Here is a 57,671-nt window from a genome sequence, read left to right as displayed (position 1 = left end):
CATCAATTAAATGATATGTTTCCTCTGTCAATGGAGCCATTACTAAAATAATATCACTAGTAGTGAGCAACTTGCCCAGTGATACATAGGTTGTCATAAGTAAACTATCGTCATTGCGACGATTACGGTTATGATACTGTACAGTCATCCCAAAAGCACGAGCTCTACGAGATACGGACACACCAATTTTACCCATACCTATAATGCCTAATGTCATACGGCTTAAATCTTTACCTTTAATATTTGAAGGGCGTTCAACCCATTTACCCTCCTTAACGAACTGAGCATTTTCATAAATTCTACGACTGGCAGCTGCCATCAATGTAAATGCTAACTCAGCTGTGGTTTCTGTTAATACATCAGGTGTATTGCCATAAGGTATATGACGTGCTGTTAACGCATCGATATCGATATTATCATAGCCCACAGAAGCCTGTGCAATTACCTTTAAATTTGGCGCATCTTTAACTAGTTCTTCATCCACAGCAAAATGATTAATACTCCATAATCCATCTGCATCACGAAGCCATTCTTTTAGCAGCTCTTTTGGCATTTTTTCTTTTTCTGTCCACTGACGCACTGTCACATGTTCACTTAAATAAGCGACTACATCTTTACGCACTAGACCCGGTACTACTACTATTGGTTTATTCATTTTTACCTCACTTTCATGTATCCTATGTATCTACCCTATAAGTATTATGTTATATTATCCACTCTTGACTATTGCTAGTCATCGTTATAAATACCTCTTTTGTAAATTATATCATATCTCCTTTGGACAATAAAAAGACAGTCCTATTTTCATAGAACTGTGCTTTTTATTTGTAGATACGGTAACTTGCACTCTCAAACGTACCCGAGAGCTTCTACGCTTTCTATACGATGATATGCTATTCCACAAACGTTCCTAGAATAACATGTTTATCCTACCAATTGGATTTTCCTTCATTGAACATTTCAAATGCATGTGCAATTTGGCGTCTCAATTTTAATCGTTGTGAATCACTTAATACATATTCTACACCATTATGTGCGATGCGCCCATTTTTTACAATGCTACTCAAATCGTAAAGAATTTCTCTAGCCATGCTTGCATTGCCTGCTAATTCATCAATTGTTACATCATAATAATTAGCCAATCGCTTTAAGGTTTCCAAATCAGGCTCTCGATATCCTGTTTCGTAATTTGACAGGGCAGCATTACTAATACCAATATCCCGAGCCACATCTAATTGACTCCGCCCAATCCGTTTACGGGCATGTCTTAAATTTTCACCTAATGCCATTGTATCACCCCTTATACTACGTGAATCTATAGTATAAATAACCTATCTCTATTATAGCATGAGATACAATAGATATGCTATAGAAAACCACTATCCCACATCTCACGAATTGTGTATCTCTCTATATTTTTCAGCATTTTTGAATTGTATTACACGAATTGAATTGTTTATCCCAACTGCGCATGCGTATTTTTGATTATATTTTAATCAAAATTGATAGATTTCATTCTATTTTAATCGTTTTCACTCATAAATTATTTATATTATTCATGTGCATGTTCTGGTGGCGGTAATTGTTCAACTCGGAATACCTCACCTATAGTTTGAATTTTTCCAGGAATGTATTCAACAATCTGTGTCATCAATACATATAACAATCGTGGATCAAAATTAGAATTTGCGCTTTGATTAATACAATCTAAATATACACTATCATCATCTTCTTCAATATAATATTTGAAGCTTTTATATGTACTGTTCTCACGATTGATAAAAGTCAGAATATCTTGACGATTTTCCTTAGTAACAACACCTGCCCCCATCAATAATCGAATTGTAGCATAAATTGTATCATCCAACAATAAAAATACTGGAATATCTCCTAATTCTGTTTGTACATAGGATCTAAATACAACCGTATGATCTTCATCGCCAACTTCACGCTTTTCAAAGCATGTCAATTGTTCATCAATGAGAAATTTTTCAAATAATCTCGCCTTTTCATTCATAGGTATCACCTCGTTAAAAAAAAGGGCATTGCTTGTCACAATGCCCATATAATTTTATTCTATCAGTCTTAATCCTTTTTAGATTTTGTAGTTTTCCGCGGTTTACTTTCTTTTTTAGTAGCCGTTTCTTCTACTGCAGTATTTTCTACTTTAACACTTTCTACTGCTGCAATAATACGAGTTAAGTCTTTTTGTGTATGTGGATACAAGACCTCAAAAATAGTATATGCTACTAACTCTGGCTCAAAATTATCTCCACTCATTAAGCTTACATCTAAAAGAATTGCTTCGTAGCCATCTTCTTCCATTAGATAGTGTTTGAAACATTTAAATTCACTATTCAATTGATTTAGCACTTCCACTGTAGCTTTTCGCTGTTCTGGAGTGAAACGACCACCTGCAATTTCTAAACGCACAAAACCAAATGGCGTATCATCCAATACTACAAACAATGGGAACACAATATCATTATACTCAATACTCGCATCGAATATCGCTGTATTATATTGGTCATTTTCAATCTCACGAAGAGTAAAAAGATTTGTTAATTCATTTTGTTCAATAAACTGTTGAAATAATTCTGCTTTTTTGTTCACTGTCTTAACTCCATTTCAAATACGTTTAAAATTAAAACTCATTACCATAATGATAACACACAATGAGTTATGATTTCAATGGATTAACAAGATTCATCTTCTTTATAAATACAACGATCATTTTCAAAGCGTGCAATTCGCACTAAAGAATGTACTTCATACCCTGCTTTTTCTAAACGCTCACGACCTGGTTGGAATGATTTTTCAATGACAATAGCAATTCCTTCTACCGTATCTCCTGCGCTTTCTACAAGCTTAGCTAATCCCATAGCTGCTTCACCGCTAGCTAAAAAATCGTCAATAATTAATACTTTCTCTCCTGCAGGTAAGAATTTTTTGGAGATTGTTACATCATAGTTCTCTTCTTTTGTATAAGAATATACCACAGAGTGATATACATCATCTGTCATCAAAATAGATTTTTTCTTGCGCGCAAATACTAAAGGAACATCTAATTCAATGGCAACTTGTAATGCGATTGCAATACCAGATGCTTCAATCGTAACAATACGTTCAATGCCTCGTCCTTCAAATTGTTTCGCAATTTCTTTACCGATTTGAACAAACAATTTAGGATCAATTTGATGATTTAAAAATCCATCTACTTTTAACACTCGATTGTTTAATACAATACCTTCTGCATCAATACGCTGTTTTAATAATTCCACGATGATCCTCCTTATTGTTTTCTGTCTTTCAATATATTAATAAATTGTGAAACACCTTCTGTTAATGCATCCATTCTTGAGCGTACTAATACAATACGACGCTCTGGAATATGTAAGTTCGTCTTTAATTCGATTAAAGAGCCTTTTTTATTTTTTCTCTAGCCACTAATTCTGGCACTAAAGAAATCCCTAAGTTAATTTCAACCAAATCCATAAGTACATCCAAGCTACCTAGCTCAAAAGCTGGGCTCGTGCATCTATTATAGGTAACCGTATCAAAAAAGTTCGACTGCTCGCCCCCATCGTAAGCAATAATAATGGCTCTGCCATAATTTCATCAATGGACCAAACCTTCGACTCATCTTTGTATATAGTGCCTCCTACAAATATATCTTGCATAGGCTCTAAATCTAGGATTTCTAAATGATTATTATCATAGAGTCCATCATAGGCATGAACCACAGCGATTTGAGCCTCTCCCGATTCAAGCATTCCTACGCATTCACGGGATGGTCGATTCGTAACACGTAAACTAATATCTAGCTGTTTTTCTTGCCAACTTTTGAAAGTAGGTAACAAAAAATACTTACTCAATGTATCTGTAGCTGCTAAGTGTAAACTCTTATAATCCCTAGATACACGTTCTTGTAGTTTTACAATCCCATTGTCTAAAATGGAAAATGCTTCTACAGCTGTTTCAAAGAGTTCACGACCTGCTTTTGTAAAAGCTACTGATTTTGTTGTCCTTTCAAATAGAGGAATTCCTAAATCTTTTTCTAATTGCTTAATACTCTGGCTAATGGCCGATTGTGAGACACCATTCGCTTTCGCCGCCTTGGAAAAAGATAAGTGCAATCCTACTCCCACAAAGGCACGCAGTAATTCTGCAGACACAGACATAAATAACCTCAAATTTTCTATGAAAGTAATTCACTTCCACTATTACTTTACTATTATATATACTTATAAGTTTACCTATATTCATTACTATTGTCAAACTGCAAAAATACAAATAGAATTTTATCTATCTATTTGTAATAAAACTATATAAAACAGTTGCGTTCTAGCTTATAAACTAGTAATATATATTTGATAAGAAAATCTGGGGCATAACAATCCCCCCGTATGTATGAAAGGAATTTAACTATGCATTGCGCACAAAAATTGACTGATCATATTTATTGGATTGGTAGCAACGATTGGAGTACAGAACGTTTTGAAAACTTGTTTCCAATTCCAAATGGGGTAAGCTACAATTCCTATTTTATTGACGACGAAAAAACTTGTATTGTTGACTCTGTAGATGATAGTATTCGTCAAGAATTCTTTGACAATGTAGAACATTTATTAAACGGTCGTGAGTTAGATTATTTAATCGTAAATCACATGGAACCTGATCATTGTGCTACATTAGTAGAATTGTTAGACCGTTACCCAAATGTGAAAATGGTCGGCAATAAAACTACATTCCGATTCTTTGAGCAGTTCTATGGTCGTCCAGCTCCTGACAACTACTACGAAGTAAAAGAAGGCGACACCATCGATCTTGGTCATCATAAGCTTCACAGCTACACTATGCCAATGGTTCACTGGCCAGAAGTAACCTGTACTTACGAATCAACAACAGGCACTTTATTCTCTGCTGATGCGTTTGGTACATTTGGCACCATCAACGGCAATATCTTCGCTGATCAATTAGATTTTGATCGTGTATACGAAGATGAAGCTCGTCGTTATTACACAAATATCGTAGGTAAATATGGTGCACAAGTACAAAATGCATTGAAAAAAGCATCTTCTTTGAATGTAAATATCATTGCACCTCTTCATGGACCAATTTGGAGAACTCCTGATAGCATTTCTTACATCATCAGTAAATACATGCATTGGAGCACTTACAATGCAGAGAAAAAAGGCGTTGTCATTGCTTTCGGTTCCATGTATGGCAACACTGCTGAAATGGCTCAGCAATTAGCGAAGTTGCTATCTTTACGCGGTGTAACAGATATCCGTATTTATGATGTATCTAAAACTAATCCATCTTACATCATTTCTGATGCATGGAAATATAGCCATTTAGTATGTATGGCACCAACTTACAACTTAGGCTTATACTTGACTATGGAAAACTTATTACATGAATTACATGCATTAAACTTCCATAACCATAAAGTTTCTATCGTAGGTAACCATTCCTGGGCATCCGGCGCGATGAAACGCATGGTTGATTACTTTACAAATGAATTTAAAAACATGGAAATCGTTGGTACTCCACTAGATATTAAAGGCGCATTACACGATGAACAATTACCATTGTTTGAAGAATTAGCAGATTCCATCGTTGCTTCCTTAGCAGAAACAGATATCAAAACTTTATAATCAATACAAGCGACTCTACACAGTAGAGTCGCTTTTAATCTATACATCTAAACAATTAATGATACTATTGATGAATCTAGCTTTAGTATAACCCAATATTTAGTATAGAGTGTAACTGTAAATTCCTTGTAACATATACAAAATGAGCTATCATGAAAGGACATTCCCAACTTGATAGCTCATTTTTATAGGTACTATATGTATTACTATATCTAATAGCAAATAAATCTATACAGAGGATGTATAAGTACAATCACATCATTATATCTGGGTATTACCTATCGATTCTACTAACATACTATCGACGATAACGGCCTAACATACGCGCCCCTTTTGGTGTTTCTAAAATCATAGACCACACCATTCCATACCTAGCTGCTAATCGTAAGCCTTCATTCTTAGACGTACCAGAATAAATAGGTCTGTCTTTTCTCACCTCTTTAACAGATATGTTTGCAGATTTCCTTCGTTTAGCCTCTATTCGTTCATGGACTGTAGCTCGCATTTCCTCTGCGTCATATCTCGGTGAGTCTTCTGGCTTTTCATATCTATCTACATTCACTGGATTACTTGTATTCACAGTCCCTTCGGAGGTGTTTCCCACCATTACATCAGGATCCATATTCACAGATTCCTTCGGGTCCCGTGAAAGTGTAATACCATAATACTCTTCCATTTCCTCCCAAGTCATATCCTTAGTCGGAACTGGTTTTTGTGAAGATTCCTCGTTAGGTGTTCCTTTTTTAAATATAAAGGATCCTAAAATAATCAGAATGAGTATCCCTATTTCCATAATCGGATACCTCCTCTACCTTATTCATGTGTACCTTTACCATCGATGGTAGATGCATAATCACCTTCAGAAATACTTTCACGCATTTTAGTGTCCGCCATAATATTATTCATCGAATAGTAATCCATAACACCCAAATTACCCTCACGTAACGCTTGGGATAGCGCTTTTGGTACTTCCGCTTGAGCTTCTACTACCTTTGCTTGCATTTCTTGGGTATGGGCACGCATTTCTTGTTCTTGCGCCACCGCCATAGCACGACGTTTTTCTGCTTGCGCTTGGGCGATTTTTTTATCCGCTTCCGCTTGATCTGTCATCAACTGGGCGCCAATATTACGTCCTACATCCACGTCGGCAATATCGATGGATAAGATTTCAAAAGCTGTCCCTGCATCTAAGCCTTTATTCAATACAGTACGAGAAATATGGTCTGGATTTTCCAACACGTCTGTATGCTCTTCAGAAGAACCTACGGTAGTAACAATACCTTCCCCAACACGGGCAATAATCGTTGCTTCTCCAGCGCCACCAACTAAACGATCAATATTAGCACGCACTGTCACACGAGCACGAACTTTTAGTTCAATACCATTTTTAGCTACTGCAGAAATAATCGGTGTTTCAATCACCTTTGGATTGACCGACATTTGTACCGCTTCTAATACATCACGACCTGCTAAATCAATGGCTGCAGATCGTTCAAATGTTAACTCCATAGTAGCACGTTCTGCTGCAATCAATGCATCAACCACACGGTCTACATCACCACCCGCTAAATAATGGGCCTCTAATTGATCTACCGTCACATCTAAGCCAGCTTTATTGGCTTTCACCAAAGGAAGTACGATTTGCGATGGAGATACTCGACGAAGACGCATACCAATCAAAGTCATAATGCTGACGTTCACGCCTGCTGCTAAGGCAGATACCCATAGCCCTAATGGGACGAAATGTAAAAATAAAGAAATGCCGATAATTAGAATAATCGGAAAAATGATAAATCCCACCGTTCCAATAATTGTTTCCATATGTCCTCCTATCTATTTGTAGTTCTCACCACGATACGACCACCAGTAACAGAAATAATTTCCACTTCTGTGCCTGGTTCATAAAATTCACCATCAGTAACTGCATCGAGAAAATTTCCTTCCACCACAATGGTCCCTGCTGGTCGCAACACCGTTTTTGTATATCCAATCTTGCCTAACCAACAATTTGGATCTGGATGTGTAGCATATCCTTTTTCCTTTGTAGATGTTAGGTGCAATGTCAATCGTTCTCCTAAAACTGTCTTAGGAAATACAGAGATAATCCACCACAACAATAGTACGCCCACTACTGAAAGCGAGGTGACAGTAACTATTGCCATAGGTCCTCCTCCCATCCAATCATAGATACCCCATAGGAATAGCAACAAGCCTGTTAGACCAAAGATGCCAAATCCTGGTATCATCATTTCGATGAGGAGCAAAATAATACCACTTACTATAAGTCCTATCATAGCGTCTCCTTTCTCTTTACTATCTCTTTATCTGTATTATATCACAATCTCTTTATATTAAAGATGAAAAAGCTAGATTTTGTTATCTCTATTCTCCTCTTTAACCTATATATAATAAAATAAGAGGCCTTCTAAAGAAAGCCTCTTAATTGTTTAGTGATTAAACGTCTTCGCGGTATGGAGCTTGACCGATTTCGTAGAAATCGTTTCCTTCACTATCGATAACAACGATTGCAGGGAAATCTTCTACTGTTAATTCTGCCAAAGCTTCTGGACCTAAGTCAGCATAAGCGATAACATCATATTTTTTAATGGATTTAGCAATTAAAGCTGCTGCACCACCAACGGCTGCAAAGTAAGTTACGCCGTTTTTCTTCATAGATTCGATAACTTCTGGTTTACGGGAACCTTTACCGATCATGCCTTTGATACCTTGATCAAGCATTGTTGGTGTGTAAGCATCCATACGACCAGATGTTGTAGGACCAGCGGAACCGATTGGATCTCCTGGTTTAGCTGGACTTGGTCCTAAATAGTAAACGATTTTGTCATGCCAATCGATTGGTAATTCTTCGCCACGTGCTAATGCTTCAGTCATTACTTTATGAGCAGCGTCACGAGCACTGTAGATTTTACCAGAAATAAGAACCATATCACCAGCTTTTAATTTACGGGATTGTTCTTCTGTTAAAGGTGTTTGAATACGAATTTGTTCTGCCATGGTTATTCCCCCTCTTAAACTTCACCGTGAGCATGACGGCTAGCGTGGCAGCAGATAGTTACTGCTACAGGAAGACCAGCGATATGTGTTGCTGCCCACTCGATATTAACGGAAACTGCTGTTGTAGAACCACCTAATTGAGGTCCGATACCAGTTTTGTTAACCATTGCATTGATTTCTTCTTCCAATTTTGCATATTCAGGATGTGCATTACGTTCTTCTACAGAGCGAAGAAGAGCTTTTTTGGAAAGGAATGCTGCGTAGTCCATAGTACCACCGATACCAATACCTAGTACCATTGGAGGGCATGGGTTAGGGCCAGCTTTTTTAACGATTTCAAGAACTGCTTTTTTAACGCCTTCAACGCCATCAGCAGGAACCAACATTTTTACGCCAGATTTGTTTTCAGAACCAAAGCCTTTTAACTCTACATTAATGTCAACTTTGTCGCCTGGAACAATTTTAGTGTAAATAACTGCTGGAGTGTTATTCTTAGTGTTTACACGGTTGAACAAAGGTTCAGCTACTACGGATTTACGAAGATATCCGTCCACATAACCTTTTGCTACACCAGCTTGAATAGCTTCTTCAAGATCTCCACCTTCGAAGTGTACATCTTGACCAACTTCTAAGAATACGATTGTAAGACCAGTATCTTGGCAAATTGGACGATCTTCAGCATCAGCGATTTCCGCATTTTTAATGATTTGATCCAATACACCTTTACCTACTGGAGACTTCTCACTCTCATAGCCTTTTTTCAATGCATTATACATATCTTTTGGAAGATGATATGCTGCATTCATACATAATTCTGCTACCTTTTCTGTTACTTTCTCAACGTGAATGTTACGCAAAGTAATCCCTCCTCAACTTAAAACAGAGACCTTTCTCTTGTGTATTATTGTATCACCATTACCTTATCTTTTTCAATTCTTTAAGAATAGGTACTATAACTGTTTATTATGATAGAATTTATTATCATTTAATGGTAAATGCATATAGTTCTCTATTTCTAAGGTATTCTTAAATCCCATGGTTCATTCCTTATATGGACAAATATCCACCCTTTATAAACCATTTAAAATACACATATATTTAATCTTCTCAATACATTATTTCCTACTAAAAACTACTATGTTTACACACAAAATATACCTCTATAAAGTGAAAAACTCTCTCATTAAATCATAATAAGAGAGTTTTATTTATGCTATTTTATATATTTTCTTATGGAAATAGTGCTACCTATGATTTATTGATATAGCAAATATAGGTTATTTCCAGCCATATATGTAACATTTATTATAGACAATCATACCCACTATAGGTCAGCTGCTTCTATCCACTCTTGTAAATCGGCTTCTCCTCCAATGATATCTTCATCATAAGCGCCTGCTAACTCTGGGTAACGACATACTTCAATCGTATAGAGTATCGCTTCATCTCGACCATTACGGAAGGTGCCAATCCATACACCACGAATCGTAGACTCATACCATTCTACTGGTTGATCTGTATCTTTCAGGTGTATCGTTACATCGCCACGCCCCAATGTTTCCAACACTTCTACTTGTTCCTCCATGGTAAGCCCCGTGTTTTCCACATAAATCGTATAGGTTTCACCTGTTTTACGCAAGTGCTGCATAGCATTTTTTAATTCTTGAAATACCGCTTTTACACGACCAAATTCATTTTGCATAGAAACTCCTTATTCAATCATTACAGCTTCATAGTGTGTAGCCGCCTACTCTTCTTGTTCGCTCACGGGGCTAGCTATTATATGCCAATTAGATAAAACCGCCAGTACCCGTTCTTTAACCTCTGCTACCACAGCTTGTGTGGAATCACTCAAGGTGAGGCCTAATTCTAAACTTTCAGGTTCTACACCGATCACAACGGCATCTTCTAAAGGATCTTCTTGTAATGCTCGAATACGTAAAATATCTTGCATCCCTACCTCATGCACAGAAATAGCCTCTGTAAAATAACTATTCATTTCCTCATGAGGAAACTCGTATACTGTGCCTGGTGTATCACCACCATTGATAGCATCTACTAATAGCAACTTTTTCATACCTCGCATATAGGTAAGCAGTTCCATGCCCATGGTTCCACCATCCAAAATGGTAATAGGAGGATTAAATACATAATCCTCCCGTAATTGGTTCACCACATGGACACCGAATCCCTCATCAGTAAGCAAAATATTGCCTACCCCTAATAATACGATGGGATTACTTTTTATTTGGTCCATATAAGTCCTCTATATCTTCTGGATCTGTAGGATAAAATTTCATACCTGAAACCATACTAGATACTTCTCCAGATTCTTCCATAACATCTTCACGGAATGCCAAATATACGTGAATAATTGTAAATAACAAGAATCCCCAAGCAATATAATGATGAATCATATGCACTTGATATTCCGTAAATAATAAGTTCACTGGATTAAAAATTTGTGCCACCCATGTATCAGGATAAACTTGGGCATACATAGCAAGTCCTGTAGAAATTTCTAAGAACATCATTACATAGACGCCCACATAACTAGTACGCGCTAAAGAATTACGCAAGAAACGATGCTCCCGTTGTTGTGGCAACATCATGTAATGCTTCATAGTATCCCAAATACCAACCCAATAACTTTTTTATGAAATCTTGGGAATAAGCGATCCCCTCGATAGCGAATGCCTCCGTAAATACGGAATACAAAAGATGCAATTAAGATAAAGGCTGCAATGAAGTGAATCTTACGAATCATTTCCATAGAGAACCAACCGCCTACAGCAATAGTCGGTTCCACACTACCTGGTGTAGCTTGGAATCCTGGATTCCCGATATACAAGCCAGTCCAGAATAGAGCCGTTACACAGAGCACCATAGTCCAATGGAAAATACGAAGCCATAAACTAAATACGCGATAGGGCTTTTTATTTAACGGTAACATAGATAGCCTCCTCCTATTTACATAGGGCATCTGTATTGACAGACACTATTTTTTCACCCTTTTTATTGTACAAGTGCGTCGCACATGCTAAGCAAGGGTCAAAGGAATGAATCCCTTTTAAAATTTCCAATGGTTTATCTGCAATTTTAACTTTTGTATCCATCATATTTGCTTCATATGCACCATGTTCGCCAGCAATCGTTTTAGGGCATGCATTCCAAGTCGTTGGTACGATACATTGATAATTGTCTACACGACCATCTTTGATGACACACCAATGACCTAAGCCACCACGAGGTGCATCTAATACACCTACACCTTTTGCCTCTTTTGGCCAAGTATTAGGATCGAATTTACGCGTGTCCGCCACTACAGTATCACCGGTTTTGATATTTTCAATCAAGCGATTGTAGAAATGTTGGCTCAAGTTAGCTGCCACTTGTGCATCTAAACCACGAGCTGCTGTACGGCCCACTGTGGAACACATCCACACATGTGCTGGTACACCTAGCACTTTAGATACGGCATCAATTTGGTCCACCATCATTTTCTCAGCCCAAGTTGGGTCTTTGATGATGCCTTGTTTTACTTTTACATAGACAACGATATATTTTGCCAATGGGCCCACTTCGCAGGCTTTTCCTTTGAATGTAGGAGATTTAATCCAAGAATATTTTTTCTCTTCATCCAAGAATTCCCATTTTTTATTTGTTCCCGTTTTAGGACCTGTGAAAGCAGGTTTTGTCACACCTTCTGTTGGATGCAAAGACGTTTCCCCATTTGGATATTCAAACCAAGAATGATTGATTTCTTCTGACAAGAAGTCAGGATTCATCAAATCTTCCCCTTCTAGTGCTGTAAATGTTGCTTTTTCCCAGCCAAGCTCAAAGTTCTCTACTACACCGTTTGCACGAACCAGAGCTTTTTTGAAATAATCGCCGTTGCTGATACCAGTGAACGTATCATCTGGATAGCCACCATAAGCTAACACGCGTTTTTTCGCCAATCCGCCGCCGTCTACCATACCAGCTTTTACATATAAATGACCAATCGCTAATAAGTCAGGCAAGTAGAAATAATTCACCAAATCTTTTGCCAAGGAAATAGATTCATCCACACTTGCCAAACGAGCCGCATTGACAGGTGCATTCATATCATCCATGGAAATAGAGCAAGGCATACCACCTACAATGTAATGAGGATGTGGGTTTTTGCCACCGAAAATAACATGTGGTGTCACAATATCACGTTGACGATCCAAGATTGTCAAATAGTGGGAAATGGCCATCAAATGCACTTCTGGAGGCAATAATTGATAGTCTGGGTGATCCCACCATTGGGCGGAGAAAATACCTAATTGACCACTTTCTACAATTTTTTTCACTTTTGTTTGGATCGCTGCATAATACGTAGCATTTCCTTTAGGGAACTCCTTAGGGTATGCAGATGTGCCAGATTCCAAATCTTTTGGTTGTAATCCACTCACATTGTATGTGTCTAAGACTTGTTGTTGCAATTCTGCAGTTTTCTTAGGATCTGCTTTCAATGCCTCTACTGGACTTACCCAGTCAAGAGCATGTAAATGATAAAAATGCACAATATGATCATGTACATCTAAACAACTATGCATCATATTACGAATATAATTGGCATTTTTAGGAATTTGAATCCCCAATGCATCTTCTACAGCACGAAGAGCTGCTAAGGCATGCGTAGAGGTACATACTCCACATATGCGTTGCACAAAAGCCCATACATCTCGAGGGTCACGATTTTTAGCTACTAATTCAATTCCACGCCAAGCTGTACCACTGGATAGGGCATCTTGTACTTGACCTGTTGCTTCATCAACACTAACTTCTACACGTAAGTGACCTTCAATACGGGTCACTGGATCGACTACAACTCGTTTCATTATTGGTCACTACCTTTCTGTTCCACTTCTTTTTGTTTTGCTTCTTGTTCTGCTAAATATTTCTTCTCTTCTTGAATAGAATCATATTTATGTTTTGCCAAGGTAATACCACCATGAGCCACTACAGCACCAAAAGCACCAAATCCTGCCACTGTTCCTAATGTATCGACATCGGTGATGGTGTTTGGGGTATGAATATGAGGCAATCGTTGGTAAAAGTTATCATTGTCCCAGAATCCCTTTTCAGAGCAACCAATACAACCATGTCCAGATTGAATTGGATAGGACAACCCATTCCACCAACGCAAATTACCACAAGAGTTATATGTTTCTGGTCCACGGCAACCTACTTTATATAGACACCAACCAGCTTTCGATGCATCATCATCAAAATGTTCCACAAACAATCCAGAATCAAAGAAAGGACGACGATAGCATGTATCATGGATACGATTGCCATAGAATTGTTTTGGTCTTCCTTCTACATCAAGAGGTGGAATTTCGCCAAATAAAGCATAATGCATGATCACACCAGTCATGACCTCTGGAATTGGAGGGCATCCAGGTACTTTAATGATTTTTTTACCTTTTACAATAGAAGAAACAGATACTGTATTTGTTGGGTTCGGTTTTGCCGCTTGAATACCTCCCCAAGCTGCACAAGATCCATATTCGATGATGAAAGCAGCCCCTTCAGCGCATTCTTTCAATACATCTACAAATGGACGTCCACCAACTTGGCAGTAGGATCCATTTTCATCCAATGGAACGCCACCTTCAACAGCCAATACATACTTACCTTTTTTACTTTCTAACAAGTGATGTAAATGATGTTCAAATGGTTCCCCTGCTGCGGCAGCCAAGGTATCATCATACTCTAAGGCAATCATATTTAAAATCACATCAGATGCGAAAGGCGATGTAGATCGAATGAAAGATTCGTCACATCCTGTACATTCATGACCATGCAACCAAATCACCGTAGGTAATTCTTTTGTTTCTGCCGCTGCCACGACTTTATTTGTCAATGCTGGCGGCAACCCTAAAATAGCAGTTAAAGCTACACAGGATTTCATAAAAGTACGTCGGCTTAATTTACGTTCTTGGAATAAATTCCAAAGACTATTCAATGATTCCTTCACAAAAAAGCCCCTTTCTTGCAATAACTTTATAGCATCTCTACAAATTAATATACTATCCATAGTATATCATGAAAGATATTCCTTCTATAGAACATTAATCACTAATTTGTAAAAATATTTTTATATCCTCTATTTATAGTTTCAATAATTTACGTACAGAAGCTGCCTTCTTATAGCCTCCTACGCGATCTTTCTCTTTTCCTTTTTTATAGCAGATAATTGTTGGTACACCTTGCACATCTTCTTTTAAAGCAATCTCTTTAGCTACATCAATATCAATAGCAATCATACGTGCTACACCTTGCAATTCATCATGTAACACATCCAGTTCTTCTTTCATAGATTGACAAGGAGAACACCATTCTGCTGTAAAGCAAGCTAAGACGATTTCATCCTCACCTTTTACAACAGCTTTAAAATCTTCATAGTTGTTAATCGATTCTAGTTTCATCACAATACCTCCTACAATAACAAAACCGCTCCGAAGAGCGGTTTTGAGCAAGCAATCAATAAGCCGAGTTCTGTCCTGCTTTCGCAGTGGCGATTATCTTTCTAGGCGCATAGTTGCCTATACGCTCAAGCGGCACAACCCGAAAGGTAGGCGGGCAACCCTTAACCCTTTCCTATTCGGCCTTGCTCCGGATGGGGTTTACCGAGCATACATGTTACCATGTACCTGGTGCGCTCTTACCGCGACCGTTCCACCCTTACCACCCGAAGGTGGCGGTTTACTTTTCTGTGGCACTATTCCCTATGGTCACCCACGCCGGCCGTTAGCCGGCATCCTGCCCTATGGAGCTCGGACTTTCCTCAAGTCAAGTAGACTTGCAATCGCCTTTCATACTTACTGTTTAAGTCTAGCATAGACCACCGAGAGGGTCAATACCTCTCTTATACATTATAAACCGAAAGTGCTTAGACTTCAAAGAAAAAATCTCTTTGCACTTTACTTTCTATGACCTCTACTTCTTGAGTTGTGAAAATTCTTTCTATCATTCGTTTCAATACTGTTTGGCTCATGTATTCTGTACCATAATGGCCCGCATCAACAACTGTGATTCCTAATTCTTTTGCTAGTTGCATATCATGGTATTTGACATCCCCAGTAATATACACATCTGCTTTTTGCTTAGCTGCTATCTTAATGAACTCCGCTCCACTACCCGTGCATAGACCTACACGTTGAATGGATGATTTCTTAGCTCCACCCCAACGCAATGTACTATGAGGGAATGCAGATTGTAATACTTCTTTGAACTCCTCTATCGATAGTGGTTGCGGTAAATTGCCAATGCGACCAATACAGTGTGCATCATAAGCATTCTCTAAGGCTACTATATCGTAGGCAATTTCTTCATAAGGGTGAGCTTCTTTCATAGCCGCTAACACCTGACCTAATAGCTTTTTAGGCACTACCGTTTCCACACGTTCTTCTGGCACAGTTTCAATCGCCCCTACCTGACCAATGAAAGGGTTCGTCCCTTCTAAGGGCAAGAATCTCCCTTCTCCAGCAACAGAAAAACTGCAATGACTGTACGCACCGATATGACCTGCCCCCGCGTTGCCCATGGCTTGGCGAAGTTGTTCACTATGCGTAATAGGTACATAAACAGCCACTTTATAAGCTACGTCACGTCCCGTTTCTTCTAACCCTTGTATATCTTGTAACCCTAGTCGTATAGCCACTTCGTCATTAAGACCACCAGCTGTAACATCTAAATTCGTATGCGTACTATACACATTAATCCTATGGCATAATAGATCTTTAATCATCTTTCCTTGCATCGTATCCGTGTTGATAGATTTTATACCTTTGAAAATCATCGGATGATGTGTCACAATTGCATCTACCTGTTGCTCTATCGCTTCTGCTACTACTTCTGGCGTCACATCTAATGCCGTTAACACACGTTGCACTGTTGAACTCATAGATCCCACTTGTAATCCGCAATTATCCCAAGACTCTTGCAACTGCAATGGCGCTTGACTTTCAATAGCTTGAGCAATATCTTTCATAGTTACCATATATACCTCCTATCCACCATCTCAAGGTATGATGTAACGTTCCATACTCATCAATGGTTATACTTTTTTTAATGGTGAAAGTTTCACCTGTACCTATTGTAAAATACCTTGTAATGCTTGCAATTCTTGTTCCATCACCTGAACAGCATCACTAGACTTCGCTGTATCACGCATATGTTGTAGGATAGATTGCAAAGTTTCAATTCTACGTTGTATGTGCTGCGTCCAAACTTCAGATTGTTCTTGTTGTAACAAAGCACCATATTCCCATAACATCGATTCTCTAGGTAGCTCATTATACACGGAAGTGGCGCCTCGTTGTACTAGCCACATGTCATAATATTGGTTACCCTCTACTAAGCATGCTTCTCGGACAATACCATACCCTTGGTCAACTAAAAATTGTTTCAACTCTCGTCGATGGCTTTGTGGTTGTAATACATAGGTATGTAACAATTCAGGACCTACCGTAATGATGTGTTGCATCAATTCTCCACCCATACCGCAAATGACTGCGCAGTCTACTTCTCCTTCTTTTGTGACAGCTAATCCATCTCCTAATCTACATGTAATATAATGTTCTAATTTCCGTTCTTTTACCAATTCTTTAGCAGATTCCAAAGGGCCTTGATTCACATCAATAGCGATAACTTGTGTAGCCACTTTTTCTTCTATGCAAGCCACTGCTAAATACCCATGATCGGTACCCACATCTGCCACCGTTTGACATTGTGGAATCATATGTAATACTTGTTCTAATCGTTTTGAAAGTGCCATATCTGTAATCTTCTCTTTCATTATACAATGAACATCTATAGATAACAAAAACCATCTCACAATGTGAGATGGTTTCTTATGGTGGGCCCACCTGGATTTGAACCAGGGACCGACCGGTTATGAGCCGGTTGCTCTACCCCTGAGCTATAGGCCCTCGTTTGGTGCGGATGATGGGACTTGAACCCATACGAGCATACGCTCACCACCCCCTCAAGATGGCGTGTCTGCCATTCCACCACATCCGCATGAGGATATGTATATGGTGCCTCAGGGCAGAATCGAACTGCCGACACACGGATTTTCAGTCCGTTGCTCTACCGACTGAGCTACCGAGGCAAATATATAAATCGATATATTTGCTTAAAAATAGGTAAAAAAATGGCGACCCCGATCGGATTTGAACCGACGATCTTCGCCGTGACAGGGCGACATGTTAACCGCTACACCACGGGGCCGTGTACTGAGTACTTATATACTATACCATAGGTATTACATCTTGGCAATACCTATGGTCAATTATATATATTCCTAAAATGCATACTAATTCTATTAATAACAATTTGGTTTTCTATCACGGAACACATTAATTTTAGAGCGAATGTGGTCTACAATGTCTAAATCAATAGTTACTATGTGAGTTTGCGGCGTTTCATCACATTCTAATAACACTTCACCCCAAGGGTCTACTACCATCGAGTGACCTGCCATTGGTAATTTACCAATAGTTCCACAACCATTAACACTACAGAAAAACATTTGATTCTCTATAGCCCTAGCTTGATTTAATATTTGCCAATGATGTAAACGTAACAATGGCCATTGAGCTGGCAAAAAGAATAATTCTATCCCTTGTAATGCTGATTTACGAATTAGTTCGGGAAAACGAATATCATAACATGTGGCACTGGAACAAAGCACGCCATCTAATGTAAAGTTATGAATCGAATTACCACCCGTGAAATATTCATTTTCTTTGGCAGGACTAAACCCATGCATCTTATCATACGTAGATAGCAATTCCCCTTTGCGGTTGTATACATAGGTTCTATTGTAGATAGTGTCTCCTTCTTTAACAGCTACTGATCCACCAAAGATATTCACATGTTCTGATTGCGCCAATTCACCCAACAAAGCTTGCGCCCGTTGACCTGATTCATCTGCCAATGCATGTAACTCTGGACCCGTCATAAAGCCCGTATTCCAAGTTTCTGGCAATACTACTACATCCACGCCTTGCTTAGCAATCGCTCGTACACAAGTTTCCACTGTTTCAAAATTACTATCTATTTGTCCAATCTCTGTAGCTAATTGAATGATACCTAATCGTAACTCTTTCATCATTCCTCCTAAATGTGCCAAGCCATATGATCAGTAAAGTCATTTGGCTCTAATGGCAACGCATGCCGTCGTGGTACATAGGATCCTTTGTCAAAACGATCTACTTTAGGGCGACGATATATAATATGCTCTGGTTCCGTTTCAAAAATGATCACATTCTTTGGTACATCTCGTTTAATGACTAGATTACAACCTATTTTTGAACCTTTTCCTACCGTAATATCACCTAGCACCTTTGTGCCTGCACCGATAAGCACATCATCTTCCACCGTAGGATGGCGTTTTATCTTACGAGAATCCATCCCTCCAAGAGTCACCCCATGAAACAGTGTCACATTATCTCCTACAATAGCAGTTTCACCAATGACAACCCCCATACCATGGTCAATAAATAAGCCTTTACCAATTTTCGCACCTGGGTGAATTTCTATGCCCGTTACTCGACGTGCATGTAATGCTACTCGCCGGGCCAAAGTAAACCAACCTTTTCGATATAGACGATGCGCAAAAAAATGCCAAAATAATGCTGTTATATGAGGATATGTCCACACTACCATATACCAAGAGGTAGCAGCTGGATCAGATTGTAATACACGCTGTATATTGTATCGAATAGAATTCCATACCTCTCTCATAAATTCCTCCCTATACACAGATAGCATGGCCTAGACCATGCTATCTTTTGTATCACAATCGATTAAGAATGAATCCAATCTACACTTTCAAATTGAATCATAGATAGATATTTTTCTACTCCATCTGGAGCTACCACGACAACGTCTACATCTGGGAATTTACGACCATATTGACGAGCCACAAAAATCGCAGCTGCTGATGAAATACCAATACCAATACCAGTTTCACGCATGAAGTTAGCTACTTCTTCGATGGCATCTTCATCGGTTACTGTTTGTACTTCATCCATCAAAGAAGAGTCGAAGTTTTCTGGAATAAATCCAGCTCCAATACCCTGAATTTTATGAACCCCACCAGTACCGCGAGAAATAACTGGAGAGCCTTCCGGTTCTACGGCCACCGCTTTAATATATGGGTGTTGCTCTTTTAAAGCTTTTGTTACACCTGTGAAGGTGCCACCTGTACCAATGCCAGCTACGAAGATACCTACGTTAGGCACATCGCGCAAAATTTCTTTCGCTGTTGTTTCATAATGTGCATGTGGATTTGCTGGGTTAACAAATTGCCCCAAAGTCACTGCATTAGGATAGTTATCAAGAATTTCTTGTGCCTTTCCAAGAGCACCTTTCATACCTAATTCTTTTGGAGTTAAAATTAATTGTGCTCCATAGGCTTTAATTAATTCACGACGTTCCTTACTCATACTTTCAGGCATAATAATGATTGTTTTAATGGACAACATAGCACCTAGCATAGCTAAAGCAATACCGGTATTACCACTTGTGGCTTCTACAATAATAGTATCGTTTTTAATTAAGCCTTTTTCTTGCGCATCTTGCAACATACCAAGAACAGCACGATCTTTTACACTGCCACCGGCATTGTATTTTTCTAATTTCACATATACATTAGTATCTGGAATTCGATAAATTGGTGTGTTTCCAATTAAGTCAATTGCATTTTTTACAACAGCCATACTTATTCTCCTCTACTTAGACTTCAATATAAAACACTTAATTTTATTCCTATTCTATAGATAGGATTTGATTTTGTCAACTACATTCTTCTCAAAAGTTTACTTATTTTGATTGAAAGCCACCATGCCCCATACGAATGCAGTCTTCTTTTGTGATTCGTACATCTGCTAATAAACGTGGCGTTATCACATCAAAAGCGCTCGGATTATTGTACAATACACCACCTGGTACCCCCAGTACTGGCGTACTATCTTCCAAATACGCAATGCACACCATCGAGCCTGGCAACACTGGTAGCCCATAAGTAACTACTTCTTTCGCACGACGTGCAATGGCACCTGGAGTTAAATCATCAGGATCTACACTCATACCACCCGTGCAGAAGATAATCTCTGCCCCTTGGGACTTTACTTTGTCTATGGCCTCCACAATTTGATCAGTATTATCTGGCACAATTTCATGAGCTACCAGTTCTACACCATAATCCGCTACACGGTCTTGGATAACCGCTGTGAAAGCATCTTGAATGCGCCCTGCAAAGACTTCACTACCTGTAGTAACAATGCCCATTTTTTTACGCACAAATGGATAGACTTGTAAGATAGGCTCCTTACCTTCACGCAATCGTTTCGCTTCTTCTAACTGCCATGCTTCTAATAATAATGGAATACATCGCATGCCTGCTACCGGTTGCCCAGCTTTTACAGGTGTGCCGTGTAATCTTGTAACAATGGTCAACTCCCCAATACTATTGATTTCATGCAATCCTTCTACATCCACGGTCAATACACCATTATGATTTGCCAAGGCTTCAATCTTGCCTTGTTGTACTGGGGTAGGGCTGAGAGATGGATGTTCACAGAAACGATATAATTCTTCTGCTACTTGCTCCTCATGAACCAAATTATAGTCGGATTCTTCCATTACATAAATATGCTCTTTTCCTAATTGCAATAATAATTCCACATCTTCCGCTCTGATGATGTGTCCTCGTTTAAATGGTGTGTCTTTCACCTCTCCAATGACGATGCGCACAATATCGTGGCATAGTGCTTGACCCACTGCATCTTTTACATGTATTTCTTTCATTCTAGTATCCCCACATTCGTTTACCAATGGTGAAAGCTAGCCCGCACAGGCCATACCCAACCAATACCTGTCCACCCATGTAGGATAGCATATACCACAAACCTTTCTCTTGCAGCATATATCCTTCAAAGATAAAGGTAGAAAAGGTTGTCAGCCCACCTAAAAACCCTGTAATACATAACAGTTTAACCCAAGGTGACACATTAGGTTGTCCTTCAATATATGCCATGCTCAATCCAATAAACATGGAACCTATGATATTTACTAGCACCGTTCCCCAAGGATACAGTGTTCCTTTCGTGACCATATACTGTCCAATGCCATACCGCGTCATGGCACCAATAGCCCCACCAATAGCCACTGCTATATATACATTCATAATCAAACTCCTTTATTCCTTTATTCCTTTATTATACACCACCCTAAGCGGATTATATACTAAACCGCGAATTTTTCTCTCTCGATTTATATATAAGTTGTTATAGTTACACCCTATATTAGAAGTACCCACTATTTTTTCACTATATGTCGTACCAACATTGTACACACATGACATCTCTCATGTAGCATAAGCTAGTACGTATACTAGATTCATACACGCTCCATACCAATATAACTCCTACTACGTGTTACAGAGAGCTTATCTATAAGAGCTATACTAAAGAACGCCCACATAGACTACCTAGCTCAACTACTTTGATACAACAAAAAAGAACTGCCTATTTCTAAGCAGTTCTTTTATATACATTAGTTTCCAGGATTTTTTACTAAATCTTGACCCGCAATACCAGGGCGCGTCATTTCTTTCGGAGAAAGAATATAATCCATTTCTTCTTTCGTTAACAATCCTTGTTCTAGAATGATTTCCTTTACGCTACGGTCAGTTTCCAACGCTTCTTTTGCCAAAGCAGAGGCATTTTCATAACCAATATGCGGCAACAAAGCTGTTACGATACCAACAGAACGTTCTAACCAATATTCGCATTGTTCTTTATCCACTTCAAGGTCAACTAACAATTTATCTACAAATGTGTTGACCGCATTTTTTAAGTAGCACATAGAGTTGAACAAGTTATAAGCAATCACTGGTTCCATAACATTTAATTCGAATTGTCCATTTTCTACGCCAAGAGAAATTGTCAAATCATTACCGATAACTTGGTAACAAGTTTGGTTCAATACTTCCGCAATTACTGGATTTACTTTGCCTGGCATGATGGAAGAGCCCGGTTGACGTGGAGGTAATTTTAACTCGCCAATACCACAACGAGGGCCAGATGCCATTAAACGGAAATCATTAGCCATTTTAATTAATACTAGGGCTGTTACTTTCAATCCAGAAGAAATATCCGCAAACACATCTGTATTGTTCGTAGCATCAATTAAGTTGTCCGCCGTAATGAACGGTTCTCCTACCACACGGGATAATTCATCTACAACAGCTTTGATATACGTAGGCTCTGCATTCAAGCCTGTACCCACAGCAGTAGCCCCCATATTCACAGTATGTGCTTCTAACATAGCAGATTTGATACGACGAATACCACGGCGCACGCCAGATGCATAAGCACCCATTTCTTGACCTAATGTAATTGGCACCGCATCTTGTAAATGAGTACGACCCATTTTTAAAATTTCTTTATACTCTTCAGCTTTTTTATCTAATTCATCTGCTAAACGACGAAGTGCCATTAATAAAGGTTTACTTTTCATAATCGCACATACTTTGATAGCTGTTGGGAAAGTATCATTTGTAGATTGTGCCATATTCACATGGTTATTCGGAGATACAATGTCATATTGACCTTTTTCATACCCTAAAATTTCCAAAGCACGGTTCGCTAATACTTCGTTCATGTTCATATTAAAAGAAGTACCTGCTCCTCCTTGGATAGGATCTACAGGAAATTGATCATTGAAATTACCACGTACCACTTCATCTGCAGCACGACTAATCGCTTGACCTATTTTTTCATCTAAACGACCAGTACTCATATTCGCTAAAGCACAAGCTTTTTTTACCATAGCCATAGCTTTTACGAAATCTAAGTCAATTTGTTTACCTGTAATAAAAAAGTTTTCAATACCACGTAATGTTTGTACCCCATAGTACAACTCATCGGCTAATTCTAATTCACCTAGAAAATCATGTTCTTTTCTCATAGTATACCTCATTTCATATAATATCATATGTATCTACTGTATAAGCTTTGTGTATATGATATACCTGTATTATATCATGTATCTTGTATACAAAATAGGTGCATGCTTTCTAGTTCCGAATAATACCTCCTTGTATATCTAAGCAAATAACTAAAACTCATAGCAATCATTAATTTTGCTCATTTTTGTATATTTCTATAGACTATATAGGAATATATATGATATAAAATTTATGTTGTAAATACATCCAGTTCTATATTACAAGGACCCTCTACTATATAGGAAACATATAAAAACTAACTCCAACTATAACTCCAAAAGAATATATATGGTTGCAACAGTAGGCAAAAAAGCCTGAAAAGTGGTTGCAACCGGGTAGCAACAAACTCAAATTATATCTTTTTAACTCCTTTTAGAAAACAAAAAACCCAGTAACTAAGTTAGCTACTGGGCTTATATTTGTATTAAATTATTCTGCTGTGAATGGCAACAACGCGATAGCACGAGCACGTTTAATTGCAAGTGTCAATTTACGTTGATGTTTAGCACAAACACCAGAAATACGACGTGGAAGAATTTTGCCACGTTCAGTCGTGAAACGACGAAGTTTAGCAATATCTTTGTAGTCGATTTGATCAGCATGGTCAACACAGAAGTTACATACTTTTCTTCTTGGTTTTCTGCCTCTATCTCTTCTCATTGAGAAACCTCCTTTGATATAGTTGTGGAGTTCTTAGCTTAGAACGGAATTTCTTCACCTGCGCCTGCACCGGAACCTGCACCAAAATCATCAAAATTGGATGCACCACCGTCAAAGGCATCAAATGATTGCGTATCTAAGGCTTGTCCCACGAAATTAGCAACTACTTCTGTTACATATCGTTTTGTACCATCTTGTGCTTCGTAAGAACGAGTCGCAATACGACCTTCTACAAAACAACGGCTGCCTTTACGCAAGTTTCCCGCAGCTTCTCCTAATTTTCCCCAAGCTACACAATTTACAAACGCTGTTTGTTCCTTAGTCTCGCCATTTTGATCCACATATGTATTGGATGCAGCTACTGTGAAAGTAGCAACAGCACGACCAGTTTTTGTGTAACGCACCTCAGGGTCACGAGCTAAATTCCCTAAAAGTTGTACAGAATTCATATCCTCAACCTCCTTAGGCTATTATTCTTCGTGTTTTACAATCAGGTGTCTAAGAACGTTATCGTCGATTTTAAGTACGCGGTCGATTTCTTTGATTTCGCCAGGAGCTGCTTCAAAGTTAATCAATACGTATACGCCATCAGTATGTTTATTTACTGCATACGCTAAACGGCGTTTACCCCAAACGTCAACTTTCTCAACTGTACCGCCAACACGAGCAATTAAAGCCTCAATTTTATCAAAAGTAGCTTTGTTTGTCTCTTCATCAGCTGGTTTCACAATCACCATGACTTCGTATTTGTTCATACAAAATCACCTCCTCTTTCGGACTAACGCCCCTATCTTACATAGGGGTAGGAAGATGCTTACCATCAATAAGCCTTATTATTGTACAACATTCTAGTCTGAATTGCAAGAAAAACATGAAAATAGACATAGTCCCCAAGGACCATGTCTATTTCATTAACATACTAATTATGTATATTATGCTTCTGCTTGTTTTGCTAATTTAGCGTAACTTTCAGCTTCTACTTCTTCTTGTGTTCTAAAATCTTGTGGTAATGTAGATAATCGAATCCAACTACGAATTGCCTCTACTAATACAACAAGAATCATAATAAACATAGCTACAGAGAAGGCCACTAAAATCCATTTACCAGCTGGAATATAGTTGAAGAATACGTTTTCAATATCAGCAGCGACTGCTACAATCGCCATAAGAATAGTTGGAACACCTGTTACCCAAGCATACCGTTTTTTCCCTAAACGCATGATGATTGTTGTACTTACTGCCAATGTCATCGTACCTAATAATTGGTTAGATACACCGAATAATGGCCAAATTGTACCAATGTTACCTTGTAATACTAGGTATCCCCACATGATACAAATCAATGCAGCACAACCATATACACCAGGAGCCCAATGTTGGTCATTGAATTTAGGCCAGTATAAGCCAAGTAATTCTTGTAATAAGTAACGACCTACACGAGTACCTGCATCAATCAATGTCATGATGAACAAGGCTTCAAACATAATACAGAAGTGATACCAATAGCCCAATAAATGATCCATATTAGGTAGGCGAGAGAAGATATGTGCCATACCCACTGCTAAGGATACAGCGCCACCAGGACGATGCATCAAGTCTTCCCCTACTAGAGCAGATAATGCTGGTAATTCATGCACTTGAAGTCCCAAGGCTCTAAAAGATTCTGCCGTAGAGTTGATTGCAAAATAATCATCTGGATGAAGTGCAGTAGCTGCAATCATTGCCATCATAGAAATGAAAGATTCTGTTAACATACCACCATAACCGATAGGTAATACTTCTCTTTCATTAGTCAACATTTTAGGTGTTGTACCTGTTGCGATAACCGTATGGAACCCAGATAAAGCACCACAAGCAATGGTAATGAATATATATGGGAATACAGAACCTTTCAATACAGGACCGCCACCCCAAATATATTCTGTCACTGCTGGCATTTGGATTTCAGGCATAACAATAAGAATACCTAGTGCTAAGGCTCCTATAGTGCCAATTTTTAAATAGGTAGATAGGTAATCACGAGGAGCTAATAACAACCAAACTGGTAATGCTGCTGCGAAGAAACCATAGACAGCTAACATAATTTCAATTGTTTTCAAATCATAAATAAACCAAGATGCATATTCGCTAGCCGCTACATTGGGACCATAGATAATAGCTGCAAAAATAAGACCAACCCCAATGATTGTTGCTTCTTGAATTTTTCCCGGACGCAACCATTGTAGATAAATACCAATAAAAATTGCAATAGGAATTGTTGCAAACACTGAGAAAAATGCCCAAGCAGAGCCGTGAAGCGCATTGGCTACTACTACTGCCATACCTGCTAATGTAATAACAAGCAAGAATAACGTCGCTAGCATAGCACCTAAACCTGCAATTTTGCTAATCTCTTCACGTGTAATATCCGCAATGGATTTACCATCATAACGAATAGACGCAAATAGAATAACCATATCATGGACTGCACCAGCAAATACGGAACCGATTAAAATCCACAGAGTACCTGGCAAGTACCCAAATTGTGCTGCAATTACCGGTCCCACTAAAGGACCTGCCCCAGCAATTGCTGCGAAATGATGACCAAATGTGACCCATTTATTCGTAGGCACATAATCATGTCCATCATTGTGAACCATAGCCGGCGTCATTCGATACTTGTCTAAAGTTAACACCTTCGCCGCTATGAATGCCCCATAAAAACGATATCCTAACATTAAGATACACGCTGAGGCAATAACTAAATAAATACCATTCATGACCATACATACACCCCCTAAATGTTGGATGAGTCACGCTATATATAACCATTCATTGCATGACATCACCCTATGATCTATGCAAAAAAGTAAATTGGTATTTCTGATTTAATTATAGTTACAAATATCATCCATGTCAATTTACTATTTCTCATAATGGTACTGATTTAGTCTTAAAAAAACTCCGTATTTACAATACATTCTAGGCTTATGAAGTTTCTTTATTCTCAATATAATAAGATTTCATGCCCTTTCAGAATGTACAAAACACCTTATATTGTATGCCCCGAACGGCTTTCCAAGTATGCTTTATAGTCATTTACAACGTTGATAAATGATTCACGTCCCATAGCAACATTGAGAGCATTTCTCCATCTTGCTGCCTCTGGCAATCCTTTGATATAAAAGCTAGCATGCGTTCGAATCTCACGAGTTGCTAAGTCCACACCTTTATAGTGACATAGCAACTCATAATGACGTAAGAGCATAGTAATTCGCTCTGATCCCGTTGGACTAGGGCTGTAGCTACCTGTTTCTAGGTATTCTTTAATTTGTCGAAATAGCCACGGATTTCCTTGCGCTGCACGCCCTACCAAGATCGCATCACAGCCGGTGTATTCCAACATCGCTTTCGCACTTTCTGGAGAGTTCACATCACCATTACCTATGACTGGAATCTGCAAAGCAGACTTCACCTCTTTAATGTAATCCCAATTGGCCTTACCACTATACATCTGTTCACGAGTACGACCATGCACAGCTACTGCAGCTACTCCTACAGATTCCATGCGTTGTGCCATATCTACTACATTGATACACGTCTCATCCCAACCTAGACGCAATTTAACAGTCACTGGAATTTGTACCGCTTTCACAGCTGCCTCCGCCACCTTCATGGCTAACTCTGGAGTCTTCATTAACGCAGAGCCATCTCCAGAGGATACTACCTTTTTCACAGGGCAGCCCATATTAATATCTACTATAGGCGCTCCCGCTGCCTCTACTACTTTTGCTCCAATGGCTATGGCTTCTGGATCGGATCCAAAAATTTGCATAGAAACAGGCTGTTCTACCGCTTCCATATAGAGCAATTCTTTTGTATGTTCATTATTGTATTTAATCCCCATGGCACTCACCATTTCCGTACACACGAAAGAGGCTCCCATTTCTTTTGCTAATAAGCGATAGGACACATCGCTAAATCCCGCCATGGGCGCTAACCCAATACGGCCAGGAATTATGACATGTCCTATGTGCCAGGATGTATTATTGATTTCTTTCATAAATAAGTCGTAATCCTTCTAATGTCATCATTGGATCAATGTGATCAATCACATCAGTTTCAGCACTAATGAGAGGCGCTAAGCCTCCAGTAGCCACCACTTTTGTATCCTCTGGCATTTCTCGTTTCATACGAGCCACAATGCCTTCCACTTGTCCAACATATCCAAATAATACGCCTGCCTGCATAGCACCAACTGTGTTGCGACCAATGACAGGACCAGGATTTTTAATTTCAATTCTTGGTAACTTAGCAGTGCGACCAAACAGGGCTTCTGCAGAGATGCCAATACCAGGAGATATAGCCCCACCTAAGTATATACCACCGTCTAATACAGCAGAATACGTCGTCGCTGTGCCAAAGTCAATGATAATTAAGTTTCCACCATACTTTTCATAAGCAGCCACCGCATCTACAATTAAATCGGCTCCTAGTTCACGAGGGTTTTCGTATTTAATAGAAATACCTGTTTTAATACCAGGGCCTACGAATAATGGTTTTTTGTGAAAATAGCGCAAACACACACGCTCTAACGTAGGGTTCAACGGAGGTACTACAGAAGAAATAATGACAGCTTCCACATCCTCTTTATTCACCTTTGGATCATGAAGAAATAAATTGCTCAACAACATGCCATATTCATCAGTAGTTCTCCCACGATCTGTAGAAATGCGCCAATGAGCCATAATTTCTTTTCCCTCATATACGCCTAATACGATATTCGTATTCCCTACGTCTACAACTAATAACATCTTAATATCCTCCTCCAGTGGAGCGTATAGACACATCTCCTGCTATGATACGTTCCTCTCGTCCATCCTCTAATTGAACGATCAAATTTCCATCTCTATCTAAATCTTTAGCATACCCTATATAATCTTTATCTGGCGCTTTTACTAGTACTTCTTTATATAAAGTTACACTATACTCTTTCCATTCTTCCAAGGTAGAGTCAAAGCCTTCTTGACACACCTTTTCATACTGATCCTCTAAGGCTTTTAAAATTACAGCGAAGGCCTCTTTGCGATCTATCTCTATCCCAGCTATAGCAAAAGACATGACTTTATCCTTCAGATCCTCGCTAACTTCTTCTATCGTCGTATGCGTATTGATACCAATCCCTAAGACAATATAGTTAATCTCTTCCATAGTGCCATTCATTTCTGTTAGAATACCCACCATTTTACGAGACCCTACCAATATATCATTCGGCCATTTGATGCCCGCCTCTGAAAGCCCCAAGGTACGGAATGCTTTCACTAAGGCAACTCCTGCCATTAAGGTACATTTTGACGCTTCCATAGGTAAGAACTTGGGTCTTAGAATTAAACTAAACCAAAGCCCTTTTCCATAGGGAGAATACCAACCTCTAGATAAGCGACCACGACCGGAAGATTGTTCTTCTGCACATACCACTGTACCTTCTGGAACTCCATCCATAGCCAAGGCCTTTGCGATACTATTTGTGGAATCTAACCGTTCTTCATATACATAATAACGGCCAAAGGATTTTGTTTGTAATACCCCTTCCATCTCTTCAGGACTAATCAGATTCGGCTCTTCTAGCAACCGATACCCTTTTTTTGTAAAAGATTCTATCACATAGCCTCGTTTACGTAGTACTTCTATATGCTTCCAAATCGCTGTACGTGACACCTGGCAAGCCTCTGACATCGCTTGTCCAGATACAAATTGATTTCTGTTTTCTTTTAAAAAGTCTAGTATTTCATCTCTCACGGCTTGTCGCCTCCTTACCTTTATCGAGGTTTACAATACGATTGTACAGAGGTCCTACATAAAAAGCAAGTCTTTTCTAAGTAATTCACCATCCATAGCTATGCCAATTTGGTACACCTACAAAAAGGGCTCTCATAATACACCTTGATTAAATCTAATATGCACAAAAGGTACCTTCCCCTAGGGGAAGATACCTTCCTATTAGCATCTTAGATTATTCTTTTGATACATCAATTTTATCTGGCATCACGATACCTGCTACTTCTAGAGGAGTTTTCTTACTATTCTCTTCCTCTTCTGCTTTTGCTTGTGCTTCTTCTGGACTTAGTAAAGTACCATAGCGATACAAGTTTTCCACTTGCTTAGCATCAATTGTTTCTTCTTCTAATAAAGCTTTCGCCATATTATGTAAGAAATCAATATTTTCTGTTAACAAGTTCATTACATCACCGTATGCTTCTGCTACAATGCGATGCATTTCATTGTCAATTTTTTCAGCTACTGCTTCGCCATAATTGCGTTCAGAGCCTAAACTTTTACCTAAGAAGACTTGTTCTTGATGTTCACCAAATACCAATGGTCCTAGCTCATCACTCATACCCAAACGAGTAATCATTTCGCGAGCAATGTTCGTCACCATTTGTAAGTCTCCAGAAGCACCACTACTGATTTCTTTCAGTACAATCGCCTCTGCACAACGTCCACCCAAAGCCACGCGAATCTGTGCTAGCAATTGGGAACGTGTCATATAGTTTTTCTCTTCTTGTGGGAGCATCATGGTGTAACCACCTGCGCTACCACGAGGAATAATTGTTACTTTATGAACAGGATCTGCATTGGGCCATAAATGAGCCACAATGGCATGACCAGATTCATGGTATGCTGTCAATTCACGTTCTTTTTCACTCACCACATGACTTCTGCGCTCAGGACCATAGCTTACTTTTTCACTAGCTTCTTCTAAGTCATGCATGGAAATGGATTTACGATCTTGACGAGCTGCTAACAACGCTGCTTCATTTAATAAATTGCTCAAATCAGCACCGGTAAAACCAGGTACTTTTTTCGCGATCGTTTTTAAATCCACATCTGGATCCAACGGTTTATTACGAGCATGAACTTGTAAAATTGCCTCACGACCACGAAGATCTGGACGACCCACTGTCACTTGGCGGTCAAAACGACCTGGACGTAATAAAGCTGGGTCTAAAATATCTGGGCGATTTGTAGCCGCAATGGTAATAATACCTTCATTGGCACCAAAACCATCCATTTCTACCAATAATTGGTTCAAGGTTTGCTCGCGTTCATCATGACCGCCACCAAGACCTGCACCACGTTGACGACCTACTGCATCAATTTCATCGATGAAAATAATGCATGGTGCATTTTTCTTAGCCTGACTGAATAAGTCACGCACACGAGAAGCACCCACACCAACGAACATTTCTACAAAGTCAGAGCCACTAATGGTAAAGAATGGAACTCCTGCTTCCCCTGCTACAGCACGTGCTAACAAGGTTTTACCTGTCCCTGGAGGGCCAAACAATAAGACCCCTTTTGGAATTTTAGCCCCGATAGCATTGAATTTACCAGGATTACGTAAGAATTCAACGACTTCTTCCAATTCTTGCTTAGCTTCATCTGCACCAGCCACATCTTTAAAGGTCACATTAACTTTACCTTCTCCCTGCATTTTAGCACGAGATTTGCCAAAGTTCATGACGCGACCAGATCCACCTTGTGTAGACTGCATCATAAAGAACCAGAATCCAATAATCAATACAATTGGTAAGGCAGATGTTAATAAGCTAACCCACCAAGCTGGTTGCTCAGGCGGTTGCGCCGTTACATCAACACCACCTTCAGACAGTTTTGCAAAAATACCTGCATCACTTGGTGCATAGGTAGCAAATTCTGTACCAGATTTTAATTTACCTGTAATAGAATGATCCCCTGTAATTGTGACACTCTCTACATTTTTTCGTTGCACCTCTTGTAGGAACGATGTATATGTAATTTCTGATTTATTTTTTGTACCTTCAGAAAAAGAGTTAATCGCTGCCACTGCTGCGACAATTATCAACAAATAGAGGAGTACGTTTTTTAAGCCTCGCTTCAAATTTTTCTCCTTTCTCATCTATAATCTAAATTGATACTTATTTATCATATCAAATTTTGTCGAATATATCAACGATTATTGATAGACTTCTTCTTTTAAAATGCCAATATACGGCAATTGACGATATTTTTCATCGTAATCTAAACCATATCCAATGACAAACTCATCTGGGATGACAAAGCCTTCATAGTCTACATAAACATCTACTTTACGACGATCTGGTTTATTCAACAAGGAACAAAGACGAACACTAGCCGCTTTGCGGGATTGCAAGTTTTCTAGTAAATAGGACAAGGTTGTACCAGTATCCACAATATCTTCTACTACAATCACATGTTTCCCTTCTACAGGACGATCTAAATCCTTTAAAATACGAACTACGCCACTACTTACAGTACTACTACCGTAACTAGAGCAAGAAATAAAATCCATTTTTACATCGCCTTCAATATGACGTGCTAAATCTGTAAAGAATACAATGGCCCCTTTTAATACACCTACAAGGACAATTTCTTTACCTTTATAATCTTCTGTAATTTGACGACCTAATTCCGCCACTCGTTTTTGAATTTGTTCTTCCGAAAGCAATAATTCTTTTACTTCTGGTATCATAGTAACTCCTTATTAGTTAGCTCTATTTCTTTTCTATGTCACTACATAGAACAACCTTAATTGTATCATATGACGTCAAAACTTGCACCTGACGGAAACGAAATTCTTTTCCCTTTGGACCTTTGACTAAAGAACATAAACCATCTATAACTGCCTGATTCAATTGTTCTGGTTTCACATAAAGGCTTAATACTCGTTTCCATAGTCGGCTCACTAAGGCATCATGCTCACCCATCAGCCCTCGTTTATCCAACACTATGCCAGTTTCATCATAACTGACATAGTCCGATTCTAACCGTGTCACCTCTTGCTCAAAATAGGAGGTATCACATTGCGCCAATGCACCTAATCGATACAAGGCATTCACTGTTTGTGGATACCTTTCCGTACAGGTAGGTATCAGGACTTGTCGAATCCAATTCCTATCATAGGTCGTATCTTGGTTAGACGCATCTTCTCCATGAAAACACTGCAACCACTTAGCATAGTCTTGTAATACCTGTTTAGGTAAAGATATACAAGGTCTCCACAGATTTTCTGTGATAGTTTTCATTCCTTGTAAACCCTCTAGTCCAGTTCCACGTAACAAGTGAGCTAAGATTGTTTCCCCTTGGTCATCTAGATGATGAGCCGTCACAATATATTCATATCCCTTATCTTCTGCAATATCTTGTAGATGAGTATACCTCAATTGGCGCCCCATCATCTCAAAGGATATACCTTTCTCTTTGGCCTTATCACCAACATGTTCATGCACTGTATAGCAGGGCATACCAAATTGTATAGCATACCATTCTACTAGCTCCACTTCTTCAAAAGCCTCTACTCTAAGTCCATGGTCCATAGTAAATACGCCTACATTCGTGAATCCCTCTATATAAAAATAATGTAATAAGGCTATAGAATCTACCCCACCAGAACAGGCTAACAATAGAGGCGTATCTTTTGTTATTGAGTCCCCCATCGCTGCTGTCACCGCCTGCCGAAACCGCAATACAGTAGCCCACATATCTCCATATAAGGCTTTCTCTCGACTACGATTCATTGGGATAGTAGATTGATACATACGGTGTCGATACGTATGATACTGATCAATACAATTCTCTCCATAGTATCTATTCAACACGGTGCGACTGTTATCTACTTGCTCAGCCAATTCTTCCATCGTCAGCAAGGGCACAACCATCTCCACATATTTGCGTGTTTCATTGGCCTTTTCCACTTCTATACTGGTGTGCAAATCTCCTTGACTTTCATAGGCATCTAACAAACTAGTCACCAAAGGCGCCCAAGAATAATAGGATTTATTTTGCACCATATTGCGCTTGCCACCCTTCTAATCCATCAGCTTCACTGACCACAATCGATCCAATTTGATACGTATCCATAAGAGATGTAATAATCTCGGCCCCTGGCACAATAATATCTACACGCCCTGGTTGCAAACCTTTCACTTCCAACCGTTCTTCACGACTCATATACCGAAGCTGTAATATCATAGCTTCAATAGTACCGCGGTCCATACGATGCCCCTGTATTCGTCTAGGATCGTAACGTTCCATTTGCAAATCTATCGCCGCCAAGGATGTTGCGGTTCCACCAATACCAATAAACTCGCCAAACATTCCTTCAATGGGTAGTTCATCCCACATGCGCACAGTTTCTTCCCATACACGTTGTGGTCCCTCCCTAGATATATCTTGCATACGCACAGCACCAGCTGGATAGGATTTTGTAAAGTACACATGGTTCGCATCACCCAAGGCAATTTCCGTACTTCCTCCTCCTACATCAATAGTAGCATAGTGAAAGTCTGGATTTTCATAAACCGTGGCCCCTATAAATCCATAGGTAGCCTCTTCTTCACCACTTAGTACACGGTACTCCATAGGACACACTTGCATGGCTTTCTCTAAGAAGTCCTTGCCATTTCCTGATTCTCGAATGGCACTCGTAGCAAGAGCAATGCGGATAGTAGCCCCATAGTCAGTGAGTATCTCTTCTATTTCTTTGAGAGCTTGAACACCACGCTCCATAGCTTCCTCTGTTAATAGTCCATTACTATGACGTTTACCTAATCGTGTAGTCCATAATTGCTTCGGTTCATTCTGCCACTGCGAACCATCATAGGTCCCCAACAATACCCGAAACGAGTTAGAACCTAAGTCCACAATTCCAATCCGGCTGCCTTGTTCTACTATACATTGTTCCATTTCTATCGCTCAACTTTCTATCCTTAGTTATTTATAATCATATCTATAGTCTATCCATGGTATACACAAAAAAAGTGATACTCTTGTATCACTTTCCCTTATCGAACATAGGGAACTTCCCCAGGCTTCACTAAGCCTAGTTCTTCCCGTGCTACACCTTCGATATGTTTATCATCTTCTAATAACTTCTTTTGTTCTGATAAATTTTCATTTTCTTTTTTTAATTCTTGCAACTGCTGTTCAAGTTGATGTTTTTCTTGATGTAAACTATAGATTGTATATACTTGCTGCACTACTACTATGGCAAACAAGATAAACAAGGCTAAGCGAACTTTGTCTAATTTTCTATTTACTTTTCTCTTTGCCGATCCTTTCGGTTTTCCATTTACATTTGCCATACCTATCACTCCTGTATTGTATCTATAATTGTATTATAGCATATGTAGACATTTCCGTGTACACTTCCTATAAAAGAGTGTGACTACTACAATACCTCCATGATATACAATAAAAAGCGACCCCACTAGGAGGTCGCTTCTTATATGTGAATGTAAGGATTAACTATTCACCTTTGTAGTTCAATACTTTTTGAGTTACAGGTGTTGCATGTTTTTCGAAGTATTGAAGAGCTACTTCTGGGAACATAGCGTATGTTAATACGTCTTCTTCTGTTACACCAGTAAAGCCTTTAGCTTCAAGATCCGCACGCATTTTTTCCATTTCTGGAGCTACATCATCAGCTGGACGATGAGTGATAGGAGTTTCGTCGCCAATGATTAATTCTTTGATTTCTGGTTTTACAGCTGCTGGAAGTTGACCGTATTTACCACGAACTAGGTCTTTTACTTCAGCTGGTGTAGTGTTGTAACGAGGCAATCCTTGGGATTGGAACAACACGTTCATCATAGCCATTGTACCAACGATTTGAGATGTTGGAGTTACCAATGGAGGGAAACCAAGATCTTCACGAACGCGAGGCATTTCATCCATTACGTCGAAGAATTTGTCAGCCATACCCATTTCTTTTAATTGGTTTTGAGTGTTGGATAACATACCACCAGGGATTTGGTAATGACGAACTTCTGGTAATACTTCATGAGCTGGAGTTAAACCGAATTCATCAGCGATTTCTTTACGAACGCCACGGAAGTATGTAGCTAATTCACGCATTTTAGCAAGATCTAAACCAGTATCGTATGGAGTGTTTTTGAAGATTTCAACGATAGATTCAGTAGCAGGTTGGCTAGTTGCATGGCCGAATGGGCTCAATGCAGTGTCGATGATATCAACGCCAGCTTCTACTGCTTTTAAGTATGTAGCAGATGCTAAACCGCAAGTGAAATGGCTGTGTAAATCGATATCGAATTTTTCGCCAAATTCTTTGCGCAAGTCTTTTACTAAGGATTCTGCATCGTATGGAGCTAATAAACCGGACATATCTTTGATGCAAAGGGAATCAATACCCATTTCTTTCAATTCTTTAGCTACTTTTACGAAACTTTCGTTAGTGTGTACAGGGCTGATTGTGTAAACCATAGTACCTTGTACATGAACACCTGCTTTGTTACCAGCTTCGATAGCAGCACGCATGTTGCGAGGGTCGTTCAATGCGTCGAAAATACGGATGCGGTCCATACCGTTTTCTTTTGCTTTGCGAACGAATGCTTCTACTACATCATCAGCATAATGTTTGTAACCCAATAAGTTTTGGCCACGAAGTAACATTTGCAATGGTGTGTTTTTTAAGTTTGCTTTTAATGTACGAAGACGTTCCCATGGGTTTTCATCCAAGAAACGGATACAGCTATCGAATGTTGCACCACCCCAGCATTCCAAAGCATCATAACCAATTTCATCCAATTGTTGTAATGCTGGAAGCATATGGCTCATACGCATACGTGTAGCCAAGATAGATTGATGACCATCACGAAGAACTGTTTCTACTAATCTTACTCTTTTTGCACTCATAATCCTTCTCCTTCACATTGACCCTTTTTTATCAAGACTCTACCACCTGATAGAAAGGGAATTATTAAATACATGAGTAACAGTTATCTCATGTATAATGTACATAACTATATTAGACTACTAAACGCCATCTTTGTCAACCTAAATACATGCTTTTTAATCATATGAATTTTATCGATGTAGTTACATGTATATCCACTATTTTAGAGGAATTTCACCACTTTTGTTTCGATATTCATTGTCAACTGATGTATATCTATTTCACTTTTTTAGGCGCTGTTTCTAACACAATATGTTGACCATTTCGTTTTACCTGAATAGAAAAGTCTTTTACATCCTCTTTAAAATAATCCATTTTTATCGCTAGCAACAACTTGCCAATTTCTGTTTTTATCCGCTCTGTTAAAAACTCTTGATAAAAATCATCTTCCGTTTTATGTGACTTTACTTTGGCCCCTAGTTTGTTACCTGTACTGGCATTATCTTTCAATATAGCAGTCTCAAAGGTTTCTGTTTCCACAAACCCTTTCATCATGTCCGCATCACTTAATCCTTTTTGGATTTTAAATTTCGCCATTTTTTAGTTCCTTCTTTCCATATATCCCACAATTTTGTTTCTATTATGACTAATTGTTATAGCTTTTTATGAAAGACAGTGAATTTTATTACTGAAAGTTACATGTATCGTATAATTCTTTATTGCTTTTTCTCAGAAGAACCGCTATCTTTAGCAGTCTCTTTATCCTTTAAGATAGAATCTACAGTAATTTCTGATAATTCTGTTGGGTTATCATAGGTATAAACTTTATTAAAACCTACCCCTAGTTTACCTTCATAGGCCTCTAAGGCACGATTTTTATCATCAACTTTAACAATGTAAATCAATTGTCCTTGGGTAACACCGATTAAACGGAATTTTCCTGGAGGGTTGATGGCACGCCATCCACCTTCTGTACCATTGAACATAAATACATCTCCAGTACGTACATTATCATAGAAGAATCGATCTTCATTGTAGAACATGCCGATACGCCCAATATCAGAAGCTTGCATATAGACACGACGCGTATCATAGTTTGCATCTGTACGATATACACGATATGCACCATCTCCGACACGGACCTTCATGTAGACTACATTCGTTGCCGCAGAGTACGCCACATCTGTAATACGCGATCCATTAGGAACAGAATTAATAGTTGTATCAATTTCATGTTCTGGTGCTTCTGGGTCAATGCGAGCTAACATCACATCATTATGACGGCCACCAAATAAACCAACAATGGCTAAATTACGATCTGACATCCATTCAAAATAAGATACTTCCCGTTCTTTTAAATCCAAAGTAACAGGAGCTTCTTTACCAGCCGTATATATATCCACACGATTTTGTTCCACTACAGCCATATATTTATGGTCATGAGAGTAATAGCGAGTTCCCTCTTTCACATCTGGAAAGTTTTTATCTACTTCCTCGCCATTGATCACCTGAAAATTTGTAGTAGGCGCTAAGTATACTTGGTCTAAATACAGGTAGACACCACCTTGCAAAACTAAGCCTAGCAAAAAGGCTGTTGTTACTTTTCCAAAGGTATTCATAGACTCTCCTATTTCACGATAAATACAGTAGGAATCATGCGTTCACCTAACAAATCTGCAGGCTTGTTCACAGTTTTACCATTATAGAACAACGTGGTGCTAGAACCACCATCCAGATTGGCAGCAATCACAGCCCCTTCTTGGTATAAAATATCTTGCACATCACGCAAAGTAGCTCCAGCAGAGTAGGCTTGACGTCCATCAATGACTAAGAATAGGACCGTCCCATCTTTCTTTTGAGCAATGGCTGTTCTAGGTCCAATGCCCCAGCCACCATCACCATCAGTAATCATCTTCTTACCATTTACGATAAGCGGTGGACCGAAAGTTAAACCTTCTTTGGCTCCCATCTCTTTCAATTCACGCTTGTTGTACGTACCAGCAATTAAGTTACCAGATTTCGTAAAACCAATGAAATCTACATCTTCATCAGGTCCTACATCTTTACCTAATACATACTCTCCATCATGCAGGATAAATCCATACGGAGAACGCCCTGTTCCTGTCCCATTAGGGTCATGGAATCCACCCCCATTAATAGCCGCTACTGCCCCATTTAAACGAGCAATATTACTAGTCGTCTCGCCTTTTTCATTAAGATGAGGTGCTGTAGCTACCTGAACTCTTCGTGGATCTGGAATTTCTAGTAAATATCCCGTATACCGATTAGACTCAATTTTACGCAAATTCAATGTAGTATCTTCTTTTACATCAAACTTAAATAATTCTTGGTTTTCACCAGTCCCAACTGTACCCACAATTTTTTGTATTTCTTCAGGCGTATAGAGCCACGTAATATAATGTGGATGTCGAGACCGTAAAATAGCGCCTACTACGGTGCGTTTAATGTTATCAAAAGGGCCAAACAACACCACGATAGGTGATGTAATAGCTGTAAATATAAACATGAGAAGGATAAATTTTACCCATCCTTTTCTAAAAAAGAACCCATATAATATGCTCCTTTATCTATTCCTATCCTATACTGCAGATATACTGTTGTCGTAATACCAACAGGCCTAAGTAAATACGATAGGCTATGTGTAATGTCTGTTAAGACTCCAATACTCGTAACTCTTCTATTCGATCAGAAATAGATACTCCTTCATAGGAAAAGTGATGATACACCTCTCGCAACGGTTCCAACACAAATTGGCGTTCCCAAAAATAGGGATGAGGTACCACTAATTTAGGTTCTTCTACACACACAACTTGACCTGCTTCAGTTTCTATCCACACAATATCTAAATCTAATGTCCTAGGTCCCCAATGGATCTCTCTCTGTCTACCCGCTAAACGCTCAATATGCCATATAGTTTCTAGCATGGTCAGAGGTTCTAAGGTGGACTTTACTTTCAGAATCCCATTTAAAAATGGTCCTTGTTCCACTGGCCCCCATGGTGGCGTTTCTATCCAGTTCGAATGCTCTACACTAGTTACACCTTGTATACCTACTAGTTGATTCACCGCAAATGCTAAATATCCTTCTCGGTCACCTAGATTAGAACCGATACCAATATAATAGGTATACATTATAATTGCCCTCGTGTAATCACTACTTCTACATAATCTAGCACACCGGGGATCGGCGCTTCTGGCTTGCGTACTGTCACTGAAAGTCCTACAATCCCTTGATAGGTATTCCATAAATCATCTGCAATGAGTGTACCCACCCGTTCAATCAGTCGTTGTGACGGTCCTTCTACAATAGCTTTTGTCCGTTCGTATACATCTGCATAATTAATAGAATCTTCAATACTGTCAGATTGTCCAGGTTTCGTCAAATCTACACCAATAGAAATATCCACAAAGAATCGTTGACCTAATTCATTTTCGCTTGGTAGATTACCATGATACCCATAGAATGCCATGTTTCTCAAATTAATTCTGTCCATTACTCACCTCGTAATAGTACATCTGCTACGGTAATTGCCCTCTTATGCATTTCCACATTATGAACTCGCACCATATCTACACCTTGAATCATCCCTGTAATACAAGTAGCTACCGTTCCTTCATCTCGTTGATCCACGGGAATATCATTTAGTATGGTTCCGATGAAACGCTTACGGCTAGGCGCTAATAAGACAGGATATTCATACACTGTAATTTCTCCTAACCGTTGGATCACTTCCACATTTTGAGCATAATCTTTGCCAAAACCAATGCCTGGATCAAGCCAAATATTTTGTGGTTTTACTCCTTCTTTCAAAGCTAGATCCACCGAGGAGAAGAAAAATGCCTTCATATCATCGATAATGTCATCGTAATCAGTACTATTTTGGTTATGCATAATAATGACTGGCACATCATATTTTGCCGCTACCGCTGCCATGTCCTTATCATATTTTAAGCCCCATATATCATTCAATATATGAGCCCCCTGCGATAAGGCAAAATCAGCTGTTTCTGCTCGGTATGTATCCACAGATACAGGTACAGTAGAGCATTCTAGAACTGGCAACAGTACTTCTTTCATACGCTCTAATTCTTCTGCTTCAGAGATTTGTGTATGCCCAGGACGCGTAGATTCTACGCCTACATCAAGAATATCTGCCCCTTGTTCTATCATTAGTTTTGCATGGGCTACGGCTGTGTCAGAAGTATTGTAACGACCTCCATCAGAAAAAGAATCTGGAGTTCCATTCAAAATTCCCATAATTAATGTACGGTCTTTTAGCTCTAATTGTTTACCATCTTGCCAGTTGTACTTGCGGTACTTAAACATGATCGTTACCTCCTAATAACACCAATGCTTCCTCGCGTAATGTCCCCATGGGTTCTAATATACCTGTAGCCAGTATTGTTTTTGCTACAGTTTCCTGTGCCACTTCACCTTTCATAAGCATGCATAAATGGGTGGCTTCTACCATTACCATGGCACCCAATACATCGCCATCTTCCACTAAAGATGTGGCAATGTCATGGGTCAATCGTTCTTGTAATTGTGGGCGCTTGGCATAGACATCCACTAATGCTTTCAATCGGCCCAAGCCAAATACTTTACCATCTCGTGGTTGATACACAATATGTACTTTGCCATAGAAAGGCATTAAATGATGTTCGCAAATCGAATAAAAGGGGATATGATTCACTGATACAAGGCCAGTATGCTCCGTAGGATACACATCACCTAATGCCTCTTTTCCAGTGCTATGACACCCAGAAAACAAGCCTTCAAACAGCGTAGCTACACGTTTGGGCGTATCTGTCATGCCCTTTGTCTCTAAATTGATATCAAGACCTTCTAATAATTGGCGCACACCCATTATAGCTTGTTCTTTCATAGTCATCTCCTAAATAATTTTCGTGGTCCAATCTTCGATAGTCCAAATATCCGTTACCCAAGATTCGTAAAACTCAGGCTCATGACAAACTAGGACTATGGTCCCTTTAAAAGCTTGTAATGCCCGTGCCAATTCTGCTTTTGCATCCACATCTAAATGGTTCGTCGGTTCGTCCAAGACAAGCACATTATAGGACTCTTGCATCAATTTACATAGGCGAACTTTTGCATTTTCCCCTCCAGATAAGACGCGCATTTGACTGGTAATATGCTCATTGGTAAGTCCACAACGAGCCAAAGCCGCACGCACCTCAGAATTAGTCAAGGACGGATAGGCATCCCAAATATAGTCTAAAGCCGTTTTAGAATTATCTCGACTGTCTTCTTGAGCGAAATATCCAATTTGTAAGAACTCACCTTTTTCTATCTTGCCAGATAGAGCTGGAATCATACCTAATAAGGTTTTTAATAAGGTTGTTTTACCTAACCCATTCACACCTTGGATGGCAATTTTTTTCCCTCGCTCAATGACTACTTCAACTGGTCGTGTCAAGGGCTCATCATAGCCCAAGACAAGATCCTTCGCATCCACAATAAAACGGCTTGGGGTGCGTCCCTCTTTAAATCCAAAAGATGGTTTTATCTTTTCTTGTGGTTTCTCCAAGATTTCCATTTTTTCTAACCGCTTTGCTCTCGAGTTTGCCATACCACGAGTCGCTACACGGGCTTTATTTCGCTGAATGAAATCCTTCATATCTGCCACTTCTTGCTGTTGTCGCTCATAGGCACGTAAGGCTTGTTGTTTTTTACTTCGTAGGCAGCTAGGAATTGGTAATAGTCTCCTGTGTATCGTGTGAGCTGAGCTTGTTCAATATGGTAAATCACATTCACCACAGAATTTAAAAACTCCACATCATGAGAGATTAAGATAAAGGCATTTTCATAATTTTGTAAATAGTTTTGCAACCATTTAATATGGTCCACGTCTAAATAGTTTGTCGGTTCGTCCAACAACAGTATAGTAGGTTGTTCTAACAACAACTTTGTGAGCAACACTTTCGTCCGTTGACCACCACTGAGATCCATCACATCACGGTCTAGACCGATATCCATCAAGCCCAAACCCTGCGCTGTTCGTTCAATGGTAGCATCGATTTCATAGAATCCACGCTGCTCTAGCATCTCTTGCCACTCTCCAGTGAGCTCCATAAGCTCATTCATTCTGTCCTCAGAGCAATCGCCCATCTCTAAATAGGCATCTTGCAATTGTTGTTCAATACCGTATAGAGAATCGAAAGCCCCTCGTAATACATCACGAATGGTCATCCCTTTCTCTAATACACTGTGCTGATCCAAATAGCCCACCGTCACTTGATTGGACCATTCCACTTTTCCTTCATCAGGCATCAAGTGGCCTGTTATGATATTTAAAAATGTTGACTTTCCTTCTCCGTTAGCGCCGATCAGGCCTACGTGTTCGCCTTTCAGCAAACGGAAGGAGGCATCATCTAGTATTTGTCTTGCCCCAAATCCATGGGTTACATTGGTTACAGTTAAAACACTCATATTCATTCTCCAAACTAACGTTATGTATCCTTTTATTATACGTTAACATGACAATAATTTCTAGTTTTTAAACATCTGTCCTGCTATTTTTATATTTTCTGTGTATTTACGCATGACACTGTGAAAGTGTATACTAATAGTATTCTAATACTAAAAAAAAGGAGTATATCCCATGAATCATGTACCTACTATCTTATCTATACAAGATATGAGCTCTGTAGGCCGTTGTTCACTAACTGTATTCATACCTTTAGTGAGCGCTTTACGGTGCCAACCTATCCCATTACCAACAGCGGTACTTTGCAATCATTTAGAATATCCTAATTTTGAAATGGTGGACATTACTGATCACCTTGAAAGTTTCTACAACTGTTGGAATAAAAATAATATCACTTTCGACGCCATCCAAAGTGGTTTCCTCGCATCACCTGAGCAAATTCGTCTTGTTGAAGATGCCATCGAACGATTCGGCAAAGATAAATTAGTTGTCGTAGATCCCGCTATGGCAGATGACGGCAAACTCTACTCCATCTACAACGAGGAAATGGTGAAAGAAATGCGTAAACTCATCACCAAAGCTTTCATCATTAAGCCGAACTACACAGAGGCTTGTTTCCTCTTAGACATGCCCTATGACCCTACACCGCAATCGGAAGAGGTTATCTATGATATGTGTCGCCGCTTACATGCGCAAGGCCCAGAATATGTGGTCTTATCTAGCTTACCATCTGAGGATTCCGCCCTCATCGCCATCTATCGGGGTAGTACAGATACTATCACTTGGGTATCCAATCCATTAGTACAGGTGAAAGCCCACGGCACAGGGGATACTTTCACAGCTATTTTAACAGCCCTCGTATTACGTGGCTATACACCAGAAGAGGCATCTCGCATTGCCGGTCAATTTACTACAGAGGCAGTCAAATTCACCCACAAAACAATCGGTTCTCTTCGTGACGGCTTAGCGCTTGAATTATTATTAGATCGTTTAATTTCTATTCCAGACCCACAATAAGGAGGTTTCATGAACACGTACAAAACAAACAATGATATGACCCAATCTACTAACACAGCAACGTCTCAGCATACACAACCGGCTATATCTACTAGCTCAAGATCCACAACAAAAGATATTATCTATATCGGATTATTATCTGCCTTATGCATCGTGTTTACGACTATTAAAGTACCTTTACCAACAGGTGCCATGGTACATCTTGGTTCCGCTGCCCTATTCTCCATAGCATCCGTATTCGGCGGATTCTATGCAGGGCTCGCTGGCGCCATCGGGTCTGGCATTTTTGACCTCATCATGGGCCATTCCCAATACACCTTATTCTCCATCGTAATCAAAGGACTAGCGGGCGTGATTGTAGGTGTATTAACAGTAGGTTGGAGACCTTCCATTCCTGCTCGTTCCATATCTACCCCTCGCATCTTATTAGCTATGCTAGTAGGTGCTATTTGGACAGCTGCAGGGTACTTCGTAGCATGGTGGGTTGTACTGGATAGCTATATCGCTGCCGTCACAAGACTCCCTGCATCCTTCCTAACTAGTGGCATCGGCATCTTAGTAGCCTTGCTATTAATCCCGATCCTACGCCGTATCCCTCGTAAATAATTTGTCATACCCTTGAAAGTATGGTATACTAGACATAACAAAAGAGAGCCAATAACGTGTCGAAGGCGTTAGGCTCATCTCGAAAATGCTTGAGAACGAAAATTGCCTAACGTGTTGAGGTGGCTAGACCTCATTCGTTAGGCTTTTCACTTACATGTTTAAGTAAGTTAAAAATGCTATAACAAGCATAAGAAATTGTATCAATAAAGATAAATATTCAAATGGTGTCATAGTATCACCTCCTCCCATTATAGGAAGAGACGAGCCCAACACACGTTACTGACTCTCTTGTTTATAAGTATAGCATATTTTGTGCAAATTGTTTATATTTTTAAAAGTAAATCTCATGAGGAACGCCCTTATGTGTAGTAGCCTTGTGGCGTTCTTTACTATCCAAATAGCACTAATATATGAAGAGCAGTGCGTGTTCCTGAGCAAACATTATGAAATACCGTTTGCGAAGGAATATGCACTGCTCTTCCCTTTATATAATTTAGTTACAAACGCCACAGGCTACATAACTTAACCAGTGACGATCTTGGCCATGAACTTCTCATTATTAATAATAAACCGTTCATGTGTGCCACGGCCGATAACTTTTTCACCTTCTTTAGCGACTACCTCAAAGGTTACTTTTCTACCATCAACAGCTACTACCGTTGCCATTGCAGTTATAGTTGCACCTAATGGGCTAGCTGCTTCATGGCTTGTTTCTATGCGAATCCCCACGGATCCTTCACCGTCTCCTAAATCACCTTGAAGCCCTGTATAGGCTGCTTTCTCCATTAATGCTACCATCGCAGGTGTAGCAAACACAGGTAAGGTACCACTACCCATGTACTCCGCTGTGTTGTTAGCTTCCACTACCACCGTAGCCATACCAACTTGTCCAATCTCGATTGCCATAGAAACTCCTTTCTAATATTAACAGTAATACAGACTATTATTTGATTTCATTCTAGCACTTTAGGGGAGTTTTTTCTATTATATGTGCAAATTTCTTTTAGAGATAAACATATTATTTTTCATATTTCTTCTGCATACACACGAAGCCAATTAACAATGTCTTCAAAAGACTTCTCACCAGAAGCTATATCAATAATTAAAGATTTCTTTTCTTCTAGAGTAGTATTAATTATATATCCATTGGCCTTTAAATATATAAACATACAATGTAATGCAGTTCGTTTATTTCCATCTATAAATGGGTGATTCTTTGCTATTCCTCTACATAATTGTGCTGCCTTCTCATGTACTGTAGGATATAAGTCATATCCACCAAAAGATTGAAACGCTGTAGAGATAGCTGACTCTAATAATCCAATATTCCTTATTCCAGGTAAAAGTACAAACTGTCTTTCCAAATCAGAATGAAAGTTTAGTATATCTTGTAACAAGAGATGAATAATTTTATCCATTAGCAGTTCTCTAATTCTTTATATAATTCATAATTTTCTACAATCAATTCTTGTGAAAGTTCTTTAAGCCTTTTTTCTAATTCCTTATTATTCTCACTAGTAATAATTTTAATATTCTTTTTATTATTTGTATTATCTGTATTCATCATAACCTCCTAGATCTCATAACGATATTACATATATTATAATTAATACAGGATATGATTTGACTCTATTCTAACACTTTTATTGAATTTTTTCTATTTTATTTTCTCATAAAGTATACTAACTTCCCTATAAAGGGTTTACATTAACCTCCCTACAAGCGTTTTACACTAACCCCTGATATTTCCTTTCTAATCCTATTGCATTTATTTCCTTGACAATGCACCACTCTATTTTACAATAACTATAAGAAAAGGAGTGATATTTATGACTAATATATCTATACATCTTACTGAAAGTGAATACAATCTAGTTCGTCAGCACATTGAAAATAAAGGGCTGAATATCTCTCAATATATAAAAGCAATGCTATTAGAAGAAATTGAAGACCACTACGATGTATCTATCATTAATGAATATTTACAAGAAAAAGATTCTATGAAGTTCCTAACATTTGAGGAGGCTACTAAAGAATGGGATATTAAGTAGTTATCAAAATTAAATTACACAAAGTATCAAAGCAAAGTGGGTACCACGTCTTTCGACGTTGGTACCCACTTTTTGGTATGCATAATTTAGTACTAACTATTGATATTTAGTTTTATGCCATCCCCATGCGTTCCATAAGCATTTTAATTTGTGCTTTCATTTCTGCATTTTCTGCATCTTTTCTAGCATTTTCTGCTTTTAATGCAGAAATTTCATCTTGCATTACATATACAGAGGAGATTGGACCACCTTTGTAACGTTCTGGGATATTGTCGTCATCACCAGTACCGAAACGATATGTTGCACCGATGTTTGCCATGCTCTTACCAGATCCCATTGTGAATCCTGCATTGAACATGAAGTTTTCATTTGCATAGTGTGCAATACCTAATGCTAATGCTTGATTTCCATCATAAGAACCGATACCTGCCATGATTTGAGATTTTCTCAATGGATCGTAGCTTAATGGATTCATCGCTGCTAATGCTGCAGAATGTGCACCAACTTCGCTTACACGTTGGGAAGTTTTTTCTAAAGCAGCGCCAAGTTTATTTGTCACTTCTTTGACTTGACCAACAGTAACTGCATCTGTATCTGCAACACCTGGAGCAAGGTTGGTTATACGATTACCACCATTATTTAATCCGTCTTTTGTTAAGCTTACAGATTTCGTAGGATCACCTGTACTTGGAGTAATGTTAAGACCTGCACCATCCATTTTCACAGAACTATCTACTACAGGATTTCCATCTTTATCTTTTACAACATTACCATCTTTATCTTTTTTGTAGTTGTTGTAATCAGAACCATTCAAGCCAGTGATTTTACCATCTTTGATTTCTACTTTAGATACTGTACCATCCGCATTTTTGCTGACTACGGACAATCCTTTATCATTGATAGTTGTAGTATTAACGCCTTCTTTTGTAGGAACACCATTCGCATCTGCTGGAGCACCCGCTGTGATACCACCATTTTTGATATCTACTTTAGATACATTGCCCTTTGCATCTTTTGTTGCTACGGAGAAACCATCTTTATCCATAGATGCAGCAGAACCTTCTTTTGTAGGAATGCCTTTATCATCTACTGGATCGCCAGCGCTTACACGACCATCTTTGATTGTTACTTTGGATACATTACCATTTTCATCTTTAGATGTTACAGAGAAACCATCTTTATCCATAGATGTAGCAGAACCTGTATTTTTAGGAACACCGTTTGCATCTGCTGGAGCACCGAATGTACCAACATTAGCTGTTACACTACCTTTTTCAGCATTCAATTCTACTTTAGTATCACCGTCTTTTTTACCTAGAGTAATCGTTCCTTCATGTCCGTTTACTTCAATAGCTTTTGCATCTTTACCTGTTGTAATAGTTCCTTTAGTACCATCCATTTTTACAGCTTCAGGAGAATTTTTATCACCTAAAGTAAGTGTATTGGCATTTAGATCTTTTGCGGTTACCGTTTTAGCTGTTACGCTACCATCTTTACCGTTGATACCTACTTGGTTTTCACCTGTACCGGCTTTAATAGTGGCATCTGTACCATTGATAGCAACAGCATTTGCACCTTTACCAGCTGTAATAGTACCTTTATCGCCATCTAAAGATACGGCTTTATCACCTTTACCTGCAGTTACTTTGTTTGCTTGTACACTACCGTCTTTGCCATCAAGTTTAACTTGTTTGCCGTTTGCACCGTCACCAGCTGTAATAGTGCCATCAGCACCATTCATTTTAACTTCTTTGTCACCTTTACCAGTAGATACAGTTCCTTTAGGTCCATCTAATTTAACTTGCGTATCACCAGTGCCTACAGTCACATTACCATCTTTACCATCTAGCTTAACTTCCTTGTCGCCTGTTCCAGCTGTAACACTACCATCTTTACCATCGATTTTAACAGCTGTTTTACCATTTGGATCACCAGCCACAATAGTTCCTTCGTGTCCATCAAGTTCTACGCCTGGATCATTAGCATGATCTCCATCAGGATCATTTGCATCATGTTTACCAAGTGTAACTTTTTCACTCAATGTTGCATGGAATGTTTTAACTCCATTTTCCATTGTAGAAGTAACAGTAATGTTTTTATCACCTTTAACATCGACGCCTTCGCCAGCTAATTCTTTGATTTTATTTTTGCCAGCCTCAGTAAGTCCTTCCATATTTTTTAATTGCGTAATATCGGCCGCTGCCGCAGAATGAGCATTGTTTAAACGTTCATTCATGGTGGACAATGCATCGCCTACATTATGAGCCGCAACATCTTTATTATCTTTATCTTTTACTGTAAAAGTTGGTTCTGTTACATTACCATTCTCATCTACAGTCGCACCACCGCCAAGATATTTAGCAACTTCAGCTTTGGCTGCATGCAACTGATTTCCAGTCACTGCATCTTTAGAGTTTTCAGCAATCTTACCATCTTTCAAATTAGATAATGTAGTTGGGCCACCTTTACCATCTGGATTCATTACACTAGCTTGCAATTTATCAGAATCTACTGGTTTTGCAGCGCCAATTTTATTACCATCTTTATCTACCTGATCAGCTTTGTAATACTTACCATCATTTGCCTTCACTAAACGGTTGCCCTGATCATCCGTGTACACTACTGATCCAGCTTCACCATTACGTAATGCATTGACTTTATCTGTCAAGGATTTACCATTCAAGCCATCTTGACCAGTTAATCCTTTATCAGCTGCCGTAGCATCTGGATCATCTGCCGCTTTACCTGTAGCACCTTTACCATCACGTCCATCAGCAGCTGTGTCCCCTAATTTAGAAATGTTAGCTAACTCTTTTTTACTTTATCAGATAAACCAACTGTAATGGTGTCGCCTTTAGCTTCCGTTGTGAGCTCATCAGTGGCACCTTTTACTTTTAAGGTTTTCTCTTTTAAGTTCAAGGATAATTTAGTGGCACTAGTATTATCATCGTCAGCTGATTCTGTACCTTTATCATCGATTGTTGTATCGCCAGCGAAGGACAATGTTGTATTAGTACCTAAGTCAGTTTTTAAGGCCTCTAATTTACCTGCCATAGCATCATTCGTTACTACGTTATCAGTAATATTTTTCTCAATGGCTGCAATTTTTTCATCAGCAGCAGCGATTTTTTCACCTTGTGCCGTCACTTTTCCATCGATACCATCCACTTTAGTGGTTAATCCCGCGAGATCCTCTTTTGCTTTATTAGCAGTTCCTTCTACAGTATCTACTTTAGTTTTTAGATCATCTAAGCCATTTTTATTCTCTTCCACACCAGCTTTTAGTTTAGTAATATCACCTTCAGCTGCAGTGACTTTACCGGCTACTTCATCTAATTTTGCTTTAGAGGCAACGCCTTTAATCGTAACATTTTCATCAGCAATTTCAGTATTTTCACCATTTGCTTTTTTCAATGTCACAGTACCGTCATTATCTACTTCATATTCGCCTTTTACCACGTGTAATTCAGCAGATTTATCAAGTTTGCCTTCTTTTAAATCATTGACACCCGTATTAGCAGCTGCTTTTGCTTCATCTACAGCCTTTTTAAGAGCTGCCGCATTTTCAGCTTTTTCTGTTTTTAAACGTTCATTTAATTCAGTTTCATCAACTTTATTACCTAAGGCAGTTACCATTTTATCAAGTGCTGCACCATCTACTTTGCCAGATAATACATCTTTCAAGTCATTAATGGCTTTTAAGTCAGCCTTTTTAGCCATTTCTTCTCTGAAAGTATCATCACTTACTTTCGTAGCTAATTCAGCGTTGACTTCACCAATTTTTGTATCTAAATCAGCTTTACTTGCTTTTTTATCTACTTCTGTTTTTAAATGTTCTAAAGCAGTTTTACTTGCAATACCAGTGATTGTTACAGCTTCTTCTGTTTTGACAGTACCGGTTCCATCTACTTTATCTAATGTAACACTACCGTCACTATTTACCGCATAGGAACCCTTTTTAACATGTAACTCAGCGGATTTATCTAGTTTATTGTTTGTTAAATTAGTAACATCTGCTGCATTTGCTTTTTTATTTAATTCTGTAGTTAGATCATCTTTATTTACTTTTTTATCTAATGCTTCTTTTACTTTGCCTGCCGTAACAAGCTTATTCGCATCACCACTAGCAGTCACGTCATTAGCCAAGTTAGGTGTTACAGTTACTTTACCATCTGCACCAGTCGTTACAGAAATTGCATCCCCATTACTACTTGTAATAGAGTTTACTTCACTCTTAGATGCAATCGTTACAGCATTGCCATTCGCTGTTAAAGTAATATTTTTACCAGCTACTAATTTTACTTTATGAGCTTCTGCATCACCTTCAGTTGTTGTAGGCACTAAATCTGTAGTGCTTGTTCCATTTACTACACTTACTGTACTTACTGTGTTATTGCGTAATGCTTTTAATTGTTTTACGTTGACTGCATCAGTATCATTAGTACCACTTGCTACGCTTAGAATACGACGAGTGATACTGCTTCCATTACCTACAGAAACAACGCCATGATCAGTGTTATTTACAGCATCTTTTGTTAAGTAACCAGTAGTAGCTGTGCCATCCGCTTCAGTAGTAGTAGATCCTTCACCTAATGCGACAGAGTTCGCTAAAGCTGCTTTCGCTTTTGTACCAATACCGATAGCATTTTCCGCTTCTGCATGAGCCGATGTACCAATGGCCACGGCACTCACTCCAGAAGCCAATACTTTGCCTACATCACTATTACCATTATTATCATTACTAGAACCAATTGCTACAGCATTTTTTGCTGATACACGTGTAAAGTAACCAACTGCTGTACCATATTGAGCATTTGCATCCACACTATTTCGTGCACCAACAGCAACTGCTTGGTTGGCATAATTGTCAGACTTATAACCAATATTTGTAGCACCGGCTTGACGTACATTGATATCAAAACCAATACCGACTGCTTTATTAGTTTCTACGTTTACATTAGTACCAATAGCTGTGGCACCATGTTCTTTTGCAAATGTAGATAAACCAATGGATACAGCTCCAGTACCTGTTGCTTTAGCACTAGAACCAATGGCTATGGCATTACCACTATTAGCTACTGTTTTAGATCCAATCGCAATAGATTGCGTTCCAGACGCCGTTGGTGCTTCTGCTGCATCAGCACCAGCACTACCGATAGCAATGGATTGCACACCGCTAGCAGATGCATTTTTACCTGCTGCCACTGCACCTGTTGCGGAAGCACTAGCCCCATTACCAGCTGCTAATGCACTATCTTCTGTAGCTTCACTGGATTTACCAACTGCTGTAGCATTAGCGACTGTAGCTTTCGATTGATCACCCACTGCTACTGTGCTATCTGCTGTGGCTTGCGCTTGGTTACCATAGGCAACTGCTGCTGTTCCAGTGGCGTTGGATTGGTTACCAATACTAATAGCCGTGTCCTTCGTAGCATTCACTTTGTTACCAATCGCAATAGCAGACAAAGCTGTCGTAACTGCTTCATTACCGATGGCCACGCCTCTTTCACCTGTGACAGCACGACTTAAACGACCAATGGCGATAGAACTTTGCATACCTGCTTCTGCACGAGTACCGATGGCAACACTATCACTACCTAAAGCTTGTACTTTCCCAAAATTGGCGCCAGAACCAATAGCTACTGCATTTTCTGCACTGGCAGTGATTCCATTCCCCATTGCTACAGAAAATCGCTTCGTAACAGTGATATTTTTACCAACACCTACAGAGCTATCTCCGCCTACTTCAACCTTAGTACCTAATGCTATTTCTGCACCATCTTTTACGGTCCCCTCAGGAATTGCCGCTTGTACAGTTGCCACTTGTGCACTCACTGCCAAGGCTGCTAATACACTAGCTACGGCAATCTTCTTTTTACCTGTGGTGTTTTTCGCTACTTCTGAAACTACGATGTAGCACTGCTTAGACTTACTCCAAATAACTTTGAATAACTTGTTCATTGTGATAATCCTCCTTTTTTCTGGTCATCAAACCTTGAACTATATATATATTTATATTTGTTAAATATAAACTGCCCCATTTATCGATGTAACTTATACATCACTACATAGTCAATAACATATCACTTTTACATGTTTCAATCTTAAAGAAATACATTATCTACTTCTTATTATACATATCTTTACTAAAAGTACTAGTATAATTTTGATTATTTTATTCACTTTTTGTAATATTCAAAACTTTTTTATCACTCCAAGTCTATATTATGCCATACTGCACACTTCGTTAAATCTTTAAATGCAATTACAAAAGCATTGAGTTTCAACGCTTTTAAAATCCTATTATGTTTTATACTTTTAATTATATACATTTCATCGGTTTTTTCAATATTGCATATTTCATCATTTTACAAAAATCACTATTACATACTGTAGTCCATTTCTAACAGTAAAATGGACACCACGTCTTTCGACGTGATGTCCATTCTTTCATAGAGCGACAAGCTATCTCCTATTGAGTTATTTTTTGGCTAACATTTCAATACGTTCCATAAGCATTTTCATTTGCTCTTTCATTTCAGCATTTTCTGCTTTTAATGCACTTACTTCGTCTTGCATTACATAGACAGAAGAAATTGGACCGCCTTTGTAACGTTCAGGAACCGCACTATATTCTCCGCCAAATCGATATGTCACACCTGCATTGACCATGTTGCTTCCATCGCCAACGGCAACACCTACATTAAATAGAGTATCTTCGTTCGCATAATGAGCCACACCTAATGCTAAGGCTTTGTTACCTTTATAGGAGCCAACGCCTGCCATGACTTGAGATTTTTTAAGAGGATCATAGCTCAATGGATTCATAGCTGCTAATGCCGCTGCATGAGCACCTGCCTCATTCACACGGTTATTTAAAGCGTGTGCTGCTGCACGTACTTGACCTACTGTGGCTGCATCCGTATTAGCTGTACCTGCTGCTACATTATGAATTTGATTACCACCATTGTCTAGACCATCCGCTGTTAAGGAAACAGTCGGTTTATCTAAACCTTTCACTGGTGCAATCGTAATGCCTTCGCCATTGACTGTAGTTGTTACTAGACGAATCGGATTACCATCTTTACCTAATTGATGTTTCACAGATCCATCTGCATTCTTAACAATTTCTTTAGAACCATCTGGATTTGTTTTTATTTCAGGTAAGTAGTAGTCGTAGGATGTGGAACCATCTTTCATTTTCACATCTTTCGCCAATTTCACAGTCATCGTAGCTGGTTTACCATCTTTTGCCTCAGTAGATACTACACCAATGTTATCATCAGTTAATGCTTTAGTAGATCCACCTTTAATAGCCAACGTATCGCCTAAACCTACAGTCACTGTGCTACCAGTATCACCTACAAATACTCGACCACGCACCAAGGTATCCGTTACATCTTTCACTTGACCTTGTGTTGCCACTACACTGCGATCTGCTTCAGTCACTACTTTCGCTGGATCCCACTTCGTATTTGTCAAACCAGATACTGTACCATTTTTGATTTCTACTTTAGATGTAGTACCATCAGGGTTCTTAGTCGTTACTGCTATACCATCTGCTGTAACAGTTGTATTAGTTCCTGTAGAATCTCCTAATTGAACTGTCTTAGCATTTACTGTATTAGCTTTCACTGTATCAGCTGCTACTGCTTTGCTTGTAACAGTACCTGTTGTACCATCTACAGTAATTTTCTTATCACCAGAACCAAATGTAACTGTGTCATTCAATTTTGCTGTGAAAGTTTTTACTCTAGTAGTTGTATCAGTACTTGGTGTGACAGTAATACCATGTTCACCTGTTACATTGATCAAATTAGTAATTGTATCCTTACCAGTATTTGTCAGGTTGTTTAAATCTTTTGTTGCAGAATTACCTTTTAAGCTTTCAATCTCTTTATTTGCTTTTGTGATATCATTAGCATTTTTTGCAATGGCTGTTGTATTAGCACCAATTGCTTTTGTATTAGATTGAATAGCGGATGCATTGTCTTTAATTGCTTTTTCATTAGTAGTAATTTTGCCTTCTGCTGTAGTAACACGGTTTTCTACTGTTTGAATACGATCTGTGTTAGCTTTAATAGCATCTGCATTTTTCTTGATATCTTGGGTATTTTTCTTAGTATCTTCTACATTTTTCTTGATATCTTCTGCATTTTTAGCAATCGCTTTTGCATTTTCGCCAATTTGTTTTTTATTCTCTGCAATACCTTGTTTATTAGCATCGATATCTTTTCTATTGGCTGCAATATCTCTTGCATTGTCAGCAATTGCATTTTTATTGGCAGCTATGGCTTCTTTATTAGCATCAATTGCTTTCGTATTCGCAGCAATGTCATCTTTTGCCTTCGTCATATCACCTTGAAGCGTTGTGATTTTGCCTTCTGCACTGCCCAAGCGTGTATTTAGATCAGAAATCTTACCCAGTTCCGCTTTCGCATCTGCTGTTAAATCTACTGTGTATTCACGTTCACCCTTAGCATTTAAAGTACCACCAGTAACAGAAACACTACCATTATCAGCTGCTTTTACAGTTGTATCACGACCGTTTACAGTGTATGTTGTATTACCATCTTTTGTTTCAGATGTTACAGTCACATTATTACCAGCTGTAACTTTTACTGCATCTCTTGCTGCTGTTTTTGCTAAATCAGCCACTTTATCCTTACCATCTTGAGATAAGTTGCTTAAGTTTTTATCTGCTGCATTATCGATAGCATTACGAGTTGCTTCATTCAAGCCGAATACAACTTTACCATCTTTATCAGCTGCAATTGTGATACCCGCTTTTGCTGCTTCAGCAGTAGCTGCTGTACCATCACCAGATACGAAGTTCAAACCTTTTTGTAATGTTACAGTCTTAGCATTTGCATCTTCTGCGCTATTAGCACGATATGTGATAGATGCCTCTAAATTAGGGGCTACTACTTTCGCATTGCCAAAGTCGACTGTAGCTGGTGTAGCAGGGTTAGTACCTTCTGCGTCTTTTTTAGGCTTCAAAGTAATGGTAGCATCACCATTTTTAATCACTAGGTTATCTTTACCATTACCAGCGATTTCTTTGATATTGCCAAGATTTTCTGCTAATTTCACATCAAGATCATTGTTATTTTTCACAACTTTGATGTTGTTTGTTTCAGCATCTGTGCGTGTGAAGTTATCAGCACCTTTAATTGTTAAAGTTTCACCTAAGTTACGATGTACTTTACCAGCATCTGTTGTGTCATTGCCCGTGAAATCTAATCCTTTATTAGCAAGTGCAGTATTTGCATTATTGATACGACCATCTAATTTACTAATCGCATCGCCTACATTCTTAACTGCTTCTGTACCTGTGCCATCATCTTTTGTGATGTTGTATGTAGGGCCTGTGAAAGTGCCATTTTCTACTTTAGCACCACCACCTAATGCAGTAGCTAGATCAGTTTTAACAGTGTTCAATTGTCCGCCGTTCACAGCTTCTTTAGAATCTGCTGCTACTTTTCCATCTGCGATGTTGGACAAGGTAGTTGGCGCTGTAGTTTCACCATTAGGATTTACCACACGAGCTTGTGGAGTTGTCACTTCTTCTGGTTTTTTACCTTTGTTTTCCTCAGCAGTTTTTACAGTACCGTCAGCTTTTACTTCATCAGCTTTGTAGTATTTACCATCTTTTGCTTTTACCACACGGTCGCCAGCATCATTAGTATATACCACAGATCCAGCTTCGCCATTACGTAATGCATTTACTTTATCTGTTAACGTTTTGTCATTTAAGCCGTCTTTACCAGTTAAACCAGTTGCACCAGATGTACCATTCACACCATCACGACCATTAGATGCTGTATCACCTACATTGTTAATAGCATTTAATTTTGCTTTTACTGTGTCAGATAAATCTAATGTGTAGGCACGAACTTTAGTTGTAGCATCTAGGTCACCACCAGCAATAGCTAAGCTATCTGCATTCACTGCTACTGTTGTATCATTAGCATTTACTTTATATGTAGTGACACCTGTAGTAGTCGTTGTATCAGTTGTAACAGTGGTGTTAATACCGTCTGCTACAGTAACTGCTGCTTTAGCTGCTTCGCCTGCCAACTCTTTAACTTTATTTTTACCAGCATCAGTTAAATTGCTTAAGTTTTTATCCGCTGCATTGTCAACTTTTTCACGAGTCGCTTTGTCTAAGCCAAACGTTACTTTACCATTATCTTCTGCGGTAATAGCTAAGCCAGATTTAGGACCTTCTGCAGTAATCGTAGCATCTGTACTTGCTACGAAATTAAAGCCATCAGCTAATTTAACAGATTTAGCATTTGTTGCTGCTTCATCGTTGGCACGATATTTGATGGACGCATCTAAGTTAGATGCTACTACTTTTGTATCGCCAAAATCGACAGTAGCTGGTGTAGCAGGATTAGTACCTTCTGCCTCTTTTTTAGGTTTCAAGGTAATGGTAGCATCACCATTTTTAATCACTAGG

Annotated in this window: 55 protein-coding genes, 4 tRNA genes, 1 other RNA gene and 2 pseudogenes (1 of these 62 running past the window's edge); 4 read left to right on the top strand and 58 right to left on the bottom strand. The window is 38.9% G+C overall.

Features of this window, described 5'->3' with window-relative positions:
- From HMPREF9200_RS01870 to HMPREF9200_RS01845, 6 genes are all read right to left on the bottom strand, one after another.
- Positions 1-655: the 5' portion of a D-glycerate dehydrogenase gene (locus HMPREF9200_RS01870; RefSeq protein WP_009353086.1), read on the bottom strand. 332 nt of this gene lie to the left of the window's left edge; the window shows 655 of its 987 coding nt (coding positions 1-655); its start codon is at positions 653-655; its stop codon lies off the left edge, out of view.
- A 274-nt stretch (positions 656-929) separates the two neighbouring features.
- The gene (locus tag HMPREF9200_RS01865) at positions 930-1,289 is read right to left on the bottom strand and encodes a helix-turn-helix domain-containing protein (RefSeq protein ID WP_009353094.1); all 360 of its coding nucleotides are present in this window, start codon (positions 1,287-1,289) and stop codon (positions 930-932) included.
- Between the two features lie 263 nt (positions 1,290-1,552).
- On the bottom strand, positions 1,553-2,017 hold the full coding sequence (locus HMPREF9200_RS01860) for a hypothetical protein (RefSeq protein ID WP_009353098.1): 465 nt from the start codon (positions 2,015-2,017) through the stop codon (positions 1,553-1,555).
- A gap of 68 nt (positions 2,018-2,085) precedes the next feature.
- Positions 2,086-2,613 carry a hypothetical protein gene (locus HMPREF9200_RS01855; protein WP_009353096.1) on the bottom strand — a complete coding sequence of 176 codons (528 nt, stop codon included), beginning with the start codon at positions 2,611-2,613 and terminating at the stop codon, positions 2,086-2,088.
- An 83-nt stretch (positions 2,614-2,696) separates the two neighbouring features.
- The gene (locus HMPREF9200_RS01850; RefSeq protein WP_009353068.1) at positions 2,697-3,281 is read right to left on the bottom strand and encodes a xanthine phosphoribosyltransferase; all 585 of its coding nucleotides are present in this window, start codon (positions 3,279-3,281) and stop codon (positions 2,697-2,699) included.
- A gap of 231 nt (positions 3,282-3,512) precedes the next feature.
- The gene (locus HMPREF9200_RS01845) at positions 3,513-4,181 is read right to left on the bottom strand and encodes a LysR family transcriptional regulator (protein ID WP_009353058.1); all 669 of its coding nucleotides are present in this window, start codon (positions 4,179-4,181) and stop codon (positions 3,513-3,515) included.
- A 246-nt stretch (positions 4,182-4,427) separates the two neighbouring features.
- Here HMPREF9200_RS01845 and HMPREF9200_RS01840 point away from each other — a divergent pair, with 246 nt between their 5' ends.
- Positions 4,428-5,660 carry an FprA family A-type flavoprotein gene (locus HMPREF9200_RS01840; RefSeq protein WP_009353055.1) on the top strand — a complete coding sequence of 411 codons (1,233 nt, stop codon included), beginning with the start codon at positions 4,428-4,430 and terminating at the stop codon, positions 5,658-5,660.
- Between the two features lie 298 nt (positions 5,661-5,958).
- On the opposite strand, the gene HMPREF9200_RS01835 is transcribed toward HMPREF9200_RS01840, so the two are convergent.
- The 45 genes and pseudogenes from HMPREF9200_RS01835 to HMPREF9200_RS09170 all read right to left on the bottom strand — a co-directional run bounded on the left by HMPREF9200_RS01835 (position 5,959) and on the right by HMPREF9200_RS09170 (position 43,534).
- Positions 5,959-6,453, bottom strand: coding sequence for a hypothetical protein (locus HMPREF9200_RS01835; RefSeq protein WP_009353056.1), 495 nt, complete (start codon positions 6,451-6,453; stop codon positions 5,959-5,961).
- 20 nt (positions 6,454-6,473) lie between these two features.
- Entirely contained in the window at positions 6,474-7,481 is a 1,008-nt protein-coding gene (gene floA / locus HMPREF9200_RS01830) for a flotillin-like protein FloA (RefSeq protein WP_009353112.1), read from the bottom strand.
- An 8-nt stretch (positions 7,482-7,489) separates the two neighbouring features.
- Complete coding sequence (locus HMPREF9200_RS01825; protein WP_009353108.1) at positions 7,490-7,954, bottom strand: NfeD family protein; 465 nt, start codon at positions 7,952-7,954, stop codon at positions 7,490-7,492.
- 160 nt (positions 7,955-8,114) lie between these two features.
- Positions 8,115-8,675 carry a Fe-S-containing hydro-lyase gene (locus HMPREF9200_RS01820; RefSeq protein WP_009353067.1) on the bottom strand — a complete coding sequence of 187 codons (561 nt, stop codon included), beginning with the start codon at positions 8,673-8,675 and terminating at the stop codon, positions 8,115-8,117.
- A gap of 14 nt (positions 8,676-8,689) precedes the next feature.
- Positions 8,690-9,532: a fumarate hydratase gene (locus tag HMPREF9200_RS01815; RefSeq protein ID WP_009353063.1), complete on the bottom strand. Its 843-nt coding sequence runs from the start codon at positions 9,530-9,532 to the stop codon at positions 8,690-8,692.
- A gap of 467 nt (positions 9,533-9,999) precedes the next feature.
- Positions 10,000-10,377, bottom strand: coding sequence for a hydrogenase expression/formation C-terminal domain-containing protein (locus HMPREF9200_RS01810; protein ID WP_009353057.1), 378 nt, complete (start codon positions 10,375-10,377; stop codon positions 10,000-10,002).
- A 45-nt stretch (positions 10,378-10,422) separates the two neighbouring features.
- Entirely contained in the window at positions 10,423-10,932 is a 510-nt protein-coding gene (locus HMPREF9200_RS01805; protein ID WP_009353087.1) for a HyaD/HybD family hydrogenase maturation endopeptidase, read from the bottom strand.
- Positions 10,913-11,628, bottom strand: a pseudogene (gene cybH / locus HMPREF9200_RS01800) (Ni/Fe-hydrogenase, b-type cytochrome subunit). The gene HMPREF9200_RS01805 and the pseudogene cybH overlap by 20 nt, the downstream one beginning before the upstream one ends.
- 13 nt (positions 11,629-11,641) lie before the next feature.
- Positions 11,642-13,543 carry a nickel-dependent hydrogenase large subunit gene (locus HMPREF9200_RS01795; RefSeq protein ID WP_009353105.1) on the bottom strand — a complete coding sequence of 634 codons (1,902 nt, stop codon included), beginning with the start codon at positions 13,541-13,543 and terminating at the stop codon, positions 11,642-11,644.
- Positions 13,543-14,685, bottom strand: a complete 1,143-nt coding sequence (locus HMPREF9200_RS01790; RefSeq protein WP_009353079.1) for a hydrogenase small subunit — start codon at positions 14,683-14,685, stop codon at positions 13,543-13,545. Before HMPREF9200_RS01790 ends, HMPREF9200_RS01795 begins: the two co-directional genes overlap by 1 nt.
- 133 nt (positions 14,686-14,818) lie before the next feature.
- On the bottom strand, positions 14,819-15,136 hold the full coding sequence (locus tag HMPREF9200_RS01785) for a co-chaperone YbbN (RefSeq protein ID WP_009353085.1): 318 nt from the start codon (positions 15,134-15,136) through the stop codon (positions 14,819-14,821).
- A 43-nt stretch (positions 15,137-15,179) separates the two neighbouring features.
- Positions 15,180-15,533: RNase P RNA component class A (gene rnpB, locus HMPREF9200_RS07980), an RNA gene on the bottom strand.
- Between the two features lie 67 nt (positions 15,534-15,600).
- Positions 15,601-16,710 carry a Nif3-like dinuclear metal center hexameric protein gene (locus HMPREF9200_RS01780; RefSeq protein WP_009353102.1) on the bottom strand — a complete coding sequence of 370 codons (1,110 nt, stop codon included), beginning with the start codon at positions 16,708-16,710 and terminating at the stop codon, positions 15,601-15,603.
- A gap of 93 nt (positions 16,711-16,803) precedes the next feature.
- Positions 16,804-17,508, bottom strand: coding sequence for a class I SAM-dependent methyltransferase (locus tag HMPREF9200_RS01775; protein ID WP_009353104.1), 705 nt, complete (start codon positions 17,506-17,508; stop codon positions 16,804-16,806).
- 58 nt (positions 17,509-17,566) lie between these two features.
- Positions 17,567-17,641, bottom strand: a tRNA-Ile gene (locus HMPREF9200_RS01770).
- A 5-nt stretch (positions 17,642-17,646) separates the two neighbouring features.
- Positions 17,647-17,732, bottom strand: a tRNA-Leu gene (locus HMPREF9200_RS01765).
- Between the two features lie 15 nt (positions 17,733-17,747).
- Positions 17,748-17,823, bottom strand: a tRNA-Phe gene (locus tag HMPREF9200_RS01760).
- Between the two features lie 43 nt (positions 17,824-17,866).
- Positions 17,867-17,942: transfer RNA gene (locus HMPREF9200_RS01755), tRNA-Asp, on the bottom strand.
- Positions 17,943-18,036: 94 nt separating this feature from the next.
- A complete protein-coding gene (locus HMPREF9200_RS01750) occupies positions 18,037-18,825 on the bottom strand; it encodes a carbon-nitrogen family hydrolase (protein ID WP_009353113.1) in 789 nt (262 codons plus the stop codon).
- 8 nt (positions 18,826-18,833) lie between these two features.
- A complete protein-coding gene (gene epsC, locus HMPREF9200_RS01745) occupies positions 18,834-19,460 on the bottom strand; it encodes a serine O-acetyltransferase EpsC (protein WP_009353111.1) in 627 nt (208 codons plus the stop codon).
- A gap of 62 nt (positions 19,461-19,522) precedes the next feature.
- Positions 19,523-20,437, bottom strand: coding sequence for a cysteine synthase A (gene cysK, locus HMPREF9200_RS01740; protein WP_009353107.1), 915 nt, complete (start codon positions 20,435-20,437; stop codon positions 19,523-19,525).
- Between the two features lie 103 nt (positions 20,438-20,540).
- Positions 20,541-21,527, bottom strand: coding sequence for a molybdopterin-binding protein (locus tag HMPREF9200_RS01735; protein ID WP_009353060.1), 987 nt, complete (start codon positions 21,525-21,527; stop codon positions 20,541-20,543).
- Position 21,528: 1 nt separating this feature from the next.
- Positions 21,529-21,906, bottom strand: coding sequence for a CrcB family protein (locus tag HMPREF9200_RS01730; RefSeq protein ID WP_009353071.1), 378 nt, complete (start codon positions 21,904-21,906; stop codon positions 21,529-21,531).
- A gap of 368 nt (positions 21,907-22,274) precedes the next feature.
- The gene (locus tag HMPREF9200_RS01725; protein ID WP_009353123.1) at positions 22,275-23,690 is read right to left on the bottom strand and encodes an aspartate ammonia-lyase; all 1,416 of its coding nucleotides are present in this window, start codon (positions 23,688-23,690) and stop codon (positions 22,275-22,277) included.
- Between the two features lie 469 nt (positions 23,691-24,159).
- On the bottom strand, positions 24,160-24,390 hold the full coding sequence (rpsR, locus tag HMPREF9200_RS01720; protein WP_009353119.1) for a 30S ribosomal protein S18: 231 nt from the start codon (positions 24,388-24,390) through the stop codon (positions 24,160-24,162).
- Between the two features lie 38 nt (positions 24,391-24,428).
- Positions 24,429-24,839 (bottom strand): single-stranded DNA-binding protein, encoded by a 411-nt coding sequence (locus HMPREF9200_RS01715; RefSeq protein WP_009353084.1) that lies wholly within the window; start codon positions 24,837-24,839, stop codon positions 24,429-24,431.
- Between the two features lie 21 nt (positions 24,840-24,860).
- Positions 24,861-25,145, bottom strand: coding sequence for a 30S ribosomal protein S6 (gene rpsF / locus HMPREF9200_RS01710; protein WP_009353064.1), 285 nt, complete (start codon positions 25,143-25,145; stop codon positions 24,861-24,863).
- Between the two features lie 177 nt (positions 25,146-25,322).
- Positions 25,323-27,155 carry a carbon starvation protein A gene (locus HMPREF9200_RS01705; RefSeq protein ID WP_009353099.1) on the bottom strand — a complete coding sequence of 611 codons (1,833 nt, stop codon included), beginning with the start codon at positions 27,153-27,155 and terminating at the stop codon, positions 25,323-25,325.
- Positions 27,156-27,421: 266 nt separating this feature from the next.
- Positions 27,422-28,423, bottom strand: a complete 1,002-nt coding sequence (dusB, locus tag HMPREF9200_RS01700; protein ID WP_141558174.1) for a tRNA dihydrouridine synthase DusB — start codon at positions 28,421-28,423, stop codon at positions 27,422-27,424.
- Positions 28,416-29,183 (bottom strand): type III pantothenate kinase, encoded by a 768-nt coding sequence (locus HMPREF9200_RS01695; RefSeq protein WP_009353081.1) that lies wholly within the window; start codon positions 29,181-29,183, stop codon positions 28,416-28,418. The genes dusB and HMPREF9200_RS01695 overlap by 8 nt, the downstream gene beginning before the upstream one ends.
- Before the next feature lies 1 nt (position 29,184).
- Positions 29,185-30,168 carry a biotin--[acetyl-CoA-carboxylase] ligase gene (locus tag HMPREF9200_RS01690; protein WP_009353083.1) on the bottom strand — a complete coding sequence of 328 codons (984 nt, stop codon included), beginning with the start codon at positions 30,166-30,168 and terminating at the stop codon, positions 29,185-29,187.
- A 214-nt stretch (positions 30,169-30,382) separates the two neighbouring features.
- Positions 30,383-32,290: an ATP-dependent zinc metalloprotease FtsH gene (ftsH, locus tag HMPREF9200_RS01685; RefSeq protein WP_009353116.1), complete on the bottom strand. Its 1,908-nt coding sequence runs from the start codon at positions 32,288-32,290 to the stop codon at positions 30,383-30,385.
- Between the two features lie 75 nt (positions 32,291-32,365).
- Positions 32,366-32,902 carry a hypoxanthine phosphoribosyltransferase gene (hpt, locus tag HMPREF9200_RS01680; RefSeq protein WP_009353069.1) on the bottom strand — a complete coding sequence of 179 codons (537 nt, stop codon included), beginning with the start codon at positions 32,900-32,902 and terminating at the stop codon, positions 32,366-32,368.
- Between the two features lie 22 nt (positions 32,903-32,924).
- Entirely contained in the window at positions 32,925-34,220 is a 1,296-nt protein-coding gene (gene tilS, locus HMPREF9200_RS01675) for a tRNA lysidine(34) synthetase TilS (RefSeq protein ID WP_009353074.1), read from the bottom strand.
- Complete coding sequence (locus HMPREF9200_RS01670) at positions 34,207-35,115, bottom strand: phosphatase (RefSeq protein ID WP_009353088.1); 909 nt, start codon at positions 35,113-35,115, stop codon at positions 34,207-34,209. The genes tilS and HMPREF9200_RS01670 overlap by 14 nt, the downstream gene beginning before the upstream one ends.
- A 98-nt stretch (positions 35,116-35,213) precedes the next feature.
- The gene (locus HMPREF9200_RS01665) at positions 35,214-35,513 is read right to left on the bottom strand and encodes a septum formation initiator family protein (RefSeq protein WP_009353118.1); all 300 of its coding nucleotides are present in this window, start codon (positions 35,511-35,513) and stop codon (positions 35,214-35,216) included.
- A gap of 163 nt (positions 35,514-35,676) precedes the next feature.
- Positions 35,677-37,083 (bottom strand): pyruvate carboxylase subunit B, encoded by a 1,407-nt coding sequence (locus tag HMPREF9200_RS01660; RefSeq protein ID WP_009353080.1) that lies wholly within the window; start codon positions 37,081-37,083, stop codon positions 35,677-35,679.
- Positions 37,084-37,339: 256 nt separating this feature from the next.
- Positions 37,340-37,660, bottom strand: a complete 321-nt coding sequence (locus tag HMPREF9200_RS01655) for a hypothetical protein (RefSeq protein ID WP_009353121.1) — start codon at positions 37,658-37,660, stop codon at positions 37,340-37,342.
- Between the two features lie 119 nt (positions 37,661-37,779).
- On the bottom strand, positions 37,780-38,682 hold the full coding sequence (locus HMPREF9200_RS01650) for a hypothetical protein (RefSeq protein WP_009353093.1): 903 nt from the start codon (positions 38,680-38,682) through the stop codon (positions 37,780-37,782).
- Between the two features lie 8 nt (positions 38,683-38,690).
- The gene (locus tag HMPREF9200_RS01645; RefSeq protein ID WP_009353110.1) at positions 38,691-39,590 is read right to left on the bottom strand and encodes a phosphodiester glycosidase family protein; all 900 of its coding nucleotides are present in this window, start codon (positions 39,588-39,590) and stop codon (positions 38,691-38,693) included.
- Positions 39,591-39,735: 145 nt separating this feature from the next.
- Positions 39,736-40,215 carry a 2-amino-4-hydroxy-6-hydroxymethyldihydropteridine diphosphokinase gene (gene folK / locus HMPREF9200_RS01640; RefSeq protein ID WP_009353090.1) on the bottom strand — a complete coding sequence of 160 codons (480 nt, stop codon included), beginning with the start codon at positions 40,213-40,215 and terminating at the stop codon, positions 39,736-39,738.
- Positions 40,215-40,577 (bottom strand): dihydroneopterin aldolase, encoded by a 363-nt coding sequence (gene folB, locus HMPREF9200_RS01635; RefSeq protein WP_009353117.1) that lies wholly within the window; start codon positions 40,575-40,577, stop codon positions 40,215-40,217. The genes folK and folB overlap by 1 nt, the downstream gene beginning before the upstream one ends.
- Positions 40,577-41,410, bottom strand: coding sequence for a dihydropteroate synthase (gene folP / locus HMPREF9200_RS01630; RefSeq protein ID WP_009353122.1), 834 nt, complete (start codon positions 41,408-41,410; stop codon positions 40,577-40,579). Before folP ends, folB begins: the two co-directional genes overlap by 1 nt.
- Positions 41,403-41,969, bottom strand: a complete 567-nt coding sequence (gene folE, locus HMPREF9200_RS01625; RefSeq protein WP_009353059.1) for a GTP cyclohydrolase I — start codon at positions 41,967-41,969, stop codon at positions 41,403-41,405. Before folE ends, folP begins: the two co-directional genes overlap by 8 nt.
- A 9-nt stretch (positions 41,970-41,978) precedes the next feature.
- Positions 41,979-43,534, bottom strand: a pseudogene (locus HMPREF9200_RS09170) (ABC-F family ATP-binding cassette domain-containing protein).
- Positions 43,535-43,706: 172 nt separating this feature from the next.
- Between HMPREF9200_RS09170 and HMPREF9200_RS01615 the strand changes: the two are divergent.
- Positions 43,707-44,549 (top strand): pyridoxamine kinase, encoded by an 843-nt coding sequence (locus HMPREF9200_RS01615; RefSeq protein WP_009353061.1) that lies wholly within the window; start codon positions 43,707-43,709, stop codon positions 44,547-44,549.
- Between the two features lie 9 nt (positions 44,550-44,558).
- Complete coding sequence (locus tag HMPREF9200_RS01610; protein ID WP_009353076.1) at positions 44,559-45,155, top strand: ECF transporter S component; 597 nt, start codon at positions 44,559-44,561, stop codon at positions 45,153-45,155.
- A 150-nt stretch (positions 45,156-45,305) separates the two neighbouring features.
- Here the strand turns inward: HMPREF9200_RS01610 and HMPREF9200_RS09165 are convergent, their stop codons facing one another.
- From HMPREF9200_RS09165 to HMPREF9200_RS08635, 4 genes are all read right to left on the bottom strand, one after another.
- The gene (locus tag HMPREF9200_RS09165; RefSeq protein ID WP_369688073.1) at positions 45,306-45,386 is read right to left on the bottom strand and encodes a putative holin-like toxin; all 81 of its coding nucleotides are present in this window, start codon (positions 45,384-45,386) and stop codon (positions 45,306-45,308) included.
- 291 nt (positions 45,387-45,677) lie between these two features.
- Positions 45,678-46,061 (bottom strand): thioesterase family protein, encoded by a 384-nt coding sequence (locus HMPREF9200_RS01605; protein ID WP_009353082.1) that lies wholly within the window; start codon positions 46,059-46,061, stop codon positions 45,678-45,680.
- Between the two features lie 119 nt (positions 46,062-46,180).
- Entirely contained in the window at positions 46,181-46,573 is a 393-nt protein-coding gene (locus tag HMPREF9200_RS01600) for a type II toxin-antitoxin system death-on-curing family toxin (protein ID WP_038144450.1), read from the bottom strand.
- Positions 46,573-46,719 (bottom strand): hypothetical protein, encoded by a 147-nt coding sequence (locus HMPREF9200_RS08635; protein WP_009353075.1) that lies wholly within the window; start codon positions 46,717-46,719, stop codon positions 46,573-46,575. The genes HMPREF9200_RS01600 and HMPREF9200_RS08635 overlap by 1 nt, the downstream gene beginning before the upstream one ends.
- A 265-nt stretch (positions 46,720-46,984) precedes the next feature.
- Between HMPREF9200_RS08635 and HMPREF9200_RS01595 the strand changes: the two genes are divergently transcribed.
- Complete coding sequence (locus tag HMPREF9200_RS01595; RefSeq protein ID WP_009353101.1) at positions 46,985-47,206, top strand: DUF6290 family protein; 222 nt, start codon at positions 46,985-46,987, stop codon at positions 47,204-47,206.
- A 112-nt stretch (positions 47,207-47,318) separates the two neighbouring features.
- Here HMPREF9200_RS01595 and HMPREF9200_RS01590 read toward each other — a convergent pair whose 3' ends face one another.
- The 3 genes from HMPREF9200_RS01590 to HMPREF9200_RS01580 all read right to left on the bottom strand — a co-directional run.
- Positions 47,319-49,889, bottom strand: a complete 2,571-nt coding sequence (locus tag HMPREF9200_RS01590; RefSeq protein ID WP_009353095.1) for a YadA-like family protein — start codon at positions 49,887-49,889, stop codon at positions 47,319-47,321.
- Between the two features lie 122 nt (positions 49,890-50,011).
- Positions 50,012-53,167 (bottom strand): ESPR-type extended signal peptide-containing protein, encoded by a 3,156-nt coding sequence (locus tag HMPREF9200_RS01585; RefSeq protein ID WP_009353100.1) that lies wholly within the window; start codon positions 53,165-53,167, stop codon positions 50,012-50,014.
- 519 nt (positions 53,168-53,686) lie between these two features.
- Positions 53,687-57,671 (bottom strand): YadA C-terminal domain-containing protein (locus HMPREF9200_RS01580; RefSeq protein ID WP_038144448.1); only part of this gene is annotated, 3,985 nt, incomplete at its 5' end.

The organism is Veillonella sp. oral taxon 780 str. F0422 (assembly GCF_000221605.1).
In the GTDB taxonomy this organism is placed as follows: domain Bacteria; phylum Bacillota; class Negativicutes; order Veillonellales; family Veillonellaceae; genus F0422.
This window is presented reverse-complemented; position numbering and strand designations above follow the sequence as displayed.

Bases quoted from the DNA above. Each gene is read 5' to 3' on its own strand.
- HMPREF9200_RS01865 (WP_009353094.1), bottom strand. From the start codon at position 1,289: ATGGCATTAGGTGAAAATTTAAGACATGCCCGTAAACGGATTGGGCGG.
- HMPREF9200_RS01860 (WP_009353098.1), bottom strand. From the start codon at position 2,017: ATGAATGAAAAGGCGAGATTATTTGAAAAATTTCTCATTGATGAACAA.
- HMPREF9200_RS01845 (WP_009353058.1), bottom strand. From the start codon at position 4,181: ATGTCTGTGTCTGCAGAATTACTGCGTGCCTTTGTGGGAGTAGGATTG.
- HMPREF9200_RS01840 (WP_009353055.1), top strand. From the start codon at position 4,428: ATGCATTGCGCACAAAAATTGACTGATCATATTTATTGGATTGGTAGC.
- HMPREF9200_RS01835 (WP_009353056.1), bottom strand. From the start codon at position 6,453: ATGGAAATAGGGATACTCATTCTGATTATTTTAGGATCCTTTATATTT.
- floA (WP_009353112.1), bottom strand. From the start codon at position 7,481: ATGGAAACAATTATTGGAACGGTGGGATTTATCATTTTTCCGATTATT.
- HMPREF9200_RS01825 (WP_009353108.1), bottom strand. From the start codon at position 7,954: ATGATAGGACTTATAGTAAGTGGTATTATTTTGCTCCTCATCGAAATG.
- HMPREF9200_RS01820 (WP_009353067.1), bottom strand. From the start codon at position 8,675: ATGGCAGAACAAATTCGTATTCAAACACCTTTAACAGAAGAACAATCC.
- HMPREF9200_RS01810 (WP_009353057.1), bottom strand. From the start codon at position 10,377: ATGCAAAATGAATTTGGTCGTGTAAAAGCGGTATTTCAAGAATTAAAA.
- HMPREF9200_RS01805 (WP_009353087.1), bottom strand. From the start codon at position 10,932: ATGGACCAAATAAAAAGTAATCCCATCGTATTATTAGGGGTAGGCAAT.
- HMPREF9200_RS01795 (WP_009353105.1), bottom strand. From the start codon at position 13,543: ATGAAACGAGTTGTAGTCGATCCAGTGACCCGTATTGAAGGTCACTTA.
- HMPREF9200_RS01785 (WP_009353085.1), bottom strand. From the start codon at position 15,136: ATGAAACTAGAATCGATTAACAACTATGAAGATTTTAAAGCTGTTGTA.
- HMPREF9200_RS01780 (WP_009353102.1), bottom strand. From the start codon at position 16,710: ATGGTAACTATGAAAGATATTGCTCAAGCTATTGAAAGTCAAGCGCCA.
- HMPREF9200_RS01775 (WP_009353104.1), bottom strand. From the start codon at position 17,508: ATGAAAGAGAAGATTACAGATATGGCACTTTCAAAACGATTAGAACAA.
- HMPREF9200_RS01750 (WP_009353113.1), bottom strand. From the start codon at position 18,825: ATGAAAGAGTTACGATTAGGTATCATTCAATTAGCTACAGAGATTGGA.
- epsC (WP_009353111.1), bottom strand. From the start codon at position 19,460: ATGAGAGAGGTATGGAATTCTATTCGATACAATATACAGCGTGTATTA.
- cysK (WP_009353107.1), bottom strand. From the start codon at position 20,437: ATGGCTGTTGTAAAAAATGCAATTGACTTAATTGGAAACACACCAATT.
- HMPREF9200_RS01735 (WP_009353060.1), bottom strand. From the start codon at position 21,527: ATGAAAGAAATACATGTAAAAGATGCAGTGGGTCAAGCACTATGCCAC.
- HMPREF9200_RS01730 (WP_009353071.1), bottom strand. From the start codon at position 21,906: ATGAATGTATATATAGCAGTGGCTATTGGTGGGGCTATTGGTGCCATG.
- HMPREF9200_RS01725 (WP_009353123.1), bottom strand. From the start codon at position 23,690: ATGAGAAAAGAACATGATTTTCTAGGTGAATTAGAATTAGCCGATGAG.
- rpsR (WP_009353119.1), bottom strand. From the start codon at position 24,390: ATGAGAAGAGATAGAGGCAGAAAACCAAGAAGAAAAGTATGTAACTTC.
- HMPREF9200_RS01715 (WP_009353084.1), bottom strand. From the start codon at position 24,839: ATGAATTCTGTACAACTTTTAGGGAATTTAGCTCGTGACCCTGAGGTG.
- rpsF (WP_009353064.1), bottom strand. From the start codon at position 25,145: ATGAACAAATACGAAGTCATGGTGATTGTGAAACCAGCTGATGAAGAG.
- HMPREF9200_RS01705 (WP_009353099.1), bottom strand. From the start codon at position 27,155: ATGGTCATGAATGGTATTTATTTAGTTATTGCCTCAGCGTGTATCTTA.
- HMPREF9200_RS01695 (WP_009353081.1), bottom strand. From the start codon at position 29,183: ATGTTATTAGTTGTAGACGTAGGGAATACGAATATCGTATTAGGCGTA.
- hpt (WP_009353069.1), bottom strand. From the start codon at position 32,902: ATGATACCAGAAGTAAAAGAATTATTGCTTTCGGAAGAACAAATTCAA.
- tilS (WP_009353074.1), bottom strand. From the start codon at position 34,220: ATGGTGCAAAATAAATCCTATTATTCTTGGGCGCCTTTGGTGACTAGT.
- HMPREF9200_RS01670 (WP_009353088.1), bottom strand. From the start codon at position 35,115: ATGGAACAATGTATAGTAGAACAAGGCAGCCGGATTGGAATTGTGGAC.
- HMPREF9200_RS01665 (WP_009353118.1), bottom strand. From the start codon at position 35,513: ATGGCAAATGTAAATGGAAAACCGAAAGGATCGGCAAAGAGAAAAGTA.
- HMPREF9200_RS01660 (WP_009353080.1), bottom strand. From the start codon at position 37,083: ATGAGTGCAAAAAGAGTAAGATTAGTAGAAACAGTTCTTCGTGATGGT.
- HMPREF9200_RS01655 (WP_009353121.1), bottom strand. From the start codon at position 37,660: ATGGCGAAATTTAAAATCCAAAAAGGATTAAGTGATGCGGACATGATG.
- HMPREF9200_RS01650 (WP_009353093.1), bottom strand. From the start codon at position 38,682: ATGAATACCTTTGGAAAAGTAACAACAGCCTTTTTGCTAGGCTTAGTT.
- HMPREF9200_RS01645 (WP_009353110.1), bottom strand. From the start codon at position 39,590: ATGTTTATATTTACAGCTATTACATCACCTATCGTGGTGTTGTTTGGC.
- folK (WP_009353090.1), bottom strand. From the start codon at position 40,215: ATGTATACCTATTATATTGGTATCGGTTCTAATCTAGGTGACCGAGAA.
- folB (WP_009353117.1), bottom strand. From the start codon at position 40,577: ATGGACAGAATTAATTTGAGAAACATGGCATTCTATGGGTATCATGGT.
- folP (WP_009353122.1), bottom strand. From the start codon at position 41,410: ATGTTTAAGTACCGCAAGTACAACTGGCAAGATGGTAAACAATTAGAG.
- folE (WP_009353059.1), bottom strand. From the start codon at position 41,969: ATGAAAGAACAAGCTATAATGGGTGTGCGCCAATTATTAGAAGGTCTT.
- HMPREF9200_RS01615 (WP_009353061.1), top strand. From the start codon at position 43,707: ATGAATCATGTACCTACTATCTTATCTATACAAGATATGAGCTCTGTA.
- HMPREF9200_RS01610 (WP_009353076.1), top strand. From the start codon at position 44,559: ATGAACACGTACAAAACAAACAATGATATGACCCAATCTACTAACACA.
- HMPREF9200_RS09165 (WP_369688073.1), bottom strand. From the start codon at position 45,386: ATGACACCATTTGAATATTTATCTTTATTGATACAATTTCTTATGCTT.
- HMPREF9200_RS01605 (WP_009353082.1), bottom strand. From the start codon at position 46,061: ATGGCAATCGAGATTGGACAAGTTGGTATGGCTACGGTGGTAGTGGAA.
- HMPREF9200_RS01600 (WP_038144450.1), bottom strand. From the start codon at position 46,573: ATGGATAAAATTATTCATCTCTTGTTACAAGATATACTAAACTTTCAT.
- HMPREF9200_RS08635 (WP_009353075.1), bottom strand. From the start codon at position 46,719: ATGAATACAGATAATACAAATAATAAAAAGAATATTAAAATTATTACT.
- HMPREF9200_RS01595 (WP_009353101.1), top strand. From the start codon at position 46,985: ATGACTAATATATCTATACATCTTACTGAAAGTGAATACAATCTAGTT.
- HMPREF9200_RS01585 (WP_009353100.1), bottom strand. From the start codon at position 53,167: ATGAACAAGTTATTCAAAGTTATTTGGAGTAAGTCTAAGCAGTGCTAC.